The 57671-nt window shown below is 46.9% G+C and carries 52 protein-coding genes, 1 tRNA gene and 1 CRISPR repeat array (2 of these 54 cut by a window edge); of the genes, 37 read left to right on the forward strand and 16 right to left on the reverse strand.

Going from position 1 to position 57671, the window contains the following annotated elements; genetic code table 11:
• From rsmA to ybaK, 5 genes are all read left to right on the forward strand, one after another.
• Window positions 1–198, forward strand: partial view of a 16S rRNA (adenine(1518)-N(6)/adenine(1519)-N(6))-dimethyltransferase RsmA gene (rsmA, locus tag Q0274_RS03205; RefSeq protein WP_298027624.1) — the 3' portion only. 663 nt of this gene lie to the left of the window's left edge; 198 of the gene's 861 nt are visible here — the last part of the coding sequence; the start codon falls outside the window, past its left edge; its stop codon occupies window positions 196–198.
• Window positions 179–2419 carry a ribonuclease J gene (locus tag Q0274_RS03210; protein WP_298027625.1) on the forward strand — a complete coding sequence of 747 codons (2241 nt, stop codon included), beginning with the start codon at window positions 179–181 and terminating at the stop codon, window positions 2417–2419. Before rsmA ends, Q0274_RS03210 begins: the two co-directional genes overlap by 20 nt.
• Window positions 2420–2761: 342 nt before the next feature.
• Window positions 2762–3724, forward strand: coding sequence for an SIS domain-containing protein (locus Q0274_RS03215; RefSeq protein ID WP_298027627.1), 963 nt, complete (start codon window positions 2762–2764; stop codon window positions 3722–3724).
• Window positions 3725–3732: 8 nt separating this feature from the next.
• Complete coding sequence (locus Q0274_RS03220) at window positions 3733–4494, forward strand: pseudouridine synthase (protein ID WP_298027722.1); 762 nt, start codon at window positions 3733–3735, stop codon at window positions 4492–4494.
• Window positions 4495–4513: 19 nt separating this feature from the next.
• Entirely contained in the window at window positions 4514–4987 is a 474-nt protein-coding gene (gene ybaK, locus Q0274_RS03225) for a Cys-tRNA(Pro) deacylase (protein WP_298027628.1), read from the forward strand.
• Window positions 4988–5301: 314 nt separating this feature from the next.
• Here ybaK and Q0274_RS03230 read toward each other — a convergent pair whose 3' ends face one another.
• Window positions 5302–5865, reverse strand: a complete 564-nt coding sequence (locus tag Q0274_RS03230) for a LemA family protein (RefSeq protein ID WP_298027630.1) — start codon at window positions 5863–5865, stop codon at window positions 5302–5304.
• Between the two features lie 70 nt (window positions 5866–5935).
• Here Q0274_RS03230 and Q0274_RS03235 point away from each other — a divergent pair.
• From Q0274_RS03235 to Q0274_RS03295, 13 genes are all read left to right on the forward strand, one after another.
• Window positions 5936–6012, forward strand: a tRNA-Met gene (locus Q0274_RS03235).
• Window positions 6013–6271: 259 nt separating this feature from the next.
• On the forward strand, window positions 6272–7084 hold the full coding sequence (gene cas6, locus Q0274_RS03240; protein ID WP_298027631.1) for a CRISPR system precrRNA processing endoribonuclease RAMP protein Cas6: 813 nt from the start codon (window positions 6272–6274) through the stop codon (window positions 7082–7084).
• Between the two features lie 42 nt (window positions 7085–7126).
• On the forward strand, window positions 7127–9322 hold the full coding sequence (gene cas1, locus Q0274_RS03245; protein WP_298027633.1) for a CRISPR-associated endonuclease Cas1: 2196 nt from the start codon (window positions 7127–7129) through the stop codon (window positions 9320–9322).
• Window positions 9319–9591 (forward strand): CRISPR-associated endonuclease Cas2, encoded by a 273-nt coding sequence (cas2, locus tag Q0274_RS03250; RefSeq protein ID WP_298027634.1) that lies wholly within the window; start codon window positions 9319–9321, stop codon window positions 9589–9591. The genes cas1 and cas2 overlap by 4 nt, the downstream gene beginning before the upstream one ends.
• Window positions 9592–10022: 431 nt before the next feature.
• Window positions 10023–11490: direct repeats of the CRISPR family, unit length 37 nt; unit sequence ATTTGATTAGAATTTCCCCGATCTAGGGGATTGAAAC.
• Between the two features lie 222 nt (window positions 11491–11712).
• A complete protein-coding gene (locus Q0274_RS03255; protein WP_298027636.1) occupies window positions 11713–12318 on the forward strand; it encodes a hypothetical protein in 606 nt (201 codons plus the stop codon).
• Window positions 12319–12485: 167 nt separating this feature from the next.
• Window positions 12486–13139 (forward strand): hypothetical protein, encoded by a 654-nt coding sequence (locus Q0274_RS03260; protein ID WP_298027637.1) that lies wholly within the window; start codon window positions 12486–12488, stop codon window positions 13137–13139.
• A 280-nt stretch (window positions 13140–13419) separates the two neighbouring features.
• On the forward strand, window positions 13420–13671 hold the full coding sequence (locus Q0274_RS03265) for a hypothetical protein (protein ID WP_298027638.1): 252 nt from the start codon (window positions 13420–13422) through the stop codon (window positions 13669–13671).
• A gap of 46 nt (window positions 13672–13717) precedes the next feature.
• Window positions 13718–13843 (forward strand): hypothetical protein, encoded by a 126-nt coding sequence (locus Q0274_RS03270; protein ID WP_298027640.1) that lies wholly within the window; start codon window positions 13718–13720, stop codon window positions 13841–13843.
• A 31-nt stretch (window positions 13844–13874) separates the two neighbouring features.
• Window positions 13875–14669 carry a hypothetical protein gene (locus tag Q0274_RS03275; RefSeq protein WP_298027641.1) on the forward strand — a complete coding sequence of 265 codons (795 nt, stop codon included), beginning with the start codon at window positions 13875–13877 and terminating at the stop codon, window positions 14667–14669.
• A 3-nt stretch (window positions 14670–14672) separates the two neighbouring features.
• A complete protein-coding gene (locus Q0274_RS03280) occupies window positions 14673–15971 on the forward strand; it encodes a TM1812 family CRISPR-associated protein (RefSeq protein WP_298027643.1) in 1299 nt (432 codons plus the stop codon).
• Complete coding sequence (csx20, locus tag Q0274_RS03285; protein WP_298027644.1) at window positions 15968–16348, forward strand: CRISPR-associated protein Csx20; 381 nt, start codon at window positions 15968–15970, stop codon at window positions 16346–16348. Before Q0274_RS03280 ends, csx20 begins: the two co-directional genes overlap by 4 nt.
• Window positions 16348–17355, forward strand: coding sequence for a WYL domain-containing protein (locus Q0274_RS03290; RefSeq protein WP_298027646.1), 1008 nt, complete (start codon window positions 16348–16350; stop codon window positions 17353–17355). Before csx20 ends, Q0274_RS03290 begins: the two co-directional genes overlap by 1 nt.
• A gap of 432 nt (window positions 17356–17787) precedes the next feature.
• On the forward strand, window positions 17788–17952 hold the full coding sequence (locus Q0274_RS03295; protein ID WP_298027647.1) for a hypothetical protein: 165 nt from the start codon (window positions 17788–17790) through the stop codon (window positions 17950–17952).
• A 253-nt stretch (window positions 17953–18205) separates the two neighbouring features.
• Here Q0274_RS03295 and Q0274_RS03300 read toward each other — a convergent pair whose 3' ends face one another.
• From Q0274_RS03300 to Q0274_RS03335, 8 genes are all read right to left on the reverse strand, one after another.
• Entirely contained in the window at window positions 18206–19237 is a 1032-nt protein-coding gene (locus Q0274_RS03300; protein ID WP_298027648.1) for a DUF3137 domain-containing protein, read from the reverse strand.
• A gap of 133 nt (window positions 19238–19370) precedes the next feature.
• Complete coding sequence (gene purN / locus Q0274_RS03305) at window positions 19371–19949, reverse strand: phosphoribosylglycinamide formyltransferase (RefSeq protein ID WP_298027650.1); 579 nt, start codon at window positions 19947–19949, stop codon at window positions 19371–19373.
• A complete protein-coding gene (locus Q0274_RS03310) occupies window positions 19940–21595 on the reverse strand; it encodes an NAD(P)H-hydrate dehydratase (protein ID WP_298027652.1) in 1656 nt (551 codons plus the stop codon). The genes purN and Q0274_RS03310 overlap by 10 nt, the downstream gene beginning before the upstream one ends.
• Window positions 21592–23109 (reverse strand): YifB family Mg chelatase-like AAA ATPase, encoded by a 1518-nt coding sequence (locus Q0274_RS03315; protein WP_298027654.1) that lies wholly within the window; start codon window positions 23107–23109, stop codon window positions 21592–21594. Before Q0274_RS03315 ends, Q0274_RS03310 begins: the two co-directional genes overlap by 4 nt.
• Complete coding sequence (def, locus tag Q0274_RS03320; RefSeq protein WP_298027655.1) at window positions 23106–23624, reverse strand: peptide deformylase; 519 nt, start codon at window positions 23622–23624, stop codon at window positions 23106–23108. The genes Q0274_RS03315 and def overlap by 4 nt, the downstream gene beginning before the upstream one ends.
• A complete protein-coding gene (clpP, locus tag Q0274_RS03325) occupies window positions 23625–24209 on the reverse strand; it encodes an ATP-dependent Clp endopeptidase proteolytic subunit ClpP (RefSeq protein ID WP_005871578.1) in 585 nt (194 codons plus the stop codon).
• Complete coding sequence (tig, locus tag Q0274_RS03330; RefSeq protein WP_298027658.1) at window positions 24210–25523, reverse strand: trigger factor; 1314 nt, start codon at window positions 25521–25523, stop codon at window positions 24210–24212.
• A gap of 157 nt (window positions 25524–25680) precedes the next feature.
• Window positions 25681–27831, reverse strand: a complete 2151-nt coding sequence (locus Q0274_RS03335; protein ID WP_298027660.1) for a TonB-dependent receptor — start codon at window positions 27829–27831, stop codon at window positions 25681–25683.
• A 187-nt stretch (window positions 27832–28018) separates the two neighbouring features.
• Between Q0274_RS03335 and folE the strand changes: the two genes are divergently transcribed.
• The 4 genes from folE to Q0274_RS03355 all read left to right on the forward strand — a co-directional run bounded on the left by folE (window position 28019) and on the right by Q0274_RS03355 (window position 32116).
• On the forward strand, window positions 28019–28603 hold the full coding sequence (folE, locus tag Q0274_RS03340; RefSeq protein WP_298027662.1) for a GTP cyclohydrolase I FolE: 585 nt from the start codon (window positions 28019–28021) through the stop codon (window positions 28601–28603).
• A 111-nt stretch (window positions 28604–28714) separates the two neighbouring features.
• Window positions 28715–29914, forward strand: coding sequence for a NifS family cysteine desulfurase (locus Q0274_RS03345; RefSeq protein WP_298027664.1), 1200 nt, complete (start codon window positions 28715–28717; stop codon window positions 29912–29914).
• A 3-nt stretch (window positions 29915–29917) separates the two neighbouring features.
• Window positions 29918–30919, forward strand: a complete 1002-nt coding sequence (locus tag Q0274_RS03350; protein WP_298027666.1) for an iron-sulfur cluster assembly scaffold protein — start codon at window positions 29918–29920, stop codon at window positions 30917–30919.
• Window positions 30920–31327: 408 nt separating this feature from the next.
• Complete coding sequence (locus tag Q0274_RS03355; protein ID WP_298027668.1) at window positions 31328–32116, forward strand: transporter substrate-binding domain-containing protein; 789 nt, start codon at window positions 31328–31330, stop codon at window positions 32114–32116.
• Between the two features lie 608 nt (window positions 32117–32724).
• Here Q0274_RS03355 and Q0274_RS03360 read toward each other — a convergent pair.
• The 3 genes from Q0274_RS03360 to Q0274_RS03370 all read right to left on the reverse strand — a co-directional run bounded on the left by Q0274_RS03360 (window position 32725) and on the right by Q0274_RS03370 (window position 34574).
• A complete protein-coding gene (locus Q0274_RS03360) occupies window positions 32725–33438 on the reverse strand; it encodes a rhodanese-like domain-containing protein (protein ID WP_298027670.1) in 714 nt (237 codons plus the stop codon).
• A gap of 68 nt (window positions 33439–33506) precedes the next feature.
• Window positions 33507–33659, reverse strand: coding sequence for a hypothetical protein (locus Q0274_RS03365; RefSeq protein ID WP_156187198.1), 153 nt, complete (start codon window positions 33657–33659; stop codon window positions 33507–33509).
• Window positions 33660–33782: 123 nt separating this feature from the next.
• Window positions 33783–34574, reverse strand: a complete 792-nt coding sequence (locus tag Q0274_RS03370) for a UDP-N-acetylmuramate dehydrogenase (protein WP_298027672.1) — start codon at window positions 34572–34574, stop codon at window positions 33783–33785.
• 313 nt (window positions 34575–34887) lie between these two features.
• On the opposite strand from Q0274_RS03370, the gene Q0274_RS03375 reads away from it, so the two are divergent.
• On the forward strand, window positions 34888–35148 hold the full coding sequence (locus tag Q0274_RS03375; protein WP_298027673.1) for a hypothetical protein: 261 nt from the start codon (window positions 34888–34890) through the stop codon (window positions 35146–35148).
• Between the two features lie 19 nt (window positions 35149–35167).
• Here the strand turns inward: Q0274_RS03375 and Q0274_RS03380 are convergent, their stop codons facing one another.
• Window positions 35168–36064: an MqnA/MqnD/SBP family protein gene (locus Q0274_RS03380; RefSeq protein WP_298027674.1), complete on the reverse strand. Its 897-nt coding sequence runs from the start codon at window positions 36062–36064 to the stop codon at window positions 35168–35170.
• Window positions 36065–36360: 296 nt separating this feature from the next.
• Between Q0274_RS03380 and recA the strand changes: the two genes are divergently transcribed.
• The 14 genes from recA to Q0274_RS03450 all read left to right on the forward strand — a co-directional run bounded on the left by recA (window position 36361) and on the right by Q0274_RS03450 (window position 52716).
• Window positions 36361–37404: a recombinase RecA gene (recA, locus tag Q0274_RS03385; protein WP_177387156.1), complete on the forward strand. Its 1044-nt coding sequence runs from the start codon at window positions 36361–36363 to the stop codon at window positions 37402–37404.
• Window positions 37404–38654, forward strand: a complete 1251-nt coding sequence (eno, locus tag Q0274_RS03390; protein WP_298027724.1) for a phosphopyruvate hydratase — start codon at window positions 37404–37406, stop codon at window positions 38652–38654. Before recA ends, eno begins: the two co-directional genes overlap by 1 nt.
• Before the next feature lies 1 nt (window position 38655).
• Complete coding sequence (locus Q0274_RS03395; RefSeq protein ID WP_298027675.1) at window positions 38656–39483, forward strand: hypothetical protein; 828 nt, start codon at window positions 38656–38658, stop codon at window positions 39481–39483.
• Window positions 39480–40670, forward strand: coding sequence for a hypothetical protein (locus tag Q0274_RS03400; protein WP_298027677.1), 1191 nt, complete (start codon window positions 39480–39482; stop codon window positions 40668–40670). Before Q0274_RS03395 ends, Q0274_RS03400 begins: the two co-directional genes overlap by 4 nt.
• A gap of 9 nt (window positions 40671–40679) precedes the next feature.
• On the forward strand, window positions 40680–41309 hold the full coding sequence (locus Q0274_RS03405; protein WP_298027679.1) for an NAD(P)H-dependent oxidoreductase: 630 nt from the start codon (window positions 40680–40682) through the stop codon (window positions 41307–41309).
• 193 nt (window positions 41310–41502) lie between these two features.
• Window positions 41503–42876: an argininosuccinate lyase gene (gene argH, locus Q0274_RS03410; protein ID WP_298027726.1), complete on the forward strand. Its 1374-nt coding sequence runs from the start codon at window positions 41503–41505 to the stop codon at window positions 42874–42876.
• A gap of 472 nt (window positions 42877–43348) precedes the next feature.
• A complete protein-coding gene (locus tag Q0274_RS03415; RefSeq protein WP_298027681.1) occupies window positions 43349–43981 on the forward strand; it encodes a uroporphyrinogen-III synthase in 633 nt (210 codons plus the stop codon).
• Window positions 43982–44224: 243 nt separating this feature from the next.
• Complete coding sequence (gene purD / locus Q0274_RS03420; protein ID WP_298027683.1) at window positions 44225–45481, forward strand: phosphoribosylamine--glycine ligase; 1257 nt, start codon at window positions 44225–44227, stop codon at window positions 45479–45481.
• Window positions 45478–45915, forward strand: a complete 438-nt coding sequence (locus Q0274_RS03425; protein ID WP_298027684.1) for an RDD family protein — start codon at window positions 45478–45480, stop codon at window positions 45913–45915. Before purD ends, Q0274_RS03425 begins: the two co-directional genes overlap by 4 nt.
• A complete protein-coding gene (locus tag Q0274_RS03430) occupies window positions 45902–48160 on the forward strand; it encodes an LPS-assembly protein LptD (RefSeq protein ID WP_298027686.1) in 2259 nt (752 codons plus the stop codon). Before Q0274_RS03425 ends, Q0274_RS03430 begins: the two co-directional genes overlap by 14 nt.
• Window positions 48160–48879, forward strand: coding sequence for a phosphoribosyltransferase family protein (locus Q0274_RS03435; RefSeq protein ID WP_005871536.1), 720 nt, complete (start codon window positions 48160–48162; stop codon window positions 48877–48879). The genes Q0274_RS03430 and Q0274_RS03435 overlap by 1 nt, the downstream gene beginning before the upstream one ends.
• Window positions 48863–50977, forward strand: a complete 2115-nt coding sequence (locus Q0274_RS03440) for a polyribonucleotide nucleotidyltransferase (RefSeq protein WP_298027687.1) — start codon at window positions 48863–48865, stop codon at window positions 50975–50977. Before Q0274_RS03435 ends, Q0274_RS03440 begins: the two co-directional genes overlap by 17 nt.
• A gap of 20 nt (window positions 50978–50997) precedes the next feature.
• Complete coding sequence (locus Q0274_RS03445) at window positions 50998–51852, forward strand: universal stress protein (protein WP_298027689.1); 855 nt, start codon at window positions 50998–51000, stop codon at window positions 51850–51852.
• 399 nt (window positions 51853–52251) lie between these two features.
• A complete protein-coding gene (locus Q0274_RS03450) occupies window positions 52252–52716 on the forward strand; it encodes a hypothetical protein (protein ID WP_298027690.1) in 465 nt (154 codons plus the stop codon).
• A gap of 594 nt (window positions 52717–53310) precedes the next feature.
• Here the strand turns inward: Q0274_RS03450 and Q0274_RS03455 are convergent.
• The 3 genes from Q0274_RS03455 to topA form a co-directional block, all read right to left on the reverse strand.
• The gene (locus Q0274_RS03455; protein ID WP_298027692.1) at window positions 53311–54450 is read right to left on the reverse strand and encodes a cation:proton antiporter; all 1140 of its coding nucleotides are present in this window, start codon (window positions 54448–54450) and stop codon (window positions 53311–53313) included.
• Window positions 54451–54555: 105 nt separating this feature from the next.
• Window positions 54556–55731, reverse strand: coding sequence for a metallophosphoesterase family protein (locus Q0274_RS03460; RefSeq protein ID WP_298027694.1), 1176 nt, complete (start codon window positions 55729–55731; stop codon window positions 54556–54558).
• Window positions 55728–57671: the 3' portion of a type I DNA topoisomerase gene (topA, locus tag Q0274_RS03465; RefSeq protein WP_298027696.1), read on the reverse strand. 288 nt of this gene lie beyond the right edge of the window; 1944 of the gene's 2232 nt are visible here — the last part of the coding sequence; its start codon lies off the right edge, out of view; the stop codon is at window positions 55728–55730. The genes Q0274_RS03460 and topA overlap by 4 nt, the downstream gene beginning before the upstream one ends.

Genomic DNA, 57671 nt, shown 5'->3' on the forward strand with positions numbered 1-57671 from the left:
TTTTTACGCGTATCTTTCAGCGCGCCGCGAAAGACGCTTATTAAAAATTTAAGCGCAAAATTTGATAAAGGCTTAGCCGAAGAGATCTTTTTAAATTTGAAAATTCCGCCTACAGTTCGGGCGCACGAGTTAAATTCCACCCTTTTTTTAGAAATTTTTAAAAATTTAAAGGCAAAAGATGGAAGAAAACAGAAATGAAAACGGCGTCGAACGACTCAAAAAAAGCAATCGCTATAAAAAACGCAAGGAAAATCTAAAAAAATCTATCGCAAGCGAAGGCTCTGCGGGCGATGTGGAATTCGGCGGCGAGCACGAAAATGGCTCTCGCAAAAATAAAGGTGCGAAAAACGGGCAAAATTCCGCTCGTTCAAAGGGTTCAAAAAACGGCTCTCATAAGGGATCAAATTCTGCGGGTGGTTCGTCAAGCGGCAGTTCAAACGCCGTGCATTCAAACGGCGCGAGTGGTGCGCATTTCGGCGGTGCATATCCAAAAAGCAACGAAAACGGCGCGGGCGGTTCAAATTTAAACCGCGACGGTCGTGCAAAGCCAAGCGGCAATAACGCAAAAGGCGCAAATTCTAACGCCTCAGACGATACAAACTCTTCGGATTCGCAGAAAAAGAAAAAGCATAAAAAGCGCTCAAATATGCCAAAGAGCCTCACGGGCAACGAGCCGTGGCAAAAGGCGATGGAAGAGGCGATCGCGGAAAATAAGCTGATCCACGAGGAGCGCCTGCACCCGCTTAAAGACGCTAATCGCAGCGATGAGACGGTGCGTATCACGCCGCTTGGCGGACTGGGCGAGATCGGCGCGAATATGACCGTTTTTGAGACCAATACGAGTGCGATCATCGTGGACGTGGGCATGAGCTTTCCCGAGGAGAGTATGCTTGGCGTGGATATTTTGATCCCCGACTTCGATTATGTTCGCAAGATAAAAAACAAGATCAAGGGCATCATTATCACGCACGCGCATGAGGATCATATCGGCGCGATGCCATATTTTTTCAAAGAATTTCAATTTCCGATCTACGCTACGCCGCTTCCTTTGGGGATGATAAGCAATAAATTTGAAGAGCACGGCCTTAAAGCCGAGCGCAGCTACTTCCGCCCAGTACAGAAGCGTCAGCTCTATCAGATCGGCGATTTTGAGGTCGAGTTTATCCACATAACGCACTCGATCATCGACGCAAGTGCGCTTGCGATCACAACGAAAGCAGGCACAATCATCCATACGGGCGATTTTAAGATCGATCACACGCCGATTGACGGCTATCCGACCGATCTGAACCGCCTGGCGTATTACGGCGATCGCGGAGTTATGCTTTTGATGAGCGATAGCACAAACTCGCACAAAGAGGGGATTACAAAGTCCGAGAGCTCGGTAGGCAAGACCTTTGATACGATATTCTCAAGCTGTAAGGGGCGAGTGATAATGAGTACCTTCAGCTCAAACATCCACCGCGTCTATCAGGCTATAGAGCGCGGCGTAAAATATGGCCGCAAGGTTTGCGTCATCGGGCGAAGCATGGAGCGAAATTTATTTACCGCGATGGAGCTCGGCTATGTAAATTTAGACAAAAAAATCTTCGTCGATGCCGATCAGGTCTCCAAATACCCCGATAATGAGGTTTTAATCGTTACTACTGGCTCGCAGGGCGAGACGATGAGCGCGCTGTACCGCATGGCGACGGATGAGCACAAATACATTAAAATCAAATCAACCGATCAGGTAATCATCAGTGCCAAGGCGATCCCGGGCAACGAAAGCAGCGTCTCAACTGTGCTTAACTACCTGCTAAAAAGCGGCGCAAAGGTCGCGTATCAGGACTTCAGCGAGATACACGTAAGCGGGCACGCCTCGATCGAGGAGCAAAAACTCATGCTGCGCCTGATAAAGCCGAAATTTTTTCTACCCGTGCACGGCGAATACAACCACATCGTAAAACACAAAGAAACCGCGATGGAATGCGGTATCGATGAGAAAAATATCTATCTGATGAACGACGGCGATCAGATGGAGGTTTGCGAAAAATATCTAAAGCGCGTCAAGACCGTCAAGACGGGCAAGGTTTTTATCGATAATCAGATCAACAAGCAGATCTCCGACGAGATCGTCAAGCACCGTCAAAATTTAGCTGATGCGGGCGTCGCGGTAATCATCGCGCAGATCGACAAAAACGAAAAAAGGCTCATCCAGACGCGCGTCATCACCTACGGGCTCGTTGCCGATAACCAAACGGCGCACTTTACCAAAGAGATGCAGGGCATCATCGAGCAGTTTTTAGCGAATTTAAAAGATGAAATTTTGCTCGATCACTGGGCGCTGGAGGGCAAGATTCGCCAGGCTGTGCGAAAGCACATCTTTAGAAAGATCAAAAAATATCCGACCATTGTGCCGGTGATTTATTTGATGTAAGCGAGGCTAAATTTAGCGTGCAAGGCGGATTCGATCTGCGGCGGGCAAGTGAAATTTTAATGGCGCCGGTTAGCGCTCGGGTCTGAAATTTTGCGATGTGAGCGAGCTTTGCAGCGTTGGAATTTCAAAGCGGCAAGTAAAATTTCGAGCGCAAAATTTCGGCGTAAAGCAAAATTTAAAGATCGTCTAGCAAGCCTGCGGTGAGCAGGCAGGGGAGCGCGGCGATTTTGTAGATTAGAATTTTATGGTGTAAATTTCAAAGGCGTGAAATTTTAGCTAGCTCAAATTTAGACGCGGCGCAAAGAGGCACAAAATGAAGGCAAATTTTAAAAAGAAGGTTGAATGAGTGAAATTTTAGATACGGCACGAGAGGTGCTGAGGCTCGAAGGAGCGGAGCTTTTGCGGCATGTGGATCTTATCGGCGGCGAAATTGAGCGAGCCGTAAACTTGATCCTAGCTTGCAAGGGCAAGGTAATCGTCACCGGCGCGGGTAAGAGCGGACACATAGGCGCCAAGATCGCTGCGACGCTTGCCAGCACCGGCACGCCGTCGTTTTTCGTCCACCCTACCGAGGCGCTGCACGGAGATTTGGGCATGATCGGCAAGGACGATATGGTGCTTGCGATCAGCTTTAGCGGCGAGAGCGAGGAGCTGGTTAGAATTCTGCCTCATCTCAAACGCTTCGGCGTGAAGATCATCGCGATGGCGCGCGATAAAAACAGCTCGCTCGGTAAGGTTAGCGATGAGTTCATAAGCCTTGGTATCGTCAAAGAGGCTTGCCCGCTAGGTGCCGCGCCTACGGTTTCTACGACGCTAACACTTGCGTTAGGAGACGCGTTAGCGATCTGTTTGATGAGACAGCGTAGATTCGGTAAAGAAGATTTTGCAAATTTTCATCCCGGTGGAAGCCTAGGCAAGCGACTTTTCGTCAAAGTAAAGGACGTGATGCAAAGTAAAAATTTGCCGCTCGCAAACCGTAACGCCAGCCTAAAACAAGCTATCGACGTTATGACGCACGGAAAGCTCGGCACCGTCTTGTTAGTGAACGAAAAGGGCGCGCTTGAGGCGATTTTAAGTGATGGCGATCTGCGGCGTGCGCTGATGCGAGAGGATTTTGACATCAATGACGGCGCGCTAAAATATGCCACCAAAAACCCTAAAATGCTGGATGATAAAAATATGCTCGCAATAGATGCGTTAAATTTGATCGAGCAATTCAAAATTCAAGTCCTACCCGTAGTCGAAAATGGCGTGCCCGCGGGGATCTTGCATATTCACGATCTAACGAGCTTGGGACTAAAATAATGCAAAAGATGCGTCTGAATAAATTTATCTCCCATAACACCGGCTACTCGCGCCGTGAGGCGGACGAGCTGATCAAGCAGGGCAAAGTTAGCATTAACGGTCGCGTCGTTAGCGATTTTATAGAGGTTAGCGGCGAGGAGAAGATCCGCATAGGCTTGCGCCTTATCAAGCCCAAGACGGAATTTACGATGATCGTTTATAACAAACGCAAAGGCGAGTTAGTTACTAAAAAAGACGATCGCGGCAGGCGGACGATTTACGATAGCTTGCCGGAGGGGTTTAGTAGATTTGTTAGCGTAGGGCGTTTGGATTTTGCAAGCGAAGGGCTTTTGCTGCTAACCGATGCGCCCGCGATCGCTACGGCGCTGATGAACAGCGACATCGAGCGAGAGTACTATCTAAAGGTAAAAGGCGAGGTGGGGGATGAGGTGGTAACGGCGATCCGCGAAGGCTTTTTCGCCGCAGATGCGAGCAAAGGCGCGCACGCTAAAAGCAAGATCAAATCGATGGAATTTAAACCCTTTTTGGGCTACCGCATAATGCCTAGCAGCGGCGGTTATACGAAGATAAAGGCGATCATTAACGAGGGGCAAAATCGCGAGCTGCGTAGATTTTTCGGCTATTTTGATCTGGATGTCGTGGAGCTTAAGCGCACGGCATTCGGAAGAATAACTCTTGGGATGTTAAAACCCGGCAAATGGCGCTATTTCGATCAGAGCGAATACGAAGACCTGCGTGATTTTTTGAAAGAAAACAAAATCCGCTATTAAATTTAAGAAAAGAGGCGAAATGAGCTCAAAAACAAACGCCGCACGCGTACTGGACGGTCTGAAAATCCCTTATGAGATTAAAGAATACGCGGTTGATCCTTTAAATTTAGATGCGGTACACGTGGCAAACAGCGTGAGCGAGCCGATCGAGCGGGTCTATAAAACGATAGTTTGCACGGCGGATCACGAATATGTCGTAGCCTGCCTGCAAGGCGATCTAAATCTCGATCTCAAGGCGCTCGCGCACATCTGCGGTGCGAAGCGGTGCGAGCTGATGGATTTGAAGGATTTGCAAAAAATCACCGGCTACGTCAGGGGCGGCTGCTCGCCGCTTGGGATGAAAAAACACTTCCGCACCTTCATCGACGAGCGAGCGCTAACGCAGGAGAAAATTTACGTTAGCGCAGGCGTGCGCGGAAAACAGATCGCTCTTGCGCCTAAGGACCTCATAACTGCCACTGAAGCGCAAATTTGCAAAATAACGCATGACTAACGCAGCGTTACTTTTGTCGCCACTTGCGTAAGTAACGCCGGTGGCAAGCTAGTTAAAATTTACACTGCGAAATTTAGACTTTTAAAATTTGGCATTGCGCCGTAAAATTTTATTGTTAAAATTCTCAGTACCGCATGCCGCAAGATATCTCAAACAAGATGACGAGTACGCAGGGCAGGGCGCGGCAAGTCTCTTTTAAGAACGCGCTCTTTGCGCGTGATCCGTTTTATTCACTATAAATTTAGACTCACGGCGTTTGGAGTCGTTTGCGATGAAATTTTAAAATTCCATCGCAAATTTTCTATATCTCGCGCCTATTTTTTGAAAAGCTCAGAGACGTTTGGGGCTTGCTTTTCTTGCTCGCTGGCGGCGAAAAATTCCGCTTTGGCGAAGTTGAAAACGTTAGCGATGATGTTAGTAGGGAACATCTCGCAGGCGTTATTATAAACCGTAACGGCGCCGTTATAAGCGCGGCGTGCGGCACTGATCTGCTCCTCGCACTCGCCTAACGCGTTTTGTAGCTTGACAAACGATTCGTTAGCTTTGAGGTTTGGATACGCCTCCACCGCGATGCGGATCTGTCCTAAAAGAGCCGAAATTTCGCTATTTAACTTAAATTTGTCCGCGTTAGAAGCCGCGTTGATCGCTTGCGAGCGAAGTTCGCTGACGCGCGTTAGTACGGAGTTTTCGTGGCTCATGTATTCGCGCGTGGCGCTAACTAAATTTGGGATGAGATCGTAGCGCTTTTTAAGTTGTGTATCGACGGTGGAAGCGACATTTCGCACCTGGTTGCGCTTGGCGATGAACGAGTTATAAACGCCCACTAACGCCAAAACTAACAAAACTATGACGACTAATAAAATCAAAGCCGCATTCATTTTCTCTCCTTTTAAAGTGTTTCAATTAAAAATAAGAATATTTAGCTATACTTGCCGTTTCTTTATTCGTGTCAAGGTAGCTCAGCTGGTTAGAGCGCTGGTCTCATAAGCCGGAGGTCGAGAGTTCAAGTCTCTCTCTTGACACCATCTTCAAATTACCTTTAAGAGCGCAACGGCGCTTCAAAAAAGTTGGAAATTATATCTTACTTATACTTGAAAAATAATGAAAATTAGCAAAAGTAGAAAATTTATCTTATTGATACGCCTTTAATACAACCTAAATTTAAATGTTCGCCGAGATAAAATTCGTTCTTAATTGCCGGCAATTAAGCGAGAGTATTGCTAGTCTAAAACGCAAAAGCTCATTTTGTAGTATAATTTTCACAAAATATTATAAAGGCTATCCATGCTTAAATACTTAGAATTAGGCGTTTGCGGTATAGATCTGAAGCCCTCTCATTCTTTTATCGGCTCGATGATTCGGGGCACTTTTGGATATGCCCTTAGGCGGGTAAGCTGTCCTTATATAGGCGCAAACTGCGAGGAATGTGGCATTTCGAGCGAATGCGTGTATAGCGAATTTTTTGAAAACGTATCGGACACGCCAAATTTCAGGCTGGATATCGATCTTAATCAAAAGAGCTTTGATTTTAAAATTTTACTTTTCGAGCACGCCGTAAGTTATCTGCCTCACGTTGCTATCACTATCCAAAATATGCAAGAAATCGGACTTGGAGCAAATAGAAATAAATTCAAATTTACCCATTTGCGCCTAAACGGCGAAATCGTAGAGCCTAAATTTCTACTTTCAAATAAAGTTGAAACGCTAAATTTCACGCCAGATTTCACCGCGGGCGATTATGAAATTTCGCTTCTTACTCCGCTTCGTATAAAGCAAAAAAATACCCTCGTCCGCCGCGATATCGATTTTAAATCCTTCATTCGCCAAATCGCTATGAGATTTGAGAACATAACGCGCGAGCCTATGGATAAATTCGAAGTCAAATTTGATCGCTTCAAGCAGGATTTGAGATTTTACGATCTTAACCGATACTCAAACCGCCAGCATACTAAAATGCAATTTGGCGGCGTACTCGGACGGATGCGAGCTTTCGGGCTTGACGAGCGCTCGGCAAAGCTTTTGCAACTCGCTCAAATTACAGGAGTCGGTAAAAGCACCGTTTTCGGACTAGGCAAGATAAAGGTAGATCGGATCTAATTTTGCGTCGTAAAATTGCAAAATCGTAAAAAAAGGAGCTTCATGTTTGATCTAAGTTTAGAGGATATTTTTACCGCAGGCGCCTTTGAATACGCGCTAAAAAGGCTAAAGCGCACGGCTTTGGGGCTTGATGGACTTAGCGCTGAGGATATTTGTTCGGGCGAATTTTATGCTGAGCTAAAGAGTGAAATTTTTAGCCTTTCTTATTCGCCGCAGCCCTTAAAACGAGCCTTTATCCCAAAAGAAGCCAAAGACGAGCTTCGCAAGCTCGCCGTGCCCTCGCTAAAAGATAAATTTGCGCAAAATATCCTCACTCGCGAGCTTTCAGGCTATTTTGATAAAAGCTTTTCAAACCGCTCTTATGCTTATCGAAGCGGCAAATCCTACGCCAATGCAATTTATCGTGCCCGCGATTTTTTTCAAATTTTCAGCTTCGCCGTCAAAACCGACATCAAAGATTTCTTTGAAAATATCGATCACGAAAAATTGCTTGAAATTTTATGCGCAAATATCCGTGATGCTCGCATCATTAGACTCATTGAGCTTTGGATCAAAAACGGAATTTTTGAACGCTTTGATTACCGCGCTCATGCAAAAGGCGTTCATCAAGGCGACGTCCTAAGCCCGCTGCTTTCGAATATCTACCTAAATCAAATGGATAAATTTTTAGAAAACTCGAGCGTAGAATTCGTCCGATACGCCGATGATTTCGTTATGTTTTTTGTTTCATATGAAGCCGCCGAGAGAGGGCTTGCACGCCTGAAAGATTTTTTAAAAACCATAAGCTTATCTCTAAACGAAGCCAAAACCTCCATTCACGGAAAAGATAGCGAATTTGTCTTTTTGGGCGTAAGCTTTAAGGGCACAAATTTAAGCATCGGCGAGGAAAAATTTAAGCGCATTCTAGCCAAACTCGCAAGCTCTGCCAAAAAGCAGGCGATAGGCCAAAGCGTAGAAAATTTAAACGCCTATGTGTATCATCTAAAAGCCATTTCGCTTAAGCTTTTCTCGCCTTCGCAAAAAGATAGGTTTTGCTTGCATTTTGGCGAGGTCGTAACGAGCCTAATACGCAGATTTCTAAAAACCGCAGACAAGCGGACGCTAGCAGAAGCCTTAATCAACCTAAACTTCCCCTACGAGCTAGGCAAAACGGCTAGAAAGGCTAAAATTCTAACCTACTTTAAAAACGCCAAGCGCCCCACCGTCAAATCCGTCCAAAACGCTCTTGAGGCTAAAAAGCGCGAATACCTAAAAACCTTCTCGCAAAGCTCGATTATCCACATCACGACGCCTTTTTACTTCCTCGCTCTGTCGCAAGGAAAGCTCGTGCTAAAAAGCAAAGGCATTATCAAGCACAAATTCTCCATAAATCAAATCAGCCAGATCATCATCAACGCTCAGATTTCATTAAGTTCCGCCGTCATCAAAGAGTGCGCCAAAAAGAAAATTTCCATAAATTTCATCGACGAAAAGACAAATCTCAGCTACGCCACGCTCGTTAGCGCAAATTCTGCCATACCCAAAACCGCCGCTTCGCAAATTTCGCTGCTAACGACCAAAAAATCACTCCGCATCGCTCAGCAGTTCATCATCGGCAAGCTAAAAAATCAGATCAACTATCTAAAATATCTAGGCAAATACCATAAAAATCTAGACGCCGAAATTAAAGCGATGCAAGAAATTTTAAAGCTCCGCGTCCCTGGCGCCGCAAGCGTAAGCGAGCTTATGGGCTTTGAAGGAAGCGCCGCAAACTCCTACTGGCAGGCTATCGCAAAAGCGATCGACTACGAGTTTGGCTTTAGTGCGCGAGTGACGCAGGGCGCTACCGACATCGTAAATTCCGCCCTAAACTACGGCTACGCGATCCTTTATTCAAAAATTTTAAAATCCATTGCCGCCGCGGGTCTGTCGCCGCACGTATCCTATCTGCACGCGCTTGATGAGCAAAAGCCTACTCTCGCCTTCGATCTCATCGAGGAATTTCGAGCCTTCATTGTCGATCGCGCCGTAATCTCGATGGTCAATAAAAACGAGCCCTTTGAGATAAAAGACGGGCTCCTATCTGTCGCAACCAGGCAAAATATCGCCAAAAACGTAAATGAAAAGCTCTTCGCTTGCACGCAGTACAGAGGCGAACAGCTAAAAGCGCAGGATATCATAGATAGGCAAGCCTACGCCTTAAAACGCGCCGTAACCCAAAACGAAAAATATAAGCCTTTCATCGGGAGATTTCAATGAATTTAATCATCTGCTACGACGTTTGCAAAACTAAGCGCCGCAACAAACTCGCCGCCTTGCTAGAAGGCTACGGGCTGCGGGCGAACTACTCGGTATTTGAGCTAGACGTCTCCGAGCGCGAATACGTCCTCATAAAAGATCGCATCGCCCGCATCATTGAGCCCAAAACCGACAAAGTCCTATTCTACCGCATCTGCAAAACTTGTATGGCTAAAAGCGAGAGCCTAGGTGAAGGCGAGATATTTCGCTCTCCTGATGCCTACGTCTAAGCCCCATTTTTAGGGATTTGATTTTCGGACTTTTTCAAATTCTAAAAGTCCGATTTTAGCGTGCTTTAATATTTTACTAAGTTTCAAAATGTCCGCAAAGCTCAAATTTCGCTCGCGCCAAAAGCCCTTTCTCGGACTTCCGCTATTTAGCCTATTTTTAAAGTCCCATTTTTAGGGCTTTTTACGTTTGCGGAATTTAGCAGAAATTCGAAAAAGCCTAAAATTTTAATTTTTGCGTTTAGATTTTCGGACTTTTGCGCTTGCGTAAAGACGCTTAAATCCACACTTTTAAGCCCACCCTAAGCAAAAACCTCGAAATTTGAAATTAATTTTTCGCCCCTTTCTCGGACTTTTTCGCGTTTTGTGATATAATGGCGCTCGCAAATAGTTCTTTAAAAACTCATTGTCAATTTTAATGCGGTTTTTGGGCTATTTGATTAGAATTTCCCCGATCTAGGGGATTGAAACTATATTCTGACAATGGATTCATTGAAACCACATTATATTTGATTAGAATTTCCCCGATCTAGGGGATTGAAACAATGTATTCCATCACACTCTCCTTAACTGAGTATCATATTTGATTAGAATTTCCCCGATCTAGGGGATTGAAACATCCTCTACGCTCCAAACCAATCCCCGCTGATATAATTTGATTAGAATTTCCCCGATCTAGGGGATTGAAACATACACCATAGTAGTTACCTAGCATCATCTTAGGTGTAATTTGATTAGAATTTCCCCGATCTAGGGGATTGAAACCCTACACATAACTTTAACAAACTTATTAACTTCCTCTAAGGTTTATTTGATTAGAATTTCCCCGATCTAGGGGATTGAAACGACATCCCAATCTAAATTCAAAAATTTGTTGTTTTCGGATTTGATTAGAATTTCCCCGATTTAGGGGATTGAAACGTTCATGGCTTGCAACTGAATTTGCCCAAGCAGTTTCATCTGATTAGAATTTCCCCGATTTAGGGGATTGAAACAAATCGCCTTCGATGTCTAAGCCAAAAGCATTCATATTAATCTGATTAGAATTTCCCCGATTTAGGGGATTGAAACGACGAATCAATGATCGTTCCATCTAAATCGACAGCGATCACATCTGATTAGAATTTCCCAGATCTAGGGGATTGAAACAACGTTGATTGCTCTTCATTACGTCCCACTTAAGTTCGCTATTTGATTAGAATTTCCCCGATCTAGGGGATTGAAACACTTCCGATAATTTAGAAGTGTGAGATTTCTCAAGCAAACCAGAAATTTGATTAGAATTTCCCCGATCTAGGGGATTGAAACACTGCTGAAGATATGGTATCCTCATCTCCATAAATTTGATTAGAATTTTCCCGATCTAGGGGATTGAAACCTATAAGAATTTCCATATTCGTCAAAGATATCACATTTGATTAGAATTTCCCCGATCTAGGGGATTGAAACAATACTTTTCCAACACCCTTTAGATAGTCTCCCATTGATTTGATTAGAATTTCCCCGATTTAGGGGATTGAAACTTTCCGTTATACCCTTGCGGGAATTCTTTTATTTCAGCTTCTATTATTTGATTAGAATTTCCCCGATCTAGGGGATTGAAACCTTTTAGAAGTTCCTCTGCTTTTTTCATAAATGTCCTTATTTGATTAGAATTTCCCCGATCTAGGGGATTGAAACTAGACGAATATTCGTTCGTCAACATTTTCTCTCCTATTTGATTAGAATTTCCCCGATCTAGGGGATTGAAACTTGTTTACCCAGACCCAATACATTGAAGGGTTCCAACGATTTGATTAGAATTTCCCCGATCTAGGGGATTGAAACATAGCCACTCGGTATCTTGATAAGTCAAGTGCGAAACGATCTGATTAGAATTTCCCCGATTTGGGGGATTGGGACAAACGAGTTTTGCCTCGGATAATGCTGTGTAATCGCGCTGATTTGATCAAATTTCAAGATATACGACTAAAATTTAATGGATTTTTTAAAAGCACTCCGTAAATTGACAGAATTTGACAACTAAACTCCTTATAATCACGCTCAAAGTTGATATGGCGGGTTTGAATTCTATGAGTAATTTTGTTATTTTTCGAAAAAGAATTTTAAAACAAAGGAGAAAGTATGAAAATTTTGTTTAAAGTGTTTTTACTCGGTTTGATCGGAGTTGTATTTTCCGGTTGTTTTATCGTAATGCCGCCTGATAAAGAAACGGTAATGGCTCAGCAGCTAGATGTTTGGTGTATCCTTAGAGAGAATAAGGATAAGGAAAGATATGAGGAATCTATACGTAAAGCAAAGTCGTTCCTTGATAAAGATAAGTATGGAGATAGAGTTCAAATAGCTCCAAGAGGAGAGTATAGCGTTTCGCTATTAGATAGAGCTTTTAGTGGTGACAATCACCCGGGACTATACTGGCGTGAATATGGTTTGGTGTATAAGCCGATAACTTGTGATAGGGAAAATAAAAAGCTTAATATGGTTGTAGAGATTACACCTCATAAAGTTAAAGCTCAGAATGAGAAAGATAAGATGGAGGGAGACGCTTACACTTTTATTGATTCTTTTAAAAAACAAACGGCTGAAGCACTTTATTCTTCTAAAGAAATAGGAGAGCTAATGGAATTGAGTTCATCGCTCGATCTAATCTTTATTGACTATGAAACAAGGAAAGAGATCGATAAAAGTACTTATGATTTTGCGGGCTACAAAGCGTATAATGAAAAGTAGGTATAAGTTCAACTACCTGACAATTGATTATCGAGTATTCGCCGGGAGAGTTAAATAAGATAGCTAATTTTTGCTTTGCTTCAATTGGAAGGCGATGCGATAGATAGTAGAATAACAGGCTTTTCAAATTGCCCGATTGTTTATAAATTTAAAGGAAGGAAAATGTTATGAGAACACTGTTTTTAGTATTAATTGCTATATTTTTAATAGGATGTGTAGAACCGGACCCGGAAAGCTACTACGGAAGGATTAACAGAAAAGATGAGTTTACGACTAACTTCCAAAGTAGAAGGCTAGCCAATGAGCTAATCGTCTTATTTGATATGGGCGAAAAATCTCAATATGGAAACGATTACTTTGATAATTCGCTTAAGATAGCCGATTACGAAAACGATGTAAAGCTCTCGGAAGTTAAAAGCTTTTTAGCTTCAAAAGGAGCTGCGCCGTTACGCGTTTATGAGCGCGCAGTTAAGAGTAGCGGGAAAAATAAGTTTAAGAGGTATTCAGGTAGGCTGAATGCCGAAGTCGTTTCTCTAGTTCCTTTTGATACTCAGTTTCGAAAAGCGCAAAAGAACTGCTTTGACGGAACCTCGCTATGCTTATTTGATGAATTCCCGTTACTTACAGAAACGGATGTTGAGGGCGATGTTGCTTCTATGATGATCAACTTTGTTGAGCTTAAGGCGGCTTTCAATAACTATCAGGATAGCTTTACGCCGGTAAAGATTACCATCCATACCGCAACCTATACTGGTGCGAAACTCAATGCTATCTTAAGTAAAATTCCGAAAAAAGCATTTGAAAATAATGAGTTAAACTAAATAAGAGAGTCGGATGAATGAGGTAGAATGGATCAATAAATACGGCTTTTGCTAGGAATGGTTTTAGGTAGCGAGGAATTCGGTTAGAATTTCCCCTATCTAGGGGACTGGTTCCTCTTTGCACCCAAAATTTTCAATCTACCCTCCCCTGATTTAATTAAAATTTCCCTCTCATTTTTCAAAGTTTCCCCTTGGCTGACAGAATCTGACACTACGGCTCACTATAATTGCGCTCAAACTCGGAGGTAAAACGCCGACGAGATCAATTAAGGGAGTTGTAATGAAAAAGATTGTGTTGTCGCTAGCAGCGGCTGGAGTTATGAGTGGCGCTTTGGCGCAAGAGGTGCCGAATTTAGCAAATATCGCGCCGAGCAATTGCGGCTCGTATGTCCCTACGCTTGATTTTTACATCAAAGGCAAGGATATAACGGACAGTGTGTCTTTTGCGGCAGGACTAGACAATAAATTCGGTCTAGCTCGAGGCGTCGCTTCGGCTAGTTCATTTTGCGTAATTTTTCAAAAAATAATTTAAGTCTAGTTGCGATAAAATTTCAAAAATATAACACGAAGGAGGCAAGATGGCTAAATACCTATACGGTGCAAGTATCCAGGGTATACAAGAGTATATTTACGCCACTGGAAGCTGGAAAGAGCAAACTAAACAAAAAAGCCGGAAAAAGACAGAGACTATCAAGATACGTTAAAGATAATGGAGATGCTAAAGGAATTTAAAAAATGACGCATTACGAAAAAAGAAATTTTCAAAAAATAATCGTTTCGCTTTTGGGAAGCTCTCTTTTAGAGCGTAAGGCGTTTTTTATCATCGCGGGAGTATTACTGTTTTTCGCTTGGTTGCCGGACGGAATGTCGTCGCTACTAGATAAAATTTTCGGCGGCGAAATTTTAAAATGGAGCGCCAAAGACGGCACTATGCTGGTTCAAATTTTAGGCTCTATAGTGATTTTTGGGGTAATCAAACGAATAATTCCCAAAGACATCCCTAATGTCGATATATGTATAAATGATAGACCCAAAAGGGCTAAAGTTCTAGTGCTATTTTTAAGCGAAAATAATGGCGGAATAGAAGAAATTTTGAAATTTAAAACTATCGATGAGTATGGAAGAAATAATTATAGAATGCCGCTTACGGCGATAGATTATCATAAAGACAAGCTTGAAAAGATAATAATCACTTGTTCTGAAAAATCTCACGGCGATAGAGATAAATTTTTAAAATGCGTGCAAAATCTCTTTGGTAAGGAGATTGCGGATATGGCGAATGTACGATATATAAAGAATTTCGAAGATGCAAAAAGCGTCTATAAATTTTTAGAAAGCGTATATAGCCAGCTTGGGCAAGAGGGCTTTACGGAAGACGACATTGTATTTGATGTCACGGGAGGACAAAAGGCGATAAGTATAGCCGGAGCGATATTTGCGATACCCAACGACAGGCATTTGCAGTACGTTTCCACTAGCGATTATACTGTCAAACACTATGATTTAACCTATATGCAAAATGAGGAGTAAAATATGAAAGTTGTAACGATTTTAGGAAAAGGTTATGTTAAGGAGGCCGAAGAAAGATCGATCTATGAATACGATGAGAAGCTTAAAAATTCGTATTCTTTAAAAAAGCAAAGATATACGAATATGCTTCCGCTTTTGATAGATAATTTCGGCGTTCAAAATATCGTACCTATTTTTACTGAAGATGCGAGAGATGATCAAATAAAAGTTTTAGAAAAGGAATTTAAAACAAGCCATATCGAGATATTTAACAATAAGAATTTCATTAGAGGCGATACGGATTTTTATGAAATTCTACGTATTATAAATGAAGCAACCAACGAAGACAATGAATATATAATCGATCTAACTCACGGCTTTAGGCATATTCCTATTTTAGCTACCATCTCACTTATATCTCAAAGCTTAAGCGATACGAATAAAATCAAACATATATTTTTTGCGAAAGAGATAATAAATCAAAAAGAGTATGAAATTATCGATTTAAAAGAATACTTAGAGCTTGCAAATATGTCGTATATGCTCGAAACATTCGATAAAAATTATACCGTTTCATTTGTAGCCGCGTTTGAAAACGAGGATTTTGAAAATTTAAGAGGCGAGCTAACAAAATTTTCGAATGATATTCTTGCGAATTCATTAAAAGCGCTCGAAAATCGTTTTGACGTAGTTTTGCAATACATAGAAAATATCAAAAAGAACGAGCAAATTTTTACTTTCAGAACCAGTCTTGATAAAATCAAAGAACATATAGAAAATTTAAAGCAGATCAGCACAAAGATAGATTATCAAAAGTTATACGAAATGGCAAAAGTACTTAATAAAAAGGGCTACTTATTAAACGCTATAACATTGCTATTTGAAGGGATTGGATATTATTGCGTAAGCGGTCTAGAAAAAATTAGTCCCAAAGTAGAAGCTTACGTGAGAGAATTTAAAAATAGTGGATTTTTTGACTCTTATGATTTAACCAATCAATCTAGAAATTTAATAAAAATCGGCAGGGAGATGAAATCTTATTTATTTGGCACAGAAAAGGCGCAAACTCATTTTGGACTTAGCGAGAAAAAAGCTAAGGAATATCTAGGCGATATAAAAAATTCGATCTGCAATAAACTAGAAAGAATTCCGGATATAGAAGAATTTAAGAATTTTATCATTGCGGCTGAAAAATTAAGAAATAATCTAGCTCACGGAAACAGTAGCGATGAAATAGCAAATACAAAGTTAAATTTCAAACGGCTTTTAGAAGACTATAAAAAATTCTGCATAAAGGATGATATTTTAGGGGTAAGCGCGTGAAAACCCTATTCGCCCTAATAAACCACACCTTGACGTCGGAGCAAGAAGAAGATGCGAGGAATAATTTAAATGTTGATAAATTCATAAACATAACCGATGCGAGGTGGAGCGATATCGATCCGTCCGATAAAAGCGTAATAAAATTTGTTGAAACTTATAAAAACAAACTCAAAAAGCAAGCAAAAGCGGGCGACGTATTGCTGGTGCAGGGTGATTTCGGAGCGACTTATAATATGATAAGGTTTGCTAAAAATATGGGTCTGATAGCTGTGTATGCGACTACTAACCGCATCATAAGTGAGCAGGTAGAAAACGGCAAAGTCGTGATTAAACGAGAATTTAAACACGCAAGATTTAGAGAATACGAGGAGTTATAATGTCATCAGATGCAGACAATAAAACGATAGTTATCTTTGAAATTTTAAAAAAGCTAGTTGCAAAGCAAGAAATTTATCTTACCGATACAGAGCTTTTAGATGAGTTAAGGATTAAGGAAAGAACGCTTAGAAGGTATATGGGCGAAATCGACAAGCTATTTCCAGACGCTTTTAGGATAGAAAGCAAGCTCATAGGGCATGGCAAGAGACCGGTAAAAGTATTAAGAGTATATGACAAAAACAAAGATATAATCGGCGTTTTAAAATGTCTTTTAGAATATGGCAATGATCTAGGCTGGTTAATTAGTTTATTAAACGCAAATGATCCTAGGTTGTTTAACGATTTAGATAAACATGAAAAAGAGAAGGTATCTAAACAATTAAAAGAGGATTCGGACGTATTTTTATTTAGAACCAATCCTTTGGAGGTTTTGCAAGATGGGCTAAGTAAAAGATATTTGAGCGAGCTTCGCAATGCCGTTAAAAATAAAGAATGTCGAAATATCAAGTATAAATATATCGGTGAAATGGAGAATTTAATCGACGCAAAATGCCTAAAAATAGTTTTTACAGATAGTAATTGGTATTTGGCTATCGAGGATGCTGATGGAAATTTTAGGCTTTTAAGAGTGGCTTTTATCGTATCGCTTAGTAAAAGCTCGAAAAAATACGAAGGAAAGATCTTGAAGGAATACGAAACGTATTTTAATAAGATACAAAACGCTATGAGCTTGCCCTCCGAGACAACGCGAATAGCGCTATTAAAAGCTTCTCCGAAAGTGGCTATATATTTTAAGGAGGGTATGAAGCTGTTTTTCCCAACTCAAAAATTTAAAAAGAAGCTAGATGATGGTAGCATTATTTTTAGCATAGATTTTACTCAAGATATGGAGATATTGCCGTTTATAAAAAAGTGGCTTCCAGATATCGAGATACTAGAACCAAAAGATCTGAGAGAAACCTTTAAAGAGCAATTAAAAGCGGCTCTTGATATATTAAGTGAGTAGAAAAGGCACGCGTTGTCGCGCTAATAGTGAAACGAAATTTACCCTGAGTCTATTCACGCACCACGAAGCGGTAAAATTTTAGAGTGTTTGATGAAATTTAGGACGCACAAAGCCTCGCCGCAATCTCATATAAAGATCGTGTGCCGTAGGCGGCAGTGGCAAGATCATAATGCTATACAGAGCGGATTTGCACGAGCATAAATTTATAGGCGAGTGATAAAATCTAATTAAAATTTAACGCAAAATCTCATAAAATTCTGCTCGGCGGATTTTTGCAAATAACGTACCGTCATCAATGTCGTAAGACCGCTTAAAGCTTTTAGACGTTTAGATAAAATTTTAAACTGCGGATATCCATCTAATCATAGCGACCCAAACGCCCAATGCAAATATTTTTAAGCAAGAATTGCGCGCTTACGAATCGCATTAAAAGTGCAAAATGCCAAAGCCTCTCAGATTATCTTGGACGAAAGCGGAGCCGAAAAGCTTCTAGGCGCAGGTGATATGCTAGTAAAACTAAGTGGCTCGCAGCCGCAGCATATATTTGCGCCGTATTTAAGCAAAGGCGATATTAAACGGCTTTTAGAGCTAAAATAGATCGCTGATTTTATCACAATATGCTAGGATAAAAATAGCTAAAAGCTCCACAAATCCTATGTCGCAAAATTTGCATCGCTACAAAAATTTTATAAATTTCATGGTTTAAATGCCCTTGAAATTTCAAATAGAATTTTGTCGCAGCGGTTGCGGCGTAGTAGCGCATAAATTTAAAGCGGAATTCCAAAATTTCGCGGCGGCGCAAAGCCTCTGTATTTGCGGATTTAAAGTCAAATTTTAGAATTTAATCCTGCTAGATATTTTCGTTTAATTTCAGACTTTTTACGATAGAGAGAAAGAATAGAAGCTCGTGCTTGATAGACGCGGCGGGATCAAAGCCAAATACGCTGCGATCCACGCTAGGCTCGAAACTATCGTATCCCGTGTGGATGAAAATATAGACGTTTTTGCCCGAAAAGCTTAAACTGATCGGTCCGCCGGCACCGCTTCTAAAGCGAAGCAAGCGCCGCATAAAGGCGGGTGTGAGGGCATACATTGCAGACACCGCATCGGCGCTATATACGCTAAATGCGGAGCTAAACTCGCTACCATTCATCGCGATCTTCTTAAGTCCGCCAAGCGTTGGCCTAGCGCTGAGCGAAGGCAGGATCACCGCCACCGAGTTTACGCGCTTTTTAAATTCTGCGTAGAAAAATATCCCCCTGCTGCTACGTCGTTCGTCAGTATGAGTCACACAAACATCCGCAAAGCTGAAAAATACTCCGTCATAAACGCCTGAAATTTTATCTTCGCAATCAAAATAGCTTATGCCGTCCACAAATAGGCCGCTAGCGCGCAGATATGCCGGCCGAAACGAGCCTGAAATTTCGTAGCGATAACCTAGGCTTGCAATATAGGGCGCAATATATTGGTGTTTAAAGACGCGGACGAATTTTTTGGATCTGTTGTATTTGATCCGCTCCAGCACGGCATCTGCGATATTAAACAAAGAAAGGCAGATGGTTACGAGTGCGATGACGAAGCGCAAGGTATCATTCTCGCACATTTCTACGCCTTTGGCAAGCATCCACAGCAAGGTGCAAAAGATAAATACGCGCACTATATTTGCATCTTTATTCACTACTCTAAAAGAGATGCTGCCGCAGCTAAATACCACTATGATCCAGCAGAGGCCTACTGCTGCTTCTTGATCTCTAAGATTGAAAAATAGCCACAGCGCCGAGGCTAGCGCCGCTAGTGCTATTATCGAAAACGCCGTGCCTTTGCGCTGCTCCGCCTCATCCAGGATGCCGAGCCTTAGTTTTTCCAGTTCGTTGGCGGTCATCTTTCTCTTTCTAAATTTAGCTAGTAAATTTTAAAATTTAATACTTAGAGTTCGCCCCCAAAATTTAAAGAACTAAGCTTTAAATTTACAAAATTCCGCTCTTTTAAATTTAGCGCGAATCTCTGCGCTAAATTTAGCTTTGGCACAAAATTTCTACGATCACCTGCGGCAATAGCTCATGTTCGATCTCGTGGATTTTGGCTTCGTAAGCTTCAAAGCTCATGCCCGCGCTCTTTTCAAACGCGCGCTGAGCGATGATCGCGCCGCCGTCAAGCTCCTCGCTGACCCAGTGCACGCTCACGCCACCTACCTTCATATCGCTCTCAAAGCTCTGCTTAATCGCGTGCGCGCCCTTAAAAAGCGGCAGCAGCGACGGGTGTAGGTTTATCGCGCGAACTCTGCTCGTAAAAACTGGCGTAAGAATCCGCATAAAGCCCGCAAGTACCGTAAGCTCCGCGCCGCTTTTTTCGATCTCGCGCACGAGGGCGGCGTCGAATTCCTCGCGGCTAGCGAAATCTTTATGATTTAGGATCACGCTTTGAAGTCCGAATTTCGCGGCCTTTGCGATACCGCCGGCGTCCGCTTTGTTGCTTAGCGTTAGCACGACTTCGATCTTAGTTTTGCCAAAAACCTTGCCGTGCAGCTTCTGCAGGATCGCCTCCAAATTTGAGCCGCTGCCGCTAAAAAGCACGGCGAGCTTTTTCACAACCATTTTACCTCCTCGATGAGATCGAGCGGATTTAGCGCGTAGGAATTTTTGGCGAAGGCTCGCGCAGCGAGTGCGTGGGCTAGGACGCCGCAGATCGAGGCCTGCAGAGGCAAGTAGCCTTGCGCGAGCAGCCCGCCGATGAGCCCTGCAAGCACGTCGCCGCTGCCGCCCTTTGCGAGCGCGGCGCTGCCCTTGTCGCAGACATAGATAATGCCCGCTTGGGCGATGAGCGTGTTTGCGCCCTTTAACACGAGTACGCCGCTAAATTTTTCGCTCCACGCCTGCGCAAGCTCGAAGCGCCGCTCTTGCAGCTCGCTCACGCTAAGATCTGCGATACCTGCGATCTTTAAAAGCGAGCAAAACTCCTTCGGATGGGGCGTTAGGATTAAATTTGAATTGGCGTTTAGCAGGCTTAAAATTTCGCGCTCGTAGCACAGATCGGCGTCGATGACGCAGCTTTTGCCCCGCAGCGCGGCAAGATCGATCTTCTGCTCTCCGAGGCCGCAGCCGCAGACTACGACCCGCGCGGCATCGAATGAGCTTTTTTGCATCAAAATTGGGCTTAAATTTAATGGCTCCTTACTAACGACGCTAACGAGCCCGCTGCCGATCGCGTGAGCCGCCAGAGCTGCCATCTGCGCCGCTCCGCTCATCTGCCCGCTTACGACGTAGGTGTGCCCGAAGTCGCCCTTGTTGGTGTTTTGTTTCCTGCGCAGCGGTAGCTTCAGATCGCTTTTTTGAAGTAGAAAATATTCGCTCCGCTCCTCAAAATTTGAGCGCGAAATTCCAAGATTTGCGACCTTGATCCGCCCTACGTAATCCTTTACTGCGTCCGAAAACAGCGCGAGTTTGAGCGCTCCCATCGCGATCGTCAGATCCGTGCAAAACGCACCGCCTAAAATGCGCCCGCTCTTATCGATACCGCTTGGGACATCGACTGCGATTTTTAGGGATTTCGCGCTATTTGCGATAGATAAAATTTCACAAATTTCAGCGCTTATCGGTTTATTCAAACCGCTGCCGAAAATTCCGTCGATTATGCAGTCTGCGCTTGTAATCTTATCGCGCAGGACGCCGCTTGGATTGTCGCATTCGTTGCCTAGCTTGCCGAAATCGCTGCCGTGCTCCGCGGTTTCAAATTTAGCGCTCGTAAATTTCGCGCATAATTTATCGCCGCCGCCCGAAATGTTTGCGCCGTTTAGGCTTTCGTGCTCGTTATCGGGCTTGTCATCACAAGAGCTGGTGCCCTTTAAAGAGGAGCCGCTTGCGCTTTCATGCGTGCAGATGTCCTTGCTAGATGCGTTGTCTGCGTGCCCGCAATCGTCTTTTGCGCTCGCGATGTCGATAAGCCTAACGCCCGCAGCCCGCGCCGCATCAGCTTGAAATTTACCCGCCGCGCTTCTGTTTTGAAGAACGCAAAGCGCCGTGCAGCTAAAATCGCCGCTTAGCTTTCGCAGTGCCGCCATCGCGTCCGCGCCGTTATTTCCGCCGCCGCAAAGCGCCAAAATGCGCGAACCCTTTTTGAGTCGCTTTCTGATCTCGCGCTCGATCCTGCCTGCGGCGTTTTCCATTAAAATTTGCTCGCCAAGTCCAAATTTTGCGCTCGCTCGCGCGTCAAGCTCCTCGGTGCTAAAGAAAATTTTTTTCAAATTTCGCTCCTTATGCGAAAGCTAAGAGCCTCCAAAATATGCGCCTTAGCGATGATTTCGGCGCCTGCTAGATCGGCGATCGTGCGCGCGAGCTTTAGCGTCTTATTCACGCCGCGCTGCGAAAGATCGTAGCGGGTGATCGCCGTTTGCAAAACGTCCCGCGCAGCGCTTTCGCAGATACAAAATTTTTCAGTTTCCTCGTCGCGCAGCTTTGCGTTTAGCTCGCTCTGTCCGCGAGCCTTCTGCGCGCGAAAGGCTCGCAGCACCGCATCCGCCATCTCCTCGCTGCAAACGTCGCTTCTATCGTCCGCACCGGTCTCGTCCATCGCGACATATATGTCGATGCGATCAAGCAGCGGCGCGGAGATCGTGTTTTTGTAGCGCCTGATGTCGTTTAGCGAGCAGGTGCAGGTTAGGTTTTTGGAGAATAGATTTCCGCACGGGCAGGGGTTTTGCGCCGCGACGAAGATAAATTTCGTTTGGTATTCGACCTTGGAATTTACGCGCGAAATCAAAATTCTATTATCTTCTAACGGCTCGCGCAGGCTCTCTAAAATTTGCTTACCGAAGTGCGGCAGCTCGTCGAAAAACAGCTCGCCGCCGTTTGCGAGCGCGACCTCGCCGATCTTTGCGCCGCTACTGCCGCCGCCGAAAATAGAGCTGCGCGTGCTGGTGTGGTGCGGCGAGCGGAAAGGACGCAGCGCGCTAAAATCGACGTCTTTGTTATTTAGCGACTCGTAGGCGCACGAGAGCAGCACTTCGCCTAGGCTCTGCGGAGGCAGAATTCTGGCTATCCGCTTTGCGCACATGCTTTTGCCACAGCCCGGGCTGCCCTCAAAGAGGATGTTGTGCATGCCGCACGCGGCGATCAGGCTCGCGCGCTTGGCGCGTTTTTGTCCTTTGACGTCTTTGAAATCAAGCGAAAAATCGCGGTTGGGAACGTAAGCTTGCCCGTCAATCTCCACGACGTTTTTAAAAAGCGGATGGGTTTCTCGCATGAGCCTGCTTGCGGCGAACTCTTCATCTAAAAAAAATCTGACCGCATCGCTTAGGCTACCTACCACATAGACGTCATAGTTTGGGATCGTGCAGGCCTTTAGAGCAATGCTTTGCGGTACTAAAATTTTAGCGCGCTTCACCTTCGTGCTTAAAAAAAGCAGGATCGAAAAGAGGCTCGCCGTACTCTTTAGGCTGCCGTCTAAACCGAGCTCGCCGAAGACGAAGAAATCGCCGTCGATGCGCTCTTTTTGCAGCGCGATGAGAAGTGCAATCGCAAGATCGAAGTGCGAGCCGTTTTTGGGCGTGTCGGAGGGGGAGAGATTTATGATGATTTTGGACGCGGGAAATTTAAAATTTAGGCTCACAAGCGCCGCTTTTACGCGGCTTTCACTCTCTTTTATCGTAGCGCCCGCAAGACCGACGATATTAAATCCCGGCAGCCCCCGCACGAATGTCGACTCGACCTCTACGGGGATCAGTGCATCCGTGAAGGCAGCGCATTTTAGGGATTTCATTTCGATTTTTCTTTTAGACTTTTTTTGAATTCTTTATCAAATTTTTTGCGTTTATTGTATCCGATGCGCTCGATGAAAAGATGTCCGTCGAGGTGGTCCATCTCGTGCTGTATACAGACGGCTAGCAGTTCGCTAGCGTCCATTTCGTGGGTATTGCCGGTGCGGTCTTGAAACTGTACCGTGATAAACTCGGCGCGCGTGACGTCCTCGTAAAAGCCGGGCACCGACAAGCAGCCCTCCTGAAATACGACCTCGCCCTCCTTTTTTAAAATTTGCGGATTGATGATCTCGATGAGGTCTTTTTTGTCTTGGATTTTTTCCTCATTGGCTAAATTTATGATCAAAGCGCGCACGGGCCTGCCTACCTGGATGGCGGCAAGGCCTATGCCGTTTTTTGCGATCATCGTCTCATACATATCATCCAAAAGCTCGCCCAGCGCCGCGTCGAATTTCACGACCTCGGTCGATCTTTGATAAAGCTTTTTATTCGGATAGGTAAGGACGTCCAGGATCATCTATTTAAAGCTCTTTTGAAGTACTTGATCGATCAGTCCGTATTGCACGGCATCCTCGGCGCTCATGAAAAAGTCGCGATCGGTGTCCTTTTCGACCTGCGCGAGATCTTTGCCGGAATTTTGCGAAAGAATGCCATTTAAAATTTCTTTCATTCGTAAAATTTCTTTAGCTTGGATCTCGATGTCGGTAGCTTGGCCTTGCGCGCCGCCGAGGGGCTGGTGGATCATTATACGCGAGTTTGGAAGCGCGTAGCGTTTACCTTTTGCGCCGCAGCTTAGCAAAAACGCTCCCATCGACGCCGCTTGCCCGATACAGATCGTGCTCACGTCGGGTTTGATGTAATTCATCGTGTCATAAATGCTAAATCCGCTCGTAACCACGCCGCCAGGGGAGTTGATGTATAGATAGATATCCTTATCCGGGTCTTCCGCTTCCAAAAACAGAAGCTGCGCGACGATCGAGCTTGCTACCGCATCGTCAATCTCGCCGCTAAGCATTACGATGCGGTCTTTTAGCAGCCTCGAGTAGATGTCGTAGCTGCGCTCTCCGCGACTAGTTTGTTCGATAACGTAAGGAATCACCATCTATTCGCCCTTCTCTTCTTTTTTGCCCTGTTTGGAGAAAATATCGTTAAATAGCTTCTCTTCGATCAGCGCCATTTTGACGGCCGGTAGCATGCCGTTGTTGCGGTATCTATCTAGGTGCTCTTTCGGGTTTGCGCCATAGGTATAGGCCTCCATATAGACCGCTTGGACTAGTTCCTGATCGCTCACGTCGATCTTGCGCTTTTTGGCTAGCTCGTCGATTAAGAATGTAAGTTTTACGCTGTTTTCGGCAGCCTTTCTAAATTCTTCGCGCTTTTTATCCAGGGCGTCTTTGTTGTTTTTAAATTCCTCGATCTGCTCTTTTGAAAAGCCGCTCCATGCGTTGTTAAACTGCAAATTAATCTCTTGCTCGACGATCGCTTTTGGAAGTGCGAAGTTAAATTTTTCGGCGAGCGCGTCGGCAAATTTAGGCTTTAGATCCTCGTTTATCAGCTTTTGAAGCTTATCGTTTTTGATGCGCTCTTTAATGCGCGCTTCAAATTTCTCCTTGCTCGGCTCTTTCTCGCCCGGAAGCGCTTGCTTTAGCTCCTCTTCGCCGAGCTCCTTGGCAGGTTTTTTAGCCTGAATTTCATGAAGCTTGACTTTAAAAATCGCGTCCTTGCCGGCTAAGCTTTTCGCACCGTAATCTTGCGGAAATTTAACCGCTACGTCGCGCTCCTCGCCCACTCTAAGTCCGATCATTCCGTCTTCAAAGCCCGGGATGAATTGATTTGAGCCGATCTGAAGGACATAGTCCTGCGCCTTGCCGCCGTCGAATGGCTTGCCGTCCACGAAGCCTTCGAAGTCGAATTTTGCAAAATCGTCTTTGGCTAGAATTTTTTTATTGGTTTTAGAAAGCGGAGCGATCATCTGCAAAAATTCCGCCACTTTCTCGTCAATCTCTTTTTGGCTAACGCGCGGGCTGCTAAACTTAGGGATCAGCTCCTCGTACCCTTCTACGCTAACTTCTGGTCTGAAAGAAATTTCGATCTGCACATCGATGTCGCCTTCTTTTTCGTCAAATTTAGAAAAGACCGGCTCGGATAAAATTTCATCTTGTTTTTTCTTTAAAATTTTAAGAGACTCGTCAATCATATTTTTAAGAAGCTCCTGCTTTGCATCGCCCTCAAGCTGCTTGCCGTATCGCTTCAAAACCACCGCGGTAGGCACTTTGCCCTGTCTGAATCCGTCGATTCTTAGCTGCTTGGAGGCCTTTTTGGCTAGCTCTTCTACTTTAGCTGCGATCTGCTTTGCTTCGATCTTGCTCGCAGCTACCGCATTTGCGGCATCTTTCATTTTTGCTTTTACTTCCATAAAATTCCTTTAGAAAATTTAAAAATAGCTCGTAATATATCAAAAAATTTCTTATTTAAAGTATAAATTCCTAAAATTTGCCGAGCCTAAGCGGCTCGCGGCTTTTAAATTTTAAAATTTTTAAGAGCCCGCCTTGAAATTTAAAGCGGGCTTGAGGCTAAAATTTTACCGACACGTTAAACATAAACTGCCGCGCGTAGCCCATCTGAATAGGTATCACGCTCGTGGTCGTGCCGGTCGAGGATGAGGTATAGTATTTTTTGTCGGTTAAATTTTTGACGTTGAACGAAAAATTCGTATCATAGCCCGAAATTTTAGTATCGTAGCTCACGAAGGCGTCATAAACTACGGCGTGAGGCAGCTTAAACGCCGTTCCTGCGGGCACGCTCGGTAGGTTCGTGCGCATATAGTAGGTGTACCACGAGCCGAAATATCGCGCGCCGCCGCCCAGTCTAAGCCCCTTTGCGCCTAGATGCGCAAAATCGTAGTTGGCAAATAGGCTTGCTTGGTGCTTTGGCGTCGCTTCCAGCGGTTTGCCGATTAGCACCGCAAAAGCGCCGTCGTCCTCGCGCACCCTCGTTTTGGTGTATGCGTAGCTCGCCGACATGCTAAGCCCCTGCGTCACGCGCCCGTTTATATCGAGCTCAAATCCTCGCGAGCGAGCCTTGCCGATCGTCTCGCTTATATTATTTACCGTTCGCAGGATGTTTCTTTTATCGATATTAAACACCGCCGCGCCCGCAGTGACGCGATCGTTTTGAAATTTAGTGCCGAACTCCACGGATTTACCTTCCTCCGGCTTTAGATCGCCGCCTATCGCCTCGCCTATGGACATCTGCGGCGTGAAGCTTTGTGCGTAGTTGGTATATACCGACCACTGCGGGCTTAACAGGTACAAAAGCCCGCCCTGATAGGTCGTAGCGGCCTTTTTCTGATCGGTGCTGTTCGGTCCTTGCCAGCTTTGTTTGGCTACTTGATCGTAAAATTCCCTACGCACGCCCAAAGAAAGTATCAACTCGTCGGTTAAATTTATATTATCTTGCGTGTAAAGCCCGATCGTTCTTAGCTTTTGATATTGTATTTTTGGCTCTCTATCGTTCGTTAAGACGGCGCCCGAAGCGGTCTGTCCGGTAAGCATATTGATGCGTCCAGCGGTGCCTTTTAGAGCGCCCGGACGGTATCTGTAGTAGTTTTTGTAATCCGTGCCGAAAAGAACGTCGTGCTTAAGCGGGCCCGTTTCAAATTTGCCGTTTAGCGTGACGCTTGCTGCGTGCGTGCGGTGTATGAAATTATCGTAGTAGTTATACGATCGCGTCGTGCCGGTAAGGCCTTGGGGCGTGAATGGATTGTTCGGACGGACGTAGCCGTATTCGTGCTTGCTGCGCGAGAAAGCGTAGGCGCCTTTCAATATCCAATCCTCGTTAAATTCCTTCTCAAAGCCGAAATCAACCGTATCGAGCTTGCTTTGTAGTTTATTTACCGGCTCGTCGAAGCGGACTTTGCCGCTGCCGTAAATTTTACCCGTACTCGGCACCAAAAATGCGCCGCGATCCACAGGATCGGTAGAGCGGCTATGGGTGTAGCCTAAGTTTATCGAATAATCGTCTCCTTGATACGCAAGCGACGGCGCAAAGAGCGTGTTTTTTATACCGCCGAAATTTCGCCAATAATCCTTCGCGTAGTAATCGAATATAAATCTATACGCAAAGCCGCTATCTGCGATCGGTCCCGTGGTATCAAATCCCGCGTCCCAATAGTTGCGGTTGCCCAGCCCGCCCCAAAGCTCATTTATAAACTCATACTGCGGCTTTTTGGTTACCATGTTTATGACGCCGCCCGGTTGCTGCGCACCGTAGAGCATGCTTGCGGGCCCTTTTAGAACCTCGACGCTTTGAATGGTTTTGTTGAAATTGTGCATCACGGCGCCCGGTACGCCGTTGCGCATAATCGAGCCGTCGCGACCCTCGCCGAAGCCGCGCTTGATGATCGCATCGAAAATATTTCCCGTCGTATTTGCGTAGCTTATGCCGCTTACGTTTTGCAGCGATTCGGCTAAGGTTTCTGGCTTTTTGTCCTTTAGATGCTGCTGCGTTACGACATTTACGGTTTGCGGAATTTCTAAAATTCTCTTAGTCGTCTTGCCGATCTCGCTGCGTACGGCGCGGTAACCGTCGTCGTTATTCGCCCATTCTACGACCTCGATATCGCCTAGGTTTTCGCCCGAGGCGGAGTTTGCTGCGGCATTTTGTTCGGCGCAAGCAAAGGAAAAAAGCGCCAAAGCCGCGCCGAAACTCATCTTAAATTTCATTACCGAACTCCTTGTAGATAAAGCTTATCGAAACGGCGGATTTTAAACAAAAATTTCTTAAATTTAAATATATTATCATTAACATAATGAGATTGATAAAATTTCGCGCGGAATTTTAAAATTTATCAGCGTTATAAAAGGCGTTTTTGAGTAATATCGCGCATCGATTTTTAAGGAATTGCTAAAAATGGACGAAAAAAGCCGAGTAAAATTTGAAAATTGCGTGTCGCAGATGCTTGAAATTTTAGGCGAGGATCCGAAGCGTGACGGGCTTGCAAAGACGCCTGAGCGCGTAGCTAAAGCCTATGAGTTTCTAACTAGCGGCTACGAGCTGGACCCAAAAGAAATTTTAAACGACGCGCTGTTTGATAGCAGCAACAACGAGATGGTTTTGATAAAAGATATAGAATTTTATAGCCTCTGCGAGCACCATCTGCTGCCTATCATCGGGCGCGCGCATGTAGCGTATATCCCGAATAAAAAGGTCGTGGGGCTTAGCAAAATTCCGCGTATGGTAAATATTTTCGCGCGCAGGCTGCAGATCCAAGAGCAGCTTACCGAGCAGATCGCAGGCGCTATAGAGGAGGTTATCCATCCGCTCGGCGTGGGCGTGGTGCTTCAAGCGCGACACATGTGCATGGAGATGCGCGGCGTGCAAAAGATCAACTCGACCACGACTACGTCGGCACTGCGGGGGCTTTTTATCAGCCGAAACGACACGCGCAAGGAATTTTTCGATCTGATCAACTCCCCGAAAGCTTTTGGTTTTTAAAACGGTAAGCGTTAAAGAAAAATTTAGCAATTATGTTATATTATCGTGCGAAATTGATAAAAGAGCGAAATTGTCTGATTAAATTTCAGGCAAATTTTAGAAAGGAATTTTATGCAGCGCGTTTATTTGGATAATAACGCCACTACGATGGTCGATCCCGAAGTTTTTGAGGAGATGAAGCCGTTTTTTTGCGATAAATACGGCAATCCAAACTCCCTTCACAGCTTCGGTAGCGAGACCCATCCCGCGCTAAGAACTGCGATGGATAGGCTCTATGCGGGACTCGGCGCTGCGGACGCGGACGATATCGTCATCACGAGCTGTGCGACCGAGAGCAACAACTGGGTTTTAAAAGGAATTTACTACGATAAAATTCTAACCGGCGAGAAAGATAATATCGTCATAAGCTCCGTCGAGCACCCCGCAATCAGCGCGACCTGTGCTTTTTTAGAAAAAATTTGCGGCGTAAAGATTACTCGTCTGGGCGTCGATAAAGACGGACTAATCAATCTTAATGAGCTTAGCCAAAAGATCAACGACAAAACTGCGCTTGTTAGCGTGATGTGGGCAAATAATGAAACCGGCACGATCTTCCCCGTAAAAAAAATCGCACAAATCGCACACGAGCATGGCGCGCTATATCATGCCGACGCGGTGCAAGCGATAGGTAAGATAAAGGTAAACGTGCGCGATGCGGACGTGGATTTTTTAAGCCTTTCCGGGCATAAATTTCACGCTCCAAAGGGCGTCGGCGCACTCTACATCAAAGATAGCAAGCCGCTTACGAGCCTGCTTCACGGCGGCGAGCAGATGGGTGGGCGCCGCAGCGGCACGCTAAATGTCGCGGGCATCGTGGGGCTCGGCAAAGCCTTGGAGCTAGCGAATAAATTTATAGATTTTGAGCGCACTCAGGTAAGCAGACTGCGCGATAAGCTGGAGGACGCGCTTTTACAAATTCCAAACGTAAGCGTCGTGGGCGACCGAAGCATTCGCGTGCCAAACACCATCCTCGCCTCGATCCAAGGCGTCGAAGGAGAGGCGATGCTGTGGGATCTAAATAAAGCCGGCATTGCCGCTTCTACTGGCTCTGCGTGTGCGAGCGAGGCGCTTGAGAATAACCCGATAATGGAAGCGATCGGCGCAGATAAGGAGCTGGCGCATACGGCGCTAAGACTTTCGCTGTCGCGCTTTACGACGGAGGCGGAGATCGATTACGCGATCGAACATATTGGTAAAGCTATCGCCCGTCTGCGCGGGATTTCAAGCACGTTTGCTTATGCGCCGCAAGGTTATGAGAAAAATAAAGGATAAAAAATGGCAAAAAATAGTTTGATAAACGGCTCGATCTGGGAGCAATACTCGCAAAAAGTGCAGGACCGCATGAATAATCCTCGCTATATGGGCGAGATCACCGAGGAGGAAGCGAAGGCTAGAGGTGGTAAGCTAGTGGTCGCAGACTTCGGCGCCGAGAGCTGCGGCGATGCGGTGCGGCTGTACTGGCTGATAGATCCTAAGACCGATAGAATTTTAGACGCTAAATTTAAAAGCTTCGGCTGCGGCACGGCGATTGCGAGTTCGGACACGATGGCTGAGCTTTGCATCGGAAAGACCGTCGATCAAGCGGTGAAGATTACAAATTTAGACGTGGAGCACGCGATGCGCGATAACCCCGATGAGCCCGCCGTGCCGCCGCAAAAGATGCACTGCTCGGTAATGGCATACGACGTCATCAAGCAGGCCGCTGCGAATTATAAGGGCATCGATCCCGCGCATTTTGAGGATGAGATCATCGTGTGCGACTGTGCGCGCGTAAGCCTCGGCACGATCAAAGAAGTTATCCGCCTAAACGACCTTCACACGGTCGAAGAGATCACGCAATACACCAAAGCAGGTGCGTTTTGTAAATCCTGCGTGCGCCCGGGCGGACACGAGGAGAAGGATTACTATCTGGTCGATATTTTAAAGCAAACCAGAGAGGAGATGGAGCGAGAGAGGCTTCAAGCTCAAGCCGAGGCGAGCGCCGCTACTGGCGCGAAAGCGGGAGCTGAGATGAGCTTTGAGCAGCTAAATTTGATCGGTAAATTTAAAGCTGTCGAAGGGGTGCTTGACGAAGATATTCGCCCGATGCTTCAGATGGACGGCGGTAATCTCGACGTCATCGACATCAGGCCCGCAGACGACGGCAAAACCGATATCTACATCCGCTACTTAGGCGCTTGTAGCGGCTGCGCCAGCGGTGCGAGCGGTACGCTGTATGCGATAGAAAACGTCTTGCAAGAAAACCTTAGCCCAAACATCCGCGTGATGCCGATCTAGGGCTATTACTGCTACGTTTGCATCTTAGCTTAGTCTTACGAAATTTAAGAGCTTAAGCTTCTGCGCAACAGCGGAGCTAAATTCCGCCCCTTAGCTAAATCCGCAATTAGACGCTAAATCTGCGTAGAATTTCGCCGTTTGCTTTTAAAAATATCACAAATTTTGCTAAGGTTTTCTAACGCGAAATTCATCCGTAAATTTTGTCTATAAAAATTTAATTAAAAAGCTTTTTATTTCGCTCGTGTAAGTTTTTTATGAGATTTCGTTTGTAAATTGGACGTAGAATTTCTCCGCGAATTTCATCTTTTTATAAATTTAGATGAAAATGCGCCATAAATCGCAGAATTTTAGCTGGCTATAATTTCTTTTTATTATAATTGCGCCTTATTTCAACTAAAAGGGGAGCAAATGAAAGTATTTGTTTTGGCGGCTCTGCTACTTGGTTTTCTATCTGCAAATTCTTTGGATCAGATCAAAAAAGATAGGCTCGTTCGCATCGGTGTATATAACGATCAGCCGCCGTTTAGTGCGCTCGTAGACGGCAAATACAGGGGATTTGAGATTACTCTTGGCGAAAAGCTCGGTAAGGAGATTTTCGGCGATAATCCTGGCAAGGTAAAATTTATCCCGATCACGGCTTCAAGACGCATTAGCGCTTTACAGCGCAATGAAGCGGATATGGTGATTGCGACCTTTACTCCTACGCCCACGCGAGCGAAAAAAGTAGATTTTTCGGAGCCTTATTTTAAGGTGCAGGTAGGTGTGCTAGCCAAAAAAGACGAAAATGTCACGAGCTTCGATCAGCTGCGCAAAAAGAGGATTTTTGTCATCAAACACTCTCCTATTCACAATTTCTTACGCAAAGCGGGCTTTAGAAAGAATTTAAACTTTTGCGCCAGTTCGGCTAAATGTTACCGCGCTTTTAAGAGGGCGAAAAATGCCGTGCATGTCGATGATAATCTAATCCTGCACGCATACGCGATCATCGATAATAAAACGCAGGTTGCTTTGGATGGTCTAGGCAAACAAACTTACAATGCAATCGCCGTACAGAAGGGTAATAATGCGCTGCTAGAGCTAATCAATACATCTTTGGCAGGACTAAAAAAAGATGGATTTTTGGATAAGACTTTTGATGATACGCTCGGGATTTTTTATCATGGCACGATCGATAAGAAGGAATTCTTGGTTGAATAAAATTTCGTGCAGAATTTAACGTGCGCTTGACTTCCGCGCAAAATTCGGTTCATTGTAATGATAGAGCGAGAAAAATACGTTGCGGGCTTAATTTGCTTTTAGAATTCTGTCTTGATTTTGCTTACCTCTCCTAAAGCACAAATTTATCGAAATTGGTGAGGCTATTTAAAACGCGCGCACCACTAGCGCGAAATTCCATTTTCGGAAGTAAAATTTTTAAGCGATTCGGCTGCATTTAAAATCTACGCAACTTTTATAGAGTCTGTTTCAATTTTGCGTTTCACAAAACCCGCGCTAGCTTGTAAATTTCTATTTTTCAGCTCCAAATACCTGCTCCGTCGCTACAACTTTATGATTTAAATTTCAAAAATCCTCTAAAAGGAGTTAAACCTCCAAGCGCTATTATCGCCTCAGTATGGAGAATTTAAAATTTACGTCCTACATCAAAGGCAAATCTTATGCAAAATCGGTGCTAAATGAGCAGGCGGAGCAAATAATTTCAAATTTAGCGGTATCTGTCTTATCAGGTGCCACGAAGCTGCATATCACAAAGACGCGGCGAATACAAAAAATGGTCGTAAAATTTTACCTCAAGAGCCAATCTTGATCTATTTCACCAGCTCGTAATTATACTCTTTAGTGCCGTCGAGTAGATTTGTGACGTTATAGCCTCGCTCGTTTAGGGCTTTGGCTAGCTTGGCGCTGCGGTTGCCGCTGTAGCAGTGCGTGATTATCTTTTTGTCTTTGTTGGCCTCAAGCACGTCCTTGTAGTTTTCTAAAGGCTCGCCGTATGGGATATTTATCGCGCCTTTCATATGTCCTGCGTCGTAGTCTTGCTTCTGCCTAGCGTCGATGATCAGCACGTTTGGATCATTTGCTATTTTCAAAAACCCCTCCGCGTTTATGCTGCCGACCTTATACAGCTCGTAGTCGTACTGCTTCACGCCAGGCGCGTTCATAAGCACACTGAAGCCTTTTTGTTTAAGCAGATCAAGCGCCTTGCCGCTGCGATTGCCCGTATTGCAATAAAGCACGACGTTTTTATCTTTATAGGCGTTTATCTCATCCAGTCTGCTTTCAAGCTCTCCAAGCGGGATGTTGATCGCGTGTTTTATGTGGCCCGCAGCGTACTCGTCCGCACTTCTGACGTCAATGACCAGATAATTTTCTTTCGCCCTATTGTCCTCCTCTATCACCGATAGCGCTGCGCCGCTTATGGCGTAGCCGTTAGGCTGTTGCATCTCGGCGCCGCAAGTCGCAAAAGATCCCAATGCCGCCAGCAAAACCGCGCTTTTTAAAATTTTGTGAGAAATAAATTTCATATGTTTCCTTTGAATTTTAGCTTTTAAAGCGGGAGATTATATCAAAAATTTAGCTAAATAGTGTGAATTTACGCCGTTAGCAGATGCGAACGATCAAGTAGGCGGTTTGCTTGCAAAAGCAAAAGAGCGATAAAATTTAATAAGGTCGGACTTGCGCCCGAGCAATACCAAAAGATAGGGGTTAAAATATATAGACCGCCACAATAAACGCTCTTAGGCAAAAGCCGCCCGCAAGCACGCCGCATTCGTTATAAACACAGCTTTTTATCTCCTCGCCGTCGCCGTGCGCAGAGGCTTGCTCGTAACGCTGCTCGCCGCCTTAGCCTGCAAAGTCCGCGCTTGAACTATAAAATTTTAACCTCTAGCTCGAGCGCGACGCCGAAGCACTGCAAAACCCGCTTGTGAGCGAGCTCTATCAGGCTCATCACATCCTCAAAGCTCGCGCCACCGAAATTTATGATGAAATTGGCATGTTGCTCGCTAAATTTCGCGCCGCCGATCACGTGACCTTTAAGCCCCGCCGCTTCGATCAGCCTGCCTGCAGCGTCATTCGGCGGATTTTTAAAGCAGCTTCCAAAGCTTGCTCCCTTTGGCTGGTTGGCGCGCTTGGCAGCGAAATCCGCGGCGAGTTCGGCATCAAAGCCGCGCGAAATTTTAAACTCGGCGCCCAAAATCGGCTCCTCAATCCCGCTTCTTCGGTAGGCGAAGCTTATCCGCTCGCACTCCACCCAGCCGCGAGCTAGGCGCACGGCAAGCAGGCTATCGCTAATGCTCGCGCCGGCGAGCCCTGCGTTCATTTTGATTAGCCCGCCGAGCTGCCCTGGGATGTTGCGCAAAAACTCAAAGCCGCCGATGTTTTGCTTTTTGGCGAAGTTGTAAATTTTACCCGACTTCGTCACAGCCCCGATGCTAAGGACATCGCCGCTTAAGCTTATGCGATCGAACTCCTCGCTTAGCATCGCAAGGTGCGGCGGCGCGGGCGAGATGAGCAGATTATTGCCGCCGCCGATGATCGCGCGCTCGCGGATACTCTCAAACTCCGCAAAATCGGCCTCGTCTTTTAAAATTTGCACCGCGAAACTCCCGCCGATGCGCACGGAGGTGTATTTGCTAAAATCTATCTGCTTTGTTTTCAAAATTTTACCTTTTAAATTTCATTTCTAAATTTCGAGCTTGCCGCTCGCCGCGTATCGTTTTAAAATTTAGCGATACCGCCGCGCCGCACGGTGCAAAACGCGAACGCTATCTTAAAATTTAACGCTGCTGCGATTAAATTTAGCTCGCTTTCGATACGTTTTCAGCGGTGCGCTACGTCGCACGCGCAACTCGCACTCTGCGGTACAAAATACAGCCGCGCAATGTACCTCCGCGTATAAAATTTCATCGCCGCGCAGCCGTAAATTAAGGCGGCACATTACGCGGCGACAAATAGCGCTACAGCGCGGTCGATTGACGAACTTGGCGACGATCCGCGGAAGGCTCGGCGTTAAATTTGCGCGCAAATTTAAATCCACGTCGCCCTCTACGGCTAAATTTCAAAAGCGGATTACCGCACGTCAAAAACGATATAAAATTCTACCGCGCGTCTGCTTTTACGTCGAAGTAAATTTTAGCCGAGGCGCGAACCCCTTAACGCCTAGAAATTTAGCCGAAACGAAGGGGCAGTGTTTCGAGCAAAATCAGCCGAAACAAGGCTCAAATTTCAGCTAAATTTTAACCTCGCCCGGCCCTACATTGGGTTTTGCCCGCCGCAGTCCGCAAAGCGGATCTCGTTATATTCGCGCGGGATAAAATTCTCCTGCGCGCTAAGCGGCGCAGGGTAAAAACCGCGCTCGTAACCAAGCTCAAACAGCCTATCCAGCGCCCTTATCTGTACCCCCGAAAGCTCGATCGAGGCCTCGTTAGCATAAAGGCTCAGATATTTTTCGAGCTTTGCATCGTCCACGCGGATGAGATTTCGCTCCATCAGCATGTGCGACAAAAAGGGCTTGTGCGCGGTGGCGATACGCACGCCTTCGGTTAGCACGCGCTCGCACTCGGTGGCGTCCGTTATCGGCAAGCTGCGGCGAACCGCCATACCGCCTAGCGGCAACGGCAGATTTTCGCCCGCTAGCTCGCTCCAGATATCCCAGATCTCGCGCTCCACCCAAAGCTCGTCCGAAAAGTCCAAAATGCTCTCGTGTATCAGCACGCCCGCGTCCACCTCGCCGCTTAAGACCGCGCCCTCAATCTGCAGAAAGTTTTTATAAACTATGCGCGCCTGCGGGTATGCCATGCGAAAAAGCAGGGCATTTGTCGTGTGTTTGCCGCTGAGCGCGACTTTGAAATTTCGCTTTAAAACCGCGCCCTTTTTCTTAACTAGCTTTGGCCCGTAGCCTTCGCCGAAGCTTACCGCCGTGCGCAAAAGCGCGTATTCGTCGTAGATCAGCGGATATAGCGCGAAGCTAATCGCCGTGGCCTCATATGTGCCCTTTAGCGCCTCGTCGTTTAGCGTCTGGATATCAAGCGCGGTGGCGCTAAGCTTTAGATTTTTTGAGCTTACCCAACCAAAATCAATCGCCTTATACATAAAAATATCGTCGGCGTCGGGCGAGTGAGCGACGTTTATATGCTTAAAAATCTTCAAATTTTATCCTTTTTGCTCCGCTTTAAATTTTGCGCGCGGCGCGCAGCTTGATTTTGAATATTGCAAAATTATAGTGAAATTTTGCTACAGCCCTCATAAAAATGCGGAATTTCTAAAGAAAAACGTGAAAAATTAAGCCCGTTTAAAAGGCTAAATTTAATGCTCTCCGCTTGCCGCGCAGAGCTTTTACGCTCCTTAAAAATTTCAAATTCCGATGCCGCGCCGAATTTGCGCGAATAATCAAAAATTCATTTCAAATTTGGTAAAATCAAATGAATTTATTTTTAAGGAAAAACATGGACGAGGGAAAGAAAAAGACGCTGGATGCGGCACTAAAATCGATCGACAAAGCTTTCGGCAAGGGCACGCTCGTGCGGCTGGGCGACAAGCAGGTCGAGCCGATAGATGCCATCTCTACGGGCTCTGTAGGGCTTGACATCGCGCTTGGCATCGGCGGCGTGCCGAAAGGGCGTATCATCGAGATTTACGGGCCGGAGAGCTCGGGAAAGACGACGCTCACGCTTCACATCATCGCCGAGTGCCAAAAGGCGGGCGGAATTTGCGCATTTGTAGACGCCGAACACGCGCTAGACGTAAAATACGCTTCAAATTTAGGCGTCGATACCGACAATCTCTACGTCTCTCAACCCGACTTCGGCGAGCAGGCGCTTGATATCGTAGAAACCCTAGCAAAAAGCGGCGCGATCGATCTTATCGTCGTTGATAGCGTCGCTGCGCTCACGCCGAAAAACGAGATCGAGGGCGATATGGGCGATCAGCACGTGGGGCTTCAAGCGCGACTTATGAGCCAAGCGCTGCGCAAACTCGCCGGCGTCGTGCACAAGATGAACACGACGGTGATCTTTATCAATCAAATCCGTATGAAGATCGGCGCGATGGGCTACGGCACGCCAGAGACGACAACCGGCGGCAATGCGCTTAAATTTTACGCTTCGGTGCGCATCGATATACGCAAGATCGCTACTTTAAAACAAAACGAAGAGAGCATCGGCAACCGCGCCAAGGTCAAGGTCGTGAAAAACAAGGTGGCGCCGCCGTTTAAGATCGCGGAATTTGACATAATGTTCGGCAAGGGCATCAGTAAGGTGGGTGAGTTGATCGATTACGGCGTCAAGCTCGATATCGTCGATAAAAGCGGCGCATGGTTCAGCTATGGCGACACCAAGCTGGGTCAAGGGCGCGAAAATGCTAAAATTTATCTAGAGAATAACCCTGCTGTCGCCGAAGAGATCACTGCAAAGATCCGCGAGCAGATGGGCAGCGTAAATTTCAGCGCAGACGCGGACGATGAAGAAAATTTACAAAGTGGAGATGAATGATGATTTATATCGAAGATGTTTATGCGATAGAGGTACTTGACAGCCGCGGCAATCCGACCGTGAAAGCGACCGTGGCTTTAAGCGACGGCACCATAGCAAGCGCGATAGTGCCAAGCGGCGCAAGCACGGGCAAACGCGAGGCGCTAGAGCTTCGCGATGGGGGCGATAGATACTGCGGCAAGGGCGTGCTAAAGGCGGTAGAAAACGTAAATTCGCAGATCGCCGAAGCCGTGATCGGACTTGATGCGTTTGATCAAAAAGCACTTGATGATGAGATGAGAGAGCTTGACGGCACCGATAACTACTCAAGCTTGGGCGCAAATGCGGTACTTGGCGTATCTATGGCGGTAGCGCGCGCGGCGGCTAAAAGCCTTGACATGCCTTTGTACCGCTATCTTGGCGGCGCAAATGCTAGCGTGCTACCCGTGCCGATGTTTAATATCATCAACGGCGGCGCGCACGCGAACAACAGCGTGGATTTTCAAGAATTTATGATTATGCCGTTTGGATTTGATAAATTTAGCGACGCGCTGCGAGCGGCGACTGAGATTTACCACACGCTAAAAGGCCTTTTAAACGCGGCCGGCCACAGCACGGCGGTGGGCGACGAGGGCGGATTTGCGCCGAACTTAAACGACAACGAAGAGCCGATCAAGCTAATCATGCAAGCGATCGAAAAAGCAGGCTACAAAGCAGGCGAGCAGATCAAATTAGCCCTTGACGTCGCAGCTAGCGAGCTGTACGAAAACGGTAAATATAAGCTAGAAGGTAAGGAATTTTCAAGCGAAGAGCTGATAGAGCGATACGCACGTCTTTGCGAGAAGTATCCGATATTTTCGATCGAAGACGGCCTAAGCGAGGACGACTGGGCTGGCTGGGCGAAGCTAACGAGCAAGCTTGGCTCTAAAGTGCAGCTCGTGGGTGACGATCTATTTGTAACGAATGAGAAAATTTTACGCGAAGGCATCGCCAAAGGCGTAGGCAACGCGATTTTAATAAAGCCAAATCAAATCGGCACGGTTAGCCAAACTATGCAGACGATCCGCCTAGCTCAGCGCAAAGGCTACCGCTGCGTGATGAGCCACAGAAGCGGCGAGAGCGAGGATAGCTTTATCGCAGACTTCGCCGTCGCGATGAATACGGGTCAAATCAAGACGGGCGCGACCTCAAGAAGCGAACGCAACGCTAAATACAACCGCCTGCTTGAGATCGAGCGCGAGACGGACGAGTTTTTGGGAAATCAAATTTAAAATGTTTTTTAAAAAGAAGTCCAAACGGGGCTTAAAAGGCGGCGCGCAGCGCACCTATGCGGACGGAGCGGATTATACGGACACGCAAGGCGGATATTCAGACGCAGACTTTGACGAGGACGATTTTTTTGACGATGATGAATTTTATAGCGATGAAAATTTTGGCGGAGGCTTTAGCGCGGTAGGGGCTGGCTTCCGCCAAAATCGTAGCGGCGCTTCGCGCAGTATAGACGAAACAGGCTCTGCCTCTGATGCCGGAGGCGGCGGCTCTAATTTAAGTGCTAAAAGCTCCGCTGCAAGCGGAAACTACGAAGGCAGCGCGCAAGCAGACGCGGGTTTTTACGGCTCAGAATTTATTGGAGGCGGCGATTTAAAGAATGCAGAATTATACGCGAAAGAAAACCACTTCCCAAACGACGCGGATTTTGCGGCTCAAAGTGCAGACTACAGCTCTCAAGGCACGGGCTTTGCGGCACAAGATATAAATCCTGCCACGCAAGGATTTTCTTTTACACCGCAAAACGCAGATCCTGCCGCTAAAAAAGCTTTAAAGAAGCGTAAAAATTTAAAAGAACGGCTGAATTTTATCAATCCGTTTTCGCCGCTTAAACAGATTTTTGCAGCTCTTGCACTGATCGTCTGCGTTGTTTTTGCAGGCATCTTTGTGGGTGACGTGCTATTTGGCAAGCGATCGTTTGAAGTGCTGCGCCAGCTGCAAAAAGAAAAGGCGTTTTTATTCACCGACGTCGAGCGGCTAAAAGAGGAAAACGCTGAGCTGCAAAAGCTTTATTTAGAGCGTCGCTCGCTCGATCCGGACCTTAAAAAATGAGAAAAATTTTTTTGCTAATTTTGGGTCTCTGTGCTTTTTTAAACGCAGAGAATTTAAATAGCGCAAATTCAAACGCTACGAAACCTAGCATCGTCGCGGTAAAAGAGCAAAATTCTACCGATTCGGCGATTAAAGAGCCAAAAACAGGTGCACAAAGCCCAAACGCTAAAAAGCAAGCTGTAATGAAACCTGAAACATCTAAAAGCCCTACCGCAGCAATGCAAAAAAGCGCCGCAGAAGCAAATTCTAGCGTCAAAGTAAGCGTCGCCAAAAAAGCCGTGAGCGTACAGCTCTCGCAGACCGAAAAAAAAGCTCCTGCGCCCAAAGCGGGCATCGGTGCTCCTTCACAGGTTATAAAAACGGAACGAAACTCTTCTGCGCAGCATTCAGCTGCGACGCTTCCGCCTCCTGATGAGTTACCGATCGTGCCAGAAGTAAGCGAGTTAAATTCTACAATGGTGCAAAATTTTAAGGCGGCACAGAATTCTACAGCGCAAAATTCTACGGTGCAAAACTCCACTATGCAACAAAACGCGCAATCTGCTTCGCAAAATTCCAATCCGGCGCAAAGCTCCGCCGCCACGCTACAAAATACGCCCGCGCCTAAAAATTTTACGCAGCAAACCTTTGCGCTTCCTTCAGACGCTCTTACGATCGAAAGCCTGATCGTGCGATATAGGGACGACGACGGGGTCCTGCACGAAAAGATCGTTGATATCAATCGCTCGATTGATTGGCACGATGACTTCGTGCTAAGTGCTAGCGCCAAACCCGCGCTACATAGGGCACTGGACGTCTCGGTTACTTCGACTGATCCAAATTTACAAAAGCAGGTCTCGCAAAGTGGTATCACACCTAGCTTCGCGCCGCGCCTGGAGCTGCCGTTAGAGACGCTTAAATTTGATGACGGACTAAAATTTGTCATCCGCAAAGACAGCGTGCAGCTCATCACCGCAGACGATTTCAAAAGCTCCGACGCAAATGCTTCGGGCGCGCTTGAAGCGGAGTTTTGGCGCCAAGAGATCCCGCTTAGCGGCGCGAGCTTTGCTGTAAATATCGGCGGCTTTAGCGACATCAACGTCACCAAAGAGGATGGCTACTACCGCATCGGCGTGCGCTCGCATGAGGGCAACCTCAGCATCAGACGCAAAGATGGCGGGTATTTAATCTACAAAAATTCTAATTAAGGAGAGACTATGACACATTTAGAGATTATGAAATTTCGCCACGCGTGCAAAATTTTTGACGAGAATAAAAAGATCGGTAAAGCCGATTTTGACGCTATTTTGCAGGCAGGCATCTTAGCACCTAGTTCTACGGGGCTAGAGCAATGGGACTTTTTGGTTGTGCAAAACAAGGCGCTGCGCGAGCAGATCCGCGAAAAATCGTGGAATCAGCCGCAGATCACCTCTTGCTCACATCTGGTCGTGATTTTAGCAAAGATCAAGGACATAAAGCTAGGAAGTGATTATATCGAGCGAATGATTACACGCAGAAAAGACGAAGCGCCCAAATATATCGGCGACAGGCATAAATTTTATCAAGATTTTTTAAGCGGTTATTTTCACAACGACGATGAGGAGCTATTTAATTGGTCGCACGCGCAGTGCATGTTCGCAGCACTTGCGATGATGAACGAGGCTGCAAGCCGCGGCATCGACAGCTGCCCTATGGAGGGCTTTGATCGCGCAGCACTCGGAGAGATTTTGAATCTAAAATGGAATGAGCGCCGCGTGGCGCTGCTCGTGCCTTTCGGCTACCGCGTAAATCCGCAGCCGCAAAAGATCCGCCGCAGCATGGATGACGTAGTAAAGTGGATCGAATAAGCTGGCAAGCGCTTTTGAAGCGCTAAGCTTGAGGCGCAATAAATTCCAAAGTCTAGTGCAAAAACGTGGCACGCGAGTTTTTTAGGAATTTACCGCGCTTTAGCCTTTTTTCTCGCCCGCAAATCTTGTGCGGCGAGATTTAAAATTTTATAAAATCACCCAAAATTTAAACGAAGGAGCGAGCGTGAAAAAAATGTGGGAGGGGCGCTTTAGCGAGGCGAGTTCGGCGCTTTTGGAGGAGTTTAACGCCTCGATCGGCTTTGATAGGGCGCTTTGGCAGGAGGATATCGCAGGCAGCAAGGCGCACGCTCGGATGCTCGGCGCCTGCGGGATTTTAAAGCAGGGCGAGAGCGAAAAGATCGCCGCGGGGCTTGATGCCGTATTTGAAGAGATAAAAAGCGGTAAATTTGAGTTTAAAACCGCCGACGAGGACATCCACATGGCGGTCGAAAAGCGCCTAAGCGAGCTCATCGGAAGCGATCTTGGCGGAAGGCTGCACACCGCGCGCAGCAGAAACGATCAGGTCGCGCTTGATTTTCGCCTATACGTGCTTAAAAGCGGTGCCGCGATCGCCGAAAAAATCCGCGAGCTAGTAGAGGCTCTGCGAGATATAGCTAGCGAGCACGCGGACACGCTGATGCCCGGCTATACGCACCTTCAGCACGCCCAGCCCGTGAGCCTTGCCTATCATTTGCTAGCTTACGCGTTTATGTTTCGCCGCGACTACGAGCGCTTTGCCAGCTCGCGCGAGCGAAATAATCTCTGTCCGCTAGGCTCCGCCGCGCTTGCGGGCACGCCGCATCCGATAAACCGCGAGCTGGCCGCGCAGCAGCTCGGCTTTGCGGGAGTGACGCCAAATGCGATGGACAGCGTCAGCGATCGCGATTTTGCGCTGGAGATCTTGTTTAACGTAAGCTTGCTGATGACGCATGCGTCGCGCCTGTGCGAGGAGCTCATTTTGTGGAGCTCGCAGGAGTTCGGATTCGTCACGATCAGCGACGCGTATAGCACGGGCAGCTCGATCATGCCGCAGAAGAAAAACCCCGACGTCGCCGAGCTAATACGGGGCAAAACGGGGCGCGTAAACGGCAATCTCGTCGCGCTGCTAACGGTGATGAAGGGCTTGCCGCTAGCCTACAACAAAGACATGCAGGAGGATAAGGAGGGCGTTTTTGACAGCGTCGCCACCGCGCTTGCGAGCCTTGAAATTTTAAAACAGATGCTAAAAACGGCTAAATTTAACGAGCAAAATATGCTAGCGATGACGAAGCACGGGCACCTCACGGCGACAGATCTGGCCGATTATCTCGTGCGGGAGAAAAACGTACCGTTTCGCCAGGCGCACTTCATCACGGGCAAGGCCGTGGCGTATGCGGAAAATTTGGGTTTGGATCTTAGCGAGCTAAACGCGCAGCAGCTTGCTAGCGTGGATGAAAGCTTGGACGCAGGCGCGGTTAAATTTCTTGATCTAAACGCTTCTAAGGAGGCGCGCAAGTCGCAAGGCGGCACGGCAAATGTGAGCGTGGCGGCACAGATTGAAATTTTAAACGAGTGGCTGAAAGGCTAAATTTAAAGGGCTAAGGCGGCGAAATTTTAAAATTTAGCGCTCGTAGTTTTGAAATTTCGTAGCCGCGGTTTTAAATTTTAAAATTTGGCGAGCTCGACGATCTGTACGGACACATACACGGGCTGGGCGGGATTAACAAGTGGTGGCGTGTTGGCTGTGTGCGGAACGGACTTTGTAACGAGATTTTGAAATTTCAGTCGCAGTCTGCGAAATAAAATTTTAAAAGCAGGGCTCGAACAAAGCGATGAATTTAAATTTGACGCTTCGCTTGCGAGATAAAATTTTAAAAAGCGTACCGCAGCTAAGCTGCCTAAACGCGACTGAAAAGCGGAGGGGCTTTACGCGCGGGTTTTAACCGGTGCCGAGGGCGGCGCAGAGCAGAATTGAATTTGAACTCAAAGATTAATTACGGCGGATCGGATTTTTTCGGGAGCGGAATTTAATCGAAGCAAATTTAAACATGGAGGGCGTTTTGATATATCTGGTGTCTAATACGAGATTTGAGCATCCGCAGGTGAGGCAGCTTGCGGTCTGCGAGATAAAATTTCTCAAATTTAGCCTGCCTGCGCAGATTGGCGCGCTAATTTTTACCTCCAAAAATGCGGTGGCGGCGATAAAATTTAATGAAATTTCGATTGATTTAGATATCCCCATTTACGCTATCGGCGAGCCGTGCGCTGCGGCTGCGCGCGAGTTTGGATTTCGCGATATTTTTGTGGCGCGGCACGGGCACGGAAATGAGTTTGCCGCCGAGATCGCGCCGCTCTTGCAGGGCAGAGACGCGCTGTATCTGCGTGCGCGCGAGACAGTATCGAAGCTGGAGCAAATTCTATCTAGCGCCGGCGTGCGGCTGCAAAGCGTGATCGCCTACGAAAATTCTATCCTCAGCCTCCCCGCCGCCGCAAAGCCGCCGCAAGGCAGTACGCTGATTTTTACCTCGCCTAAAAACGTGCGCGGCTTTACCGAAAATTTCGGCTGGGACGGGGGCTACAGGGCGGTCTGTATCGGTAGAACGACGGCGAGCGTTTTGAACGAGTTTTGCGAGCCGATAATCTGCGAAAGAATGTCAATAAAATCCTGCGTCGATCTGGCGCTTTTGCCATAGTTTAAGCAAATTTTGACTATAATTTTGCCCAAGCCTGGGTGAAGCGAGAGCGTTTTATATGAGGGTTCAACATATTTGTATAAGCGACGACGTGAGAGGTCCGTGTGACGCGGCTCGGCTCGAGCTTTTTTTAAAGTTACGGGTTGCGACCTAGAGATTTTTCCTAGTTGCAAGATTGGCTTTGTTTGAGCCGATTCTTTTTACGCAACGCTCACTTGGGTTTTTTACGTTACGGAGGCTTCATTGAATATCCTAATAATCGGCGGCGGCGGTAGAGAATACGCGATCGGGCTAAGACTTCGCGAGGATAAAAACGTTTTAAATCTGTATTTTGCTCCGGGAAACGGCGCTACAAAGGCGCTCGGTAAAAATTTAGATTTAAAAGATTTTGATGAACTTGCGCTCTTTGCGAAAAACAACGACATAGCTCTTACTATCGTGGGCGCCGAAGAGCCGCTTACAAAAGGTATCGTGGATATTTTCAAAGCGCAAGGCCTCGCGATATTCGGTCCCAGCGCCGCTGCGGCGAAGCTTGAGGGCTCTAAAGCCTATATGAAGGACTTTCTGGCGCGAAATCATATCAAAACCGCAAAATTTCTAAGCAGCGACGATCTATCCGAAATTTCAAAATTTATCGATACCCTAGACGGCCGCGTCGTGGTCAAAGCGGACGGCTTGTGTGCGGGCAAAGGCGTCATAATCGCAAATTCCAAAGATGAAGCTAAAAAAGCCGCCGCGGATATGCTAAGCGGCGAAAGCTTCGGCGAAGCAGGCAAGCGCGTTGTCGTGGAGGAGTTTTTAGAGGGCTTCGAGCTGAGCTTTTTTGCGATCTGCGACGGGGAAAATTTCGTAAGCTTGCCCGTAGCGCAGGATCACAAAAAGCTTCTTGACGGCGATCTGGGCCCGAACACCGGCGGCATGGGAGCTTATGCGCCAAGCCCGCTAGCGGATGCCGCGCTGATAAAAAGAGTGCAGAGCGAGATCGTCGCACCCACGCTAAAAGGGATGCAGCAGCAGGGCGCGCCCTTTTGCGGCGTGCTATTCGTGGGGCTTATGATCGTGGGCGGCGAGCCTTACGTGTTGGAGTACAACGTGCGCTTCGGAGATCCGGAGTGCGAGGTTTTGATGCCGCTAATTGGCGGAAATTTGAGCGAAATTTTATACAACGCCGCCGTAGGTAAGCTAAGCAGCATAAGTTTAAAAGAGCGATTTGCGGTGGGCGTCGTGATGGCTAGCGAGCGCTACCCTTACGGCTCTTCGCAGCCTGCATTGATCAAGGCCGGCGAAATTCCCGCCGGCGCGCATATCTGCTATGCAGGCGTGAGCGAGCGGGACGGGCAAATTTACGCTAGCGGCGGGCGCGTTTTGGTAAGCGTGGGCGTCGCACAGAGCCTAAAGCAGGCGCGCGACGCGGCTTACGCGCTGTGCAAAAATATAAAATTTAGCGGCGCGCAGTATAGGTGCGATATCGCGCACCAAGCCTTAAGAGATAAAATTTGATCGTCGCTCCGCTTAGCAGGCGCGTAATCGCGTTTAGTATCGACGAAGCGGTGAGCGTAACGCTTTTTGTGGTCGTGCTATTTGCTATCGACGAGCCAGAGCTTGTTGCGGCGGCGCAGAGCGGAAGCAATCTTGAGGTACAAAAGATCGCGTCGAAATTCATTTTGCATTACGTGATAATAAAATTTTTATATCAGGCGATTTTCGTCTATCTATACGGCGCGACGCTAGGCAAGCTTGCGGTTAAAATTTATTGCGTCCGCGCTGACGGCAGCTCTATGGATATCGCTACTGCAGCGATCCGCGCGGCGGTTAGGTTGATAAGCGAGATGATCTTTTATATGGGATTTTTGGTGGCGCTTTTTACGAACTCGCGTCAGAGCCTGCATGATATGGCGGCGAAAACATTGGTGGTAGAGATTGAAAAAGAGTAAAAAATTTAAAATTCTAGCGCTTAGTTTTAGCGCTCTTTTAGCAAGTAGTGCGAGCGCAAAGGTCCAAGACGTCGAGCTTATAGCAGATAATGTCGAGAAAAACGGCTTTTTGACGGAAGCGAGCGGCAACGTAACGGTGTATTCGCAGGACTACTTTATCACCGCCGATCGCGCTACATACGACGAGCAAAACGGCATCATCGAGCTTTTCGGCAATGTCAATGCAATGCGCGGCAGCAGTGAAACTACGCGTGCGCAGCATGTCAAAATCGATCTGAAAAACGATAAGCAGCAAGCCGACGTAAATTTTATGATGGACAAGGACTCCGAGCTTTGGATGCAAAACGACGCCAGCTGCAGCGACAGCGAGTATTACCGCGTGGAGGGCTCCAGCGTATCTAGCTGCAATGTCACCGATCCCGATTGGCGCATCAAATTTAGTAGCGGCATGCTCAATAAAGAGAGCAAATTCCTCCATCTTTTTAATCCGAGATTTTATGTGGGTGACGTGCCGGTGCTCTATCTGCCGTATTTCGGCTTCCCGACTGATCGCACGCGCCGCACGGGCTTGCTGCCTCCAGAGGCTGGCTACATTAGCAAGGAAGGAATTTATTACAAGCAGCCGATCTATTTTGCGCCTTACGACAGCTGGGATTTTCAGCTCGATCCGCAGGTGCGCACGCGCAGGGGCTTTGGCGTATACGGCACCTTTCGCTTCACGGAATCCCCGTACTCTTACGGAGAGATTAAAGGTGGAGTTTTTGATAACTTCTCACGGGCGCAAAAGCGGCTCGAATACAAAAACGAGCGCCACCACGGATTTGAAGTGCAATACGATCGCAGCAAGCTTGCGACCTATCTGCTAGACGGCGATCTACGCGAAAATTTATGGATCGATTTTACTCAGCTAAACGACCTTGAATACTACGATCTGAAGGAAAAGGGAGGTCTTGGCAACGATGCGGATAATTCGCTCGTAACTTCACGGCTGAATTATTATTTGACCTCAGACGAGCACTATTTTGGCGCTTACGGACGCTACTACATCGATACAAGCAAGCTAAACGCCGATAATACTTTCCGCAACGAAGATACCGTCCAAGAGCTTCCGACGCTTCAATATCATAAATTTAGCAATGATTTGGGACTGCCAAATTTGATCTATTCGCTTGATGCAAAAGCGCGTAATTACACCAGATGGGAGGGCGCGACTGCTCGCCAATACGAGTTTGACGTGCCGATCAGTATAAGCACACCGCTACTGGCGGATTATTTAAATTTCGCCTTTACCGAGCGAGTGTATATGACCAATATCGATTGGCACGATAAATTCTACTACGCAAACGGAGATCTTGGCGAGGATAAAAGCACTTTCTACGCTAATCAATACACCGAGCTTTCGCTCTACACCGACGTAGCCAGGGCTTACGATAGCTTGTATCATACGATGAGCTGGAGAGCGGATTTTAGAATTCCAAGCTGGCAGCAAGGCGACATCGAGGATAGAATTTTAAAGTATCATCAGTATAAATACGACCTTGCTCGCGGCGCAGTAGATCGCTCGCGGCTAGGTAACTTGCAAGACTCGCTTTATTGGGAGGATAACTTCTTAAGTGAGCTTAGTGACGAATACACCCACGAAAATGCAGCTTTAAGTATGACGCAGTTTTTCTATAATGAAGACGGACGTAAATTTTTACGCCATAGCGTCAAGCAGCGATATGACTTCGACGATCATGAGTTCGACGATTTAGAACACCGCATCGATGCGTATTTTGCAAATGGATTAAATATCGGAAACCGCTTTACCTACTCGCATAAATATAAAAGCTTCGATAAGGTCTATACCTACGCCAACTACTCCAACGAAGACTTTAGCTTTGGACTTAGTCACGCTTACGAATACGAAAAGCTAAGCATGGAGCCTAAACGCTATACGAAAGATAACTACGGCATCGTAAACGCTTCGGTAAATTTACCTAGGAATAATAAAATTTTTGGGCGTTGGGATTACGACTTGGAGCGATCTTATTCTAAAATGTGGCGCGTGGGGTTTTCTCATACGCGCAAGTGTTGGAATTACTCTTTTGTGTATCAAGAGGATATCGAGCCTAAAAATACCAGTACAACGGGCTATAGCAAAGCAAGCAAGGAGCGCGGAATTTACTTTCTCGTAAATTTCTATCCGTTTGGCGGAGTAGGGTATGATTTTTCAGTAGATAGTGAATACGGAAGCGAAAAATAATGACGCCTAGAGCCGAGCTGATGTTTGAAAACCAAATCGACGCCGCGATGAAACTCGCAGAAATTTTACCCGCTACCGTGATCAAAAACGAAAATTTTCTAATAATCGCTCAATCCCTGGAGTCGCTTCCTATCGCAAACCATCTTGCTCTAAAGCTGGGGCTTGCTTATGAGTTTTTATTCACAGAGCCCGTTTTGGCGCCTAATAATCCTGAATGCGCGATCGCGTGCGTAAGCGAGACCCAAGAGATCGTGATGGTAGATGAGCTCGTGCGAAGCTTCGGCATCAGCCTGGATTATGTTTACGGACAGGCGAACAGACTTTATGAGGAGAAAATTTTAAAAAACATGTATAAATTTCGCAAGGGCGAGCTTTTGGGAAATTTAGAGAAAAAAAACGTCATCTTGGTAGATGAGGGGTGTGAGAGCGGGCTGACCGCACTTACTTGCATAAAGACGCTCGTAAGCTTAAACGCCAAAGCGATCTTTTACGCCACGCCCGTTATCGGCAGCGATAATGCGGACGAGATCGCCATGCTAGTAGATGGAATTTACGCCGTTCACAAGATCAGAGATTTCGTGAACGTGGATTTTTATTATAAAGAAAAAACGCTCTCAAGCGCGGAGGAGATAATGCAAATTTTAAACAAATGCCCGCTTTATCTGCCGTTTCACGAGACCAACAAAAATAAGGAGAAAATTAATGCAGTGCAAAATTGAAGTAAATGGCAATACCGAAATTTTCGATATCAATAAGGTCGCAAAGCAAGCCGCGGGTGCGGCGCTTTTGCGTGTGAAAAATACCGTCGTGCTAGCTACCGTAGCGCGCGAAGAGACGCAGGTGCAGGAGGACTTTTTACCCCTTACCGTGCAATATGTCGAAAAGATGTACGCAGCAGGCAGAATCCCCGGAGGCTACATCAAGCGCGAGACCAAGCCGGGCGATTTTGAGACGCTAACGAGCCGCATCATAGACCGCTCGCTGCGCCCGCTCTTTCCAAAAGGCTATGCATATCCGACGCAGATCGTAGTTTACGTGCTATCTGCAGATCCAGAGGTTGATCTGCAAGTCGTCGCTCTTAATGCGGCGTCTGCGGCGCTATATCTTAGCGACATCCCGATTAAAGCGCCCGTTTGCGGCGTGCGCATAGGCTATCAAAACGGAAGCTTCATCTTAAATCCGAGCAACTCCGCGCTTAAAGCTAGCGCGCTCGATCTTTACGTAGCGGGCGTCGGCGATGAGCTTTTGATGATCGAGATGCGCTCCCTGCCGCAGATTAGAGGCGGTGCGCAACAGATGAATGAATTTAGCGAAGATATGATGGTAGATGCGATCGATTTTGCCGCAAAAGCGATAAGCGCGGGCTCGGGCGCCTACGAAGAGGCTTTTCTACCGCTTAAAAAGCCGGATGCGAGCCTAGAGTACAAGCCTGAGATCGAGGATGAGGAGATCGCAAGCTTCATCGACGCAAACTACAAAGACGCCGTCAAAGCGGCGATCAATCAGATGGCAAAGAGCGAGCGCGCTACCGAACTAAACAAAATCGTAGATCAAATTTTAACTACCGAGGTCGCGGCGCAAAACGAGTGGAGCAAAGAGGTGATCTCTAGCGTCATCGGCAAGTATAAGCGCGGCATCATCCGCACGCAGATCATCGAGGATCACCGCAGAGCCGACGGACGCGCGCTTGATGAGGTGCGCCCGATCAGTATCGAGACAAATATCCTACCGTGCGCGCATGGAAGCTGCCTATTTACGCGCGGGCAGACGCAGGCTTTAGTCGTCACTACACTAGGCGGCGATAGCGACGCGCAGCTAAGTGACAGCCTAACGCAGCTCGAGCCGATCAGCGATAGATTTATGTTTAACTACAACTTCCCGGGCTTTTGCGTCGGCGAAGCAAGCTCGCTCAAAAGCCCAGGCAGACGCGAGTTGGGACATGGAAATTTAGCCAAAAGAGCGCTATATCCGAGTATAGATCTAAACTCACCGCAGTCCATCCGCGTAGTGAGCGAAATTTTAGAGAGCAACGGCTCAAGCTCGATGGCTTCGGTCTGCGGCGGCGCACTTTCTCTCCGAGCAGCGGGCGTACCTACGCTAAAGCTAGTTGCGGGCGTCGCGATGGGCTTGATTTTTGAGGGCGAAAAACACGCCGTGCTAACCGACATAATGGGGCTTGAGGATCACGACGGCGATATGGATTTCAAGGTCGCGGGCACTTATGAGGGTATCACCGCGCTTCAGATGGATATCAAGCTCGGCGGCATTAGCTTAGAGGTTTTAAAAGAAGCTCTAGCGCAGGCAAAGCAGGCTCGCGCGCATATTTTGGGCCTTATGGAGCAGGCGGATGCGGCGATCGTTATAAACGAGGATGTGCTTCCGAAGCTTGAAATTTTTAGCGTCGAGGCGAGCAAAATCCCCGACATCATCGGTCAGGGCGGCAAGGTCATCAAAGAGATCACCGAAAGCTTCGGCGTAAATATCGATCTGGATCGCGAAAAGGGTGAGGTCAAGATCCAAGGCGCCAAAGCTAGCGGCGTATCGGGCGCAAAAGAGAAAATTTTATCGATAGTTTCAAATTCTCGCGATTTTCGCAAGCCGCGCGGTGAACGCAAAGAGGTAAAATTTCAGATCGGCGAGGAGTTTGACGGTGTGGTGCAAAGCGTACTGGATTTCGGCACTTTCATCTCACTACGAGACGGCGTGGACGGATTGCTGCGCGCTAAATTTATCACGACGCCTTACAAGGCGGGCGACGTGGTGCGAGTGCGCGTGACTGATCAGAAAGGCACTAAAATTTCACTGGAATTAGCTTAAAATTTTAATAGGAGTATGAGATGCAGCTTAAAAAGATTTTTTTCCCTATCGGCGGCGGCGAGGAGCTGGCAGAGCGCATACACGGAGCGTTGCTAGTGAATAAATTTTTCGGCACGCACATCAACATAATGGCGTGCCAGCTCGATCCTAAGATGATCTACAACGTCCGCATGACGCTAAAAGGCGGCGTGCTGATGGAGGAATTTTTAAAATCCGCGGGCGATGAGATGAGGGCTGAGCGCGAGGAGATCAGAGCGATCTTCGACGCCGAATGCGCTAAGCTGGGCTTAGATCAAAACGACGACGATCATGTCCCAAATAGCGCCGCTTTGAGACATATGGTGGGCATCCGCTCCGAGCTGGTCGAGAAATACTCCAAATATTGCGATTTGGTGCTGGTCTCCGTGCCGCCTACGGGCTCTATCACGGGTACGTTTGAGGCTGCGGTTACCAAAAGCGGCAAGCCTTGCATCGTCATACCGCGCAAGCTGCAGGAGTTTAGGGCGGATAAGATTTTAGTTTCGCTTACTGGCACTGCGGCGTCTGCAAGGGCGCTCGATAATTGGCTAGAGCTTTTACAGCGCGCCAAATCTATTACCGTTATTACCGCAAATCACTACCTTCAGGATGATCTTGCCGAAACTAAGCGCCGCATAAGCGATTATCTAGCCTTGCATGACGTTAAAATTGATGTTTTTGAGGCGTTAAACGCCGAGGGTAAGATCCCGGGACAGGTGCTACTAGAGTATGCAGACGCGGGCGATTTCGATCTAATCGTTGCAGGCTTACACTCAGATAGCGGCATCAAGGAGATATTCTTAGGCGGCGCGTCGAAATACTTCCTACAAAAGACCAAAATTCCGGTATTAATGTAGCAAAGCCTAGAAGCCGTGTCGCGGTACGCTGCTCGCACCGCGTCTAGGCTTAAATCGGCTTTTAAGCGCCGCAAGCTAAAGTTTAAATTTAATCGGCTCGCTTTGGTTTTGTTAGCTCGCCCGCAGATCGTACAGTTATGCTTCTTGCGGATGGGTTGCGATTAATTTTATCGCTAGCTTTGCTAACGAGCCGCATTTGCTTTGCTACGGCTAGAGGGAGCAAGTATATCCGCGGCGAGCGAGGGTTAGCAGTCGCGGCAATCTCGCCGGTCTATCTTTAAGCGCGGCGAATTTAGAATTTCTATGCTTGCCGTTTTCGGCTGCGTCGCGAAATTTTGCATAAAATTTGCACTTGAAATTTCCGCTTGCACGCTAAATTTTAAATTCCAAGGAGCGTAGATGGCATTTGAAAATGCAATCATCACTAAAGAGGATGATAAAAAGTATGGATTGAGTGAAATATTTTATAAATATAATCCGCCGTATAAAGAATTTATTAACAAACGAAAATGGACTATTGACAAAAGTAGAAATTGTTGGATGTGGTGTCTTTATAACTTTCCTAGTAATGAGTTTGATCATGCTCTTAGTACAGAGACTATTTGGATTCTATATTATAATAATGAATTACTAGAGGTAATTATGGATTATGAAATTATTATAAACAGAACTTCAAAACCAGAAAAATTTCATAGAATCTGGAAACTCCTAGATTTAAAACCAAATCATACGCAAAGTCTTAATAAGCAAGATATTTTGCATTTACTAAAAGAAATTTTAGAGGTATATAGAGATCGTGATTTGTTCGAAGAGGAGCCGAACTACACTATGGAGCTCCAAGACCTAACCGATCGTAAAATCTAAAATTATTAAAATTTCTTGAGGAGGAGAGAGCGGCATTTGAAAATGCGATCATCACCAAAGAGGATGATGAAAAGTACGGATTGAGCGGAATTTATTACAAATATAATCCATACTATGAGACTTTTATTAATGAGCTTGGTTGGACTATTGATCGAGATGCGGGTTGTTGGCTATGGAAAATTTATAGTTTTCCTGATCCAGATTATGACCATGGCACTGATTCTAAAGGAATTTGGATTTTATATTATAATAATGAAGTTATTGAAGTCACTATTATGATATCGACGAAGCATTGAGACCCGAAGAATTCCATAGAATTTGGAAACTGCTTAATCTAAATCCAAAGCAAACATCTCTTTTGTCGGCAAGCGATATAATTAAGCTGTTGAATGTAATATTAAAAGCGTATGGTTATTCTACTCGGGAACAAATCCCAAACTACACTATGGAGCTCCAAGACCTAACCGATTGAGCCGCAAAATAGAGCTTTAAATTTAACTCCATCTTAATCCTGCATAAAACCAAATTTTATAAAATTCTAGAATTTCGCAGAATTTTAAAATTCTATAATTTCAAAATTTTAAAATTCCCGCCCTAAAATTTCTTGTAAATCAAATTTATCAAAATCATCGATGCAAGCGCCTCTATGAGCGAGGCGATGATCATCGCGAAGTATGTCTCTTGCGAGATCGCGGCGGTAGAGTAAAAAAGCGTCGCCGTGGCGATCACTAGCGTCAGAGGCATAGAAAGCGATAGCGCGAAAAGCGCCGCGCCTTTGCGCCCTAAGGTGTTTAAAAACGTAGTGCTCGCAACTAGCCTGATGCCAAACATCAGCGCCGCTAGGCTTGCGGCAAAGCTCATCACTCCGGGCATAAGGAGCGCTTCTAGCTTGATCACCGCTCCAGTGTGTATGAAAAATATCGGCACCAAAAAGCCGAAGCCGAACGACGAAAGCTTTTCGATGAGGTCGTCCTTGTGCGAGAAAAAGGTCGGCAGAAAGGTGCCTGCGATGAAGGCGCCGATGACGACCTCAAGCCCCAAAAGCATCACCCCCGCGCAGATGAGGCAAAACAGCGCCATCGCAAATCGCACGTCCTTTTCGTTTTTGTCGTATTTGGGCATGATGACCGTTTTTAGCGCGGGGAACCACCAAAATAGAATTTCAAGCCCTTTAAAAACCGCTAGCGCGGCGACCGAAAAGCCCAAAAGCGCGCCGATGTGAAGCGCCATCTCCACGCCGAAGCCGTTTTTAAGGTAGATGCCGCCCACCGTAAGGGCGGCGATGCTGATGAGCTCGCCGATCACGCCCGCGGGCATCGCGAGATTGAGCCACGCTTGATCCTTGCCGTATTCTTTATATAGCGCCGAAAGCAGTCCGACGCTCATCAGAGGTGCTGCGATGATAAGCATCTGCGGCAGTTCAAACATCCAAACCGCAAGCGCGCTTAGGATATAAAGCAGCGCCAAAAAGATTAGGATCAGCCGCAAAATTTTGCGCGGCATCGCAAGCAGCGCGCGGAAATCCACCTCGCAGCCCGCCAAAAACATAAGGTAGCAAAAGCCGATCTGCGCGGCTAGATCGAAGGTCGCGCTTGGCGGCAAAAGCCCTAAATTTGCGGCTATGATGCCAAGCATGATCTCCATGGGCGAGAGCGGAATTCGTGCAAGGCTAGCCAAAAAGGGCGAAGCAAAGATCAAAAACGATAGCGCGATTAGGACGTAAATTTCATTCATACGCTTTGGCCTCGCACCCTTTTAGATTTTTCCCGCGCTGTTTTAGAATTTTTTCGCATCTTTCTAGCATTTTCTCTGGCTGCCCCAGCGGCTTTTCGTATCATTTTAAGACTTCCTTTCGGTCGCTTTATAGTTCTTTGCGCTGCGAGCGGAGACGAAATATGCGCAATTTTCGCTCTTGTACCACAACGCAGGCAAACCGAAAAGCCGCTTTTTGCGCCCGCAAATCTCGCCCGGATTTAGCACGAGCGCGCCGTTTTTATCCACCGCCGCGGCAAAATAGTGGGTGTGGTCGTAAATTTTGATAGTTGGAATTTTATCCGCGCCTCGCTCGCACAGGCCCCGATTTTTACTTTCGCCGCCTGCATTGAGCTCAGAATTCGCGGTCAAATTTGAACACGAGTTTGGTGCGGATAAATTTGCGCTTAGGCTCGGCGCCGTTAAATTTACTGCGCAATCGGTACTCGAGCTTACTTTAGAGTTCATATCTGGGCTCGTATTAGTGGCTAAATTTGCGCTTGCATTTGAGTTTAAATTTGCGTTCGGGCTTGAAGCGAGGTCTGCGTCCAGATTTAAGTCTAAATTTGCGTTTGAGTTCACATCCGCGCCCGCATTCAAGCCCAAGTTCACATTTGGACTTGCGGACGACCACCCGCTTTTTAAATTCGCACTCGCGCTACGTATGTTTTTAAAATTTACGTCTGCACCGCGCCCGCCATTTAAAATTTCATCATCTGCGCCATTAGAATTTGCGTCTAAATTTGCCGCGCAATCCGCCGCTTTATAATTTGAGATTAAAATTTCTCTGCGATCTGCTCTGCAGTTTGAGCCTAAATTCGTGCCGCAACTTACTTCGATGCTAAAGCTAGAATTTTTGACTAGGTCTGCGCCGAAATCCTTGCGAAAATTTGCCACGCGATCCGCACCCGCACCTAAATCCGCGTCTAAATTTAATCCGTCTGCTTCATTTTGCGCCGCGGACTCCTCGTCAAAGAGATAAAACGGATGGTGCATTATTTTTAGTCGCAGCCCGGCAAACTCCGTGCAGAAGGGCTCACTCCGTAGGTTAAACTGATTTTTAAACTCGGTAAGCGCTTCGTCGTTGTTCCCTAAAACCGCGAAATAGGGCTTGCCGCTTTGCCTCAAAAGCCGTAGCGTCTCGCTCGCGACGATGCCCTCTGCATGCACGAGCAGATCCGCTCCGCGCGCGAGCAGCCACTCTATGGCGCTTGCAGCGACCTCTGTTTCGCGATGAGAGTCCGAGATGACGCCTATTATCAATCGATCTCTTCTTTAAGCTTGCACTGCGGGCACTCGGCGAAGTTGCCTTTTTTCAGCTCTTTACGGAGCATGTATGAGTTGCCGCACTGCGGGCATGCGCGCGCAATCGGCGCGTAGTTGCTCACAAAGCCGCATTTAGGGTAGTTCGTGCAGCCGTAAAATTTGCCGCGTCTGGAGAAGCGCTCGACGATCTCGCCCGTGCCGCAGCTCGGGCACTTAACGCCGGTGGAGAGCAGCGGCTTTTTCTCCTTTGCCGCGCCCTCGATTTTGCGTGAATACTTGCACTTCGGATAGCCCTCGCAAGCGATAAACTCGCCGTATCTGCCCCTGCGCTTGATCAAATTTTTACCGCACTGTGGGCATTTCTCATCTAGCACTTCGGGCGCCGCCTTCTCCTCGCTCGCCCCCTCGGCGCTAGCGTCCGCGTTGCGGGAGTATTTGCATTTCGGATAGTTCGAGCAAGCGATGAACTCGCCGAATCTGCCCTGTCTTTTAAGTAGCTCGCCGCCGCAGTTCGGGCATGCTTCGCCGATCTTTTCGGCTAGCTTTTGGCTTGCGATCGAGGTTTTTCCTTTGGCGATCTCGTCCATAAAAGGGTAGTAAAAATCCGCTAAAATTTGCTGCCAGTCCGCTTTATTTTCGGCGATGTCGTCGAGCTTTTCTTCCATTTTTGAGGTAAACTCGCTATCGACGATGTTTTTAAAATTTTGCTCCAGCATCTCAGTGATCTTAAAGGCGATCTCGCTCGGCACCAGATGCTTTTGCTCGATATTTACGTAGTTGCGCGCAGTAAGCAGCGAGATGGTAGGCGCATAGGTCGAGGGCCTGCCGATGCCGAGGCTTTCGAGCTTTTTGATGAGGCTCGCTTCCGAATAGCGCGCCGGCGGCTCGGTAAAGTGCTGCTGCGAGCTTAGGCTTTGCAGGCTCATCGCGTCGCCCGCGCTAAGGCTCGGTAAAATTTTATCTTTATCCAGATCGCCGTAAGCCTTGTAAAAACCGTCAAATTCCACCTTGCGTCCGCTGATCTTAAACGTGCCCTCTTCGCCGCGCACGATGATCGTTTGGATCTGCGAGACGCTAGGGCTCATCTGCGAGGCTACGAAGCGGTTGTAGATGAGCTCGTAAAGGCGGTATTCGTCGCGAGGCAGGATTTTTTGCGCGAGCTCTGGGGTAAGCTTTAGATCGGTAGGACGTATCGCTTCGTGCGCTTCCTGCGCGCCTTTGCTTTTGGTGGCGTATAAATTCGGGCTTTTGGGCAGATACTTTTCGCCGAAGTGCTCTCCGATCAACTCGCGAGCCGCCGCAATCGCTTCTTTGGCGATATTTAGCGAGTCGGTTCGCATGTAGGTGATCGCGCCGCCGTTTTTGGTATTAACCCCCTCGTAAAGGCTCTGTGCGAGGCTCATCGTCTTGCGCGGATTAAAGCCCAGAGCCGTGCTCGCCGCCTGTTGTAGCGTCGAGGTCATAAACGGCGGGTAGGGGTTTGTCTTGCGCGACTTGCTCTCGATACTCTCTACGCTAAATCTGTCTTTTTGCAGCGTCAGGACGATCTCGCTAGCTTGCGCCGCGTTTTTGACCGAGAGCTTTTCCATCTTTTTGCCGCGAAATTCCACGAGCTCGGCTTCTAAATCCTTCTTAAAAACCGCGTCGATGCTGTGAAATTCTACCGGTTTAAAATTTAAAATTTCGCGCTCGCGATCGACGACAATCTTAAGCGCGGCGCTTTGGACGCGACCCGCGCTTAAGCCGCGCTGGATCTTTAAATTTAAAAGCGGGCTTAGTTTGTAGCCCACGATGCGATCGAGCAGGCGGCGCGCTTGTTGGGCGTTTACGCTTGCGATATTGAGCTTGCGCGGCGAGCTTAGCGCGTTTGAGATCGCGCTTTTGGTGATCTCGTGAAATACGATGCGCGGCAGATCTTCTGCCTGCTTGCCGATCGA

Origin of the sequence: uncultured Campylobacter sp. (assembly GCF_937973075.1) — a bacterium.
Classification (GTDB): domain Bacteria; phylum Campylobacterota; class Campylobacteria; order Campylobacterales; family Campylobacteraceae; genus Campylobacter_B.

Excerpts from the sequence above, each read along its gene's own strand:
- Q0274_RS03455 (WP_298027692.1), bottom strand. The coding sequence starts at position 54,450 with ATGAATGAAATTTACGTCCTAATCGCGCTATCGTTTTTGATCTTTGCT.
- purN (WP_298027650.1), bottom strand. The coding sequence starts at position 19,949 with ATGGTTGTGAAAAAGCTCGCCGTGCTTTTTAGCGGCAGCGGCTCAAAT.
- recA (WP_177387156.1), top strand. The coding sequence starts at position 36,361 with ATGGACGAGGGAAAGAAAAAGACGCTGGATGCGGCACTAAAATCGATC.
- Q0274_RS03445 (WP_298027689.1), top strand. The coding sequence starts at position 50,998 with ATGCAGCTTAAAAAGATTTTTTTCCCTATCGGCGGCGGCGAGGAGCTG.
- Q0274_RS03290 (WP_298027646.1), top strand. The coding sequence starts at position 16,348 with ATGTCATCAGATGCAGACAATAAAACGATAGTTATCTTTGAAATTTTA.
- argH (WP_298027726.1), top strand. The coding sequence starts at position 41,503 with ATGTGGGAGGGGCGCTTTAGCGAGGCGAGTTCGGCGCTTTTGGAGGAG.
- Q0274_RS03395 (WP_298027675.1), top strand. The coding sequence starts at position 38,656 with ATGTTTTTTAAAAAGAAGTCCAAACGGGGCTTAAAAGGCGGCGCGCAG.
- clpP (WP_005871578.1), bottom strand. The coding sequence starts at position 24,209 with ATGGTGATTCCTTACGTTATCGAACAAACTAGTCGCGGAGAGCGCAGC.
- Q0274_RS03440 (WP_298027687.1), top strand. The coding sequence starts at position 48,863 with ATGCAGTGCAAAATTGAAGTAAATGGCAATACCGAAATTTTCGATATC.
- Q0274_RS03345 (WP_298027664.1), top strand. The coding sequence starts at position 28,715 with ATGCAGCGCGTTTATTTGGATAATAACGCCACTACGATGGTCGATCCC.
- Q0274_RS03280 (WP_298027643.1), top strand. The coding sequence starts at position 14,673 with ATGAAAGTTGTAACGATTTTAGGAAAAGGTTATGTTAAGGAGGCCGAA.
- tig (WP_298027658.1), bottom strand. The coding sequence starts at position 25,523 with ATGGAAGTAAAAGCAAAAATGAAAGATGCCGCAAATGCGGTAGCTGCG.
- Q0274_RS03260 (WP_298027637.1), top strand. The coding sequence starts at position 12,486 with ATGAGAACACTGTTTTTAGTATTAATTGCTATATTTTTAATAGGATGT.
- Q0274_RS03335 (WP_298027660.1), bottom strand. The coding sequence starts at position 27,831 with ATGAAATTTAAGATGAGTTTCGGCGCGGCTTTGGCGCTTTTTTCCTTT.
- Q0274_RS03275 (WP_298027641.1), top strand. The coding sequence starts at position 13,875 with ATGACGCATTACGAAAAAAGAAATTTTCAAAAAATAATCGTTTCGCTT.
- Q0274_RS03350 (WP_298027666.1), top strand. The coding sequence starts at position 29,918 with ATGGCAAAAAATAGTTTGATAAACGGCTCGATCTGGGAGCAATACTCG.
- Q0274_RS03265 (WP_298027638.1), top strand. The coding sequence starts at position 13,420 with ATGAAAAAGATTGTGTTGTCGCTAGCAGCGGCTGGAGTTATGAGTGGC.
- cas1 (WP_298027633.1), top strand. The coding sequence starts at position 7,127 with ATGTTTGATCTAAGTTTAGAGGATATTTTTACCGCAGGCGCCTTTGAA.
- Q0274_RS03355 (WP_298027668.1), top strand. The coding sequence starts at position 31,328 with ATGAAAGTATTTGTTTTGGCGGCTCTGCTACTTGGTTTTCTATCTGCA.
- Q0274_RS03255 (WP_298027636.1), top strand. The coding sequence starts at position 11,713 with ATGAAAATTTTGTTTAAAGTGTTTTTACTCGGTTTGATCGGAGTTGTA.
- Q0274_RS03270 (WP_298027640.1), top strand. The coding sequence starts at position 13,718 with ATGGCTAAATACCTATACGGTGCAAGTATCCAGGGTATACAAGAGTAT.
- ybaK (WP_298027628.1), top strand. The coding sequence starts at position 4,514 with ATGAGCTCAAAAACAAACGCCGCACGCGTACTGGACGGTCTGAAAATC.
- Q0274_RS03360 (WP_298027670.1), bottom strand. The coding sequence starts at position 33,438 with ATGAAATTTATTTCTCACAAAATTTTAAAAAGCGCGGTTTTGCTGGCG.
- Q0274_RS03315 (WP_298027654.1), bottom strand. The coding sequence starts at position 23,109 with ATGAAATCCCTAAAATGCGCTGCCTTCACGGATGCACTGATCCCCGTA.
- eno (WP_298027724.1), top strand. The coding sequence starts at position 37,404 with ATGATTTATATCGAAGATGTTTATGCGATAGAGGTACTTGACAGCCGC.
- Q0274_RS03210 (WP_298027625.1), top strand. The coding sequence starts at position 179 with ATGGAAGAAAACAGAAATGAAAACGGCGTCGAACGACTCAAAAAAAGC.
- Q0274_RS03300 (WP_298027648.1), bottom strand. The coding sequence starts at position 19,237 with ATGACCGCCAACGAACTGGAAAAACTAAGGCTCGGCATCCTGGATGAG.
- Q0274_RS03220 (WP_298027722.1), top strand. The coding sequence starts at position 3,733 with ATGCGTCTGAATAAATTTATCTCCCATAACACCGGCTACTCGCGCCGT.
- cas6 (WP_298027631.1), top strand. The coding sequence starts at position 6,272 with ATGCTTAAATACTTAGAATTAGGCGTTTGCGGTATAGATCTGAAGCCC.
- Q0274_RS03405 (WP_298027679.1), top strand. The coding sequence starts at position 40,680 with ATGACACATTTAGAGATTATGAAATTTCGCCACGCGTGCAAAATTTTT.
- Q0274_RS03450 (WP_298027690.1), top strand. The coding sequence starts at position 52,252 with ATGGCATTTGAAAATGCAATCATCACTAAAGAGGATGATAAAAAGTAT.
- cas2 (WP_298027634.1), top strand. The coding sequence starts at position 9,319 with ATGAATTTAATCATCTGCTACGACGTTTGCAAAACTAAGCGCCGCAAC.
- folE (WP_298027662.1), top strand. The coding sequence starts at position 28,019 with ATGGACGAAAAAAGCCGAGTAAAATTTGAAAATTGCGTGTCGCAGATG.
- Q0274_RS03215 (WP_298027627.1), top strand. The coding sequence starts at position 2,762 with ATGAGTGAAATTTTAGATACGGCACGAGAGGTGCTGAGGCTCGAAGGA.
- Q0274_RS03230 (WP_298027630.1), bottom strand. The coding sequence starts at position 5,865 with ATGAATGCGGCTTTGATTTTATTAGTCGTCATAGTTTTGTTAGTTTTG.
- def (WP_298027655.1), bottom strand. The coding sequence starts at position 23,624 with ATGATCCTGGACGTCCTTACCTATCCGAATAAAAAGCTTTATCAAAGA.
- Q0274_RS03435 (WP_005871536.1), top strand. The coding sequence starts at position 48,160 with ATGACGCCTAGAGCCGAGCTGATGTTTGAAAACCAAATCGACGCCGCG.
- Q0274_RS03400 (WP_298027677.1), top strand. The coding sequence starts at position 39,480 with ATGAGAAAAATTTTTTTGCTAATTTTGGGTCTCTGTGCTTTTTTAAAC.